The sequence below is a fragment of the Leptospiraceae bacterium genome, assembly GCA_024233835.1.
Lineage (GTDB): Bacteria > Spirochaetota > Leptospiria > Leptospirales > Leptospiraceae > JACKPC01.
This window is the reverse complement of the sequence record JACKPC010000005.1, coordinates 346,029-403,699: the sequence shown is the minus strand read 5'-3', so window position 1 is coordinate 403,699 and position 57,671 is coordinate 346,029. Positions and strand designations below refer to the sequence as shown.

Sequence of the window (57,671 nt, the reverse complement as noted above, 5' to 3'; positions counted from 1 at the left end):
ATGGATAAGCCATCAGACCGACCTCAGACCGGTCCTTCAGGGCCGGTCAAATTGGCCGGGATTAGACCGGGAAAGAAAGGAAAATAAAATAAATAAAAAAAGCTGGACATTTTTTTGAAAAGAAGTAAATCTGAAATCATATATTAAGCATTGAAGGAGAATTCTGTGGAACTGTTTAATAGAGATGATTATCTGACGGATAAAGCAAAGGAAGAGGAAATCTATAAAAAAGTTAGGAGAAGGTTTTCTAAAACAAATAAAGAAATGACAGATACTTTAGACAGAAAAGTGAAAGATTCAGAAAACATTAATTATTCCAGTGTTCATTTGGAAGTGTATAAAGGAGTTGGTTTAGGAGAGACATGGAGAGTTGATAAATCACAAAGTCCTGATGATATTAATATAGCTTCTAATGGATTTAAAGAGGTTAAAAATGAATTCCAGGAGTATAAAGATAAATCTGTATTTTCAAAGTCTATAATACATATGATTATTTCAATATTCAAGAAGTGACGAATGGAACTACTTTCAGAAATAGAAGGAAAAATTGTAATTTTCTTGCAGGAATTAAACCGGGACTTAGACATAGATTCCTATTGTGCATCTATCAAGGAGGATGAGATAAATGCTATCAATTCTCCAACAAAACGATTTTATACTTATCATATAAAAATTGCAAAAAATTTTATAAATACGTATCCCTGCATTTATCCAGAAGACATAACAGACAATTTTCATAACAAGTATAAATGCCGATTTGAGCGTTTGCACTCATTGATCAATGGTATGTATCATTTTAAGATAATACATACACTATCATCAATTCAAAATATAATAAATTATTCAAAAAGCAAAAAAATAACAAGGATATTGGTATTTAATTCGATTGACCTTGTATCTGATTACATGGAAATACTTAAAATATTTAAGCTCAATTCATTCTTATCTTACCGGGAAATGAATATATTCCAGTCTACGAATCTTTATTCCAATAATGGATTTATTAGAAATAAAACTATTAATCGTCTTTTTGAAGGAAAAGGAAAAGGAAAGGGGATTGGGAAATATACCTTTGAAGCATTAGAGTTAAGTATAGATATGGAAGTGAATTCTAACCTAAGCTATATAAATAAAATAGCTAAAATATAATAATCCAAAAAGAAGACTTTGCTAAAAAAACTATCCAATATACCTTTATCCTATTAGGACTTTATGTCTTACTGAATATTAGCATCTACTTACTTAACTATAAAGACATACAGGCATTCAAATAAAAGTAAATCTGAATATAAAAAGATTTCTATAATCCTGCGTGGAACCGATGTTCCATTTGTAGAAGCTTTAAAGCTGGCATTTGAAAAAAACAGGTGTGCCTGTTGAGTCTTTTCAGGCAAAAGAATGGGCGAAAGATATTAATGGGAAGACATTTGTTGTAGAGTGGAAAGGTCCTTTTGGGACAGAAGTAAGTATTGATGCTCCCCATAAATATAATGGCCCGGATGTTTTTCACATAGGCTATAAAACAAAAGGGAAAAAGGTAGTAAACAAAGGGGTCATATATTCTTAGATTGTGTTCCTTTTTTTAGAGAAGTAAATGATTAATTCAATGAAGGAAATACTAGTTGATGCATTAAAATCCACCGGTTATCGAATGGAGGATATGACACAGCTTCAATCTATCTTTTTCAGAGAAAAGATTATAAATTCTTACTTTGAAGGAAATAAGCATCGATATTTGTGGGAACATTTTAAAAATATTGATGAAATCTTTTCTGTGCGTGATTCTAAAGCCTGGGCATGGTTGGATGATTTCTTAGAAGGAAAAGAAACTATCATTTTTTTGAAAAATCAGATGATCCGAATATTTATATATTTCCTGAAGAGCAATCTATTGTTAGATTTTTAGAAGAATCATATATTGATGATTTCTACCTAACAAATGAAAAATTAGAATTTTTAATTTGTTTTAACGACCATGATTATCTTATCGCTACCGGAACAGCAGAAACATGGCTTAAGAAGAAAGCTTTAGAACTTTCTAAAACAGGCTGGAGAGATATGGATGGCAAGTCTTATCTACATTTAGAACTCTCTTAAAATAGGATTCTAAACTTCCTCCCGTAGGAAGACAGCCGACCGGCTCTCCAGGGTCGGAAATAGGCCGGGTTGTTGGGCATATATTTTCTCTTGACAGACGGTCTTTTGTGCTTAAGTATAGTCTCCGGAGAGAAAAATGGCCGCTGATGATGAATACATTATAATTCCCAACCCCATCTACGACGTAGTATTTCGCTACCTCATGGAGGACGAGGAAAGTGCGAAAATCATTCTTTCCACTCTCATAAACGAGAAAATCATCAGTATAAAGCCCGAAACCCAGTCGAAGACCGAGAAAAAAGAGGGTTCGGCTATTCCTTTAAAAGACCCGAAAACCAACGATGACATACGACTTTTTCATCTCGACTTTTCTGCGAAAATTGAGCTTCCGAACGGCAAGGAAGAACTTGTTATGATAGAATTGCAGAAAGCGAGTAAGCCCAATGAGATTTTTCGTTTTAAGCGTTACATCAGTAAAAACTTCCAGAAGAAACAAAAGCAGGAAATCGTAGATCCGGGAACCCAGGCGATAAGGGAAATCGAAAGCCCCATTCGTCTTGTTCCTATCTTTATATTGAACTTTCGGATTGAAAACGAAATAAACGATCTCTTAATCCGTACGAAGCATGATAAGGTAGGAGTGTTCAAGAACAAAAATTTGCAGAGGCAGAATGAGTTCATAGATAATCTGATCTATGATATCTGGGTGGTGCAGGTTCCTAATTTGCAGAGTATCAAAGAAGAAGACTATGCAAATGATGAATACAAGAAAAAGCTCTATACCCTGCTCAGGATATTCGATCAGGCATCTCGTGAAGACGAGAACGAACACCGGCTTCGCCTGACCCGAAAATTTTTTCCTGGCCATTTTGACCGTGTTATTCATCGTTTGCAGGCAGCCGCATCTGAGAACCCGGATATGGAAGAAAAGATGTATGCGGAAGATGAATATATCAAAGCTCTAATAGACCGTGACAATTCAATTGCTTTTCTCAGCGGTATATTGGAAGAAAACAAAAAGGTATTGGAAGAAAACAAAAAGGTATTGGAAGAAAATAAAAAGGTATTGGAAGAAAAGGATAAGGCTCTGAAGGAGAAGAATTGTCTGATTCTGGAACTGGCCGGAACCCTTTTGTCTGCCGGCCTACCGATAGCCGAAGTGAGTAAGAAAACAGGTTTACCTCCAGAAGAGCTGGAGAGATTATAAGAGTATTGAAAAGAACTAAATCAGTTTAAGTATTTTTTTTCCGAACCGGTTCTCCAGGGCCGGGTTACTTACTCGTTATTTTATGGATCTATCATTTAACAACATTCAGAAAAAAGCTCTAAGGTTATATGAAACAAAACTTTTCCCGACTTATTTTTCGGGAGAGAACCTGTTTCCGCTTCGGCTTCGTTTTAGTCCGATTACCTCCAAAAAGCGGAAAGAAAATTTCGCTCAGGTTGAGAAGATTCTTCTTGAAATCAGGGAAAATTCCGGGGAAGAAAAGGATTTTGGTTACCGGGTTGAATGGAAGCGTGAAAAATCCAAGTCTTCAGGAATCTGGGAGAGGCCTGTTGGAATTTTTTTCGATACCAAAGAGGATTTGCTTAAACTGATAGAAAAGCAGGATGAATATACGCAGCTTATAAACTTGATCCAAAAAACAGGTTCAAGCTTTCCTGAATTACAATTCTGGCTTGTGCAACATTGGAAAGAGCTGAAGAAGCATTCAATGGATTGGGATGAAATTTTATCTATTTGTTCTTTCGTAAAAGAAAATGTTAGTAATTTAGGAAATAAGAATATTCGAGAAATGCAGATACCTGATATTCACACAAAGTTTATAGAAACAAGAAAAGCTTTGTTTTATAGCTTATTTGATTGTATATTGGAAAAGTATAGACATATAGAAGAAGAGGATTTTTATCTTCGATTTGGTTTTTTAAATCCGCATCCGCTTATTCGTATAAGGAGATTAGAATCTATTATTGCACGAAAATTATTTGGTGAAAGCTTGCAGGATAGATCTTTTTCTATAGAAGAATTGGAAAATTATACTCCTGACTTTTCCAGAGTATTCATTATAGAAAACATTGCCAGTTTCTTAAGTTTTCCTGATTTCCCGGCTTCTATTTGTATTTTTGGAAATGGGTATTTACATGCAAAACGTATTAGGAACCTTACATTTTTACAAAATTTGAAAGTCTATTACTGGGGAGATATAGATAGAGCCGGCTTTTCTATTTTATCTGCTTTTCGTGAAGCTATTCCTTCTATAGAGTCTATTTGTATGGATACAGAAACCTTTCATAGTTTCCCGAATTATTACAGTGAAGATAAGAGCAGGCAAAAAAAAGAGTATATTCCGAAAAACTTAACTACTGAGGAAGTAGAAATCTTGCAGTATTTATCTTACCTCGATAATAGAGATCGCCTGGAGCAAGAATACATCTCTCCTGTTTTCTTAAAAAAGAAGTTAAAAGAGATATTGTAATTACTTAAAAATTGCTTTTTTATCGTAAGTAGAATTGTGATTGACAGGCTTCCATTATGATTTAAAATTCTCTAATAGTATGGGTAAATGTTATGTGTATTTCTGAAGTAAAAGGTGTGAATGTTCCCATTAAACTCTGGACGAGAGCAGAAGAAGTAGAGTCAGAAGCTTTACAGCAGTTAAAAAATATTTCTGCTTTACCCTGGGTTTTTCATCATGTGGCAGTTATGCCCGATGTGCATTACGGAAAAGGTGCAACTGTTGGTTCTGTAATTGCCATGAAAGATGCGATAAGCCCGGCTGCTGTAGGTGTGGATATAGGCTGTGGAATGGCAGCTCTCAAAACCAATTTGAAGGCCTTTGATTTACCTGAGTCCTTATCTCAGCTCAGACAGAGGATTGAAGCGAAGATTCCTCTCGGCCACGAAGCACATGATTCACCGGTTATTGATGAAGTATTTAAAAGAGATTCCAAATATAAGAGAATTGTAAAGTTTTTTCGAGCTTTTAAAGAGCTGGATCCTAAGGTGCAGGAATTACAGGGAAAAGCGATGAAACAAGTCGGAACTCTCGGAAGCGGAAACCATTTTATCGAACTCTGCCTTGATTCAGAAAAGACTGTCTGGTTAATGCTACATTCGGGTTCGAGGAATATTGGTAAGAGTCTCGCGGAAATCCATATAGGCAGGGCAAAAAAGTTAGCTCATAACCAGTCATTACCCGATAAAGACCTTGCTGTTTTTTTAGAGAATACGGAGGAGATGAGAGCCTATAGAAGAGACCTCGAATGGGCACAGGACTATGCTCTTCTAAACCGAAAAGCTATGCTTTTCTTATATAAGAAAATTATGAAAAGCTTATTCCCGCAGATGGAAGTCGAAGAAGAAATACACTGTCATCATAACTATGTCAGTGAAGAAATACATTTTGGTGAAAATTTGCTTGTCACAAGAAAGGGAGCTATAAGTGCCCGTACGGGAGAAATGGGGATCATTCCCGGTTCTATGGGAGCCCGTTCGTTCATTGTAAGGGGACTCGGAAACCCGGATTCTTTTCAGAGTGCTTCTCATGGTGCCGGAAGGAGGATGAGCCGGGGGGAAGCAAAGCGCAGGTTTTCGAGGGCCGATCTGGAAAGAGAAACTCTCGGAGTAGAGTGTCGAAAGGATGGTGGGGTTATCGATGAAATTCCTTCTGCCTACAAAAATATCGATGAAGTAATGAAAAATCAATCAGGACTGGTCGAAATCGTATATGAATTGAAACAGATACTCTGTGTAAAAGGCTAAGTATTTAAAATTTCTTCTTGACGTATATACCCTACAGGGTATGGTATGCCCATGAAACTGAATTGGACCGGCAAACTAACTTCTATTTTTGTCAAAAATGGAAGATTGTCACTTTTACTCGTGGTAACCCTCTTTATCTGGGGAATCTTTTCTTTTATTTTAACACCCAAGCAATATAATCCGAAGATTGTCGCCCCAGCTTTCCAGATCCGGGTAGAGTTTCCGGGTGCATCGAGAATGGAGGTTCTCGAACAGGTGACACGACCCCTGGAGAATATCATTCGTGATATACCTGAAGTAGAAGATATTTTTTCAGTGACGTATGATGGAGGAATAGCGATTGTCAACGTCAATTTCTATGTCGGCGAAAATTTAGAAAATGCTAAAATTACTTTAACTGATAGAATAAACAGCAGGCTAAACTTTACTCCTATTGGAGCGAGACCTCCGCTAATCCGTTCTGTGGATCCGGATGATGTGCCGGTTATGACCCTGGCAGTGCAGTCGGATGTTAAAACAGAGGTTGAGCTTAGAAAGTTTGCCTTTCAACTCAGACAAAAACTAATACAGGTAGAAGGTACCAGCAGCATAGATGTAGTAGGAGGAAGGAAACGAGAGCTATCGGTTCTCATTGATCCTACTAAATTAGCCAGAAGTGGTGTGGGGATAAACGAAATCCAAATGGCTTTGCACAGGCAGAACATTTATGCGCCCTCCGGTATGATTAAAACTAAACAGGCTTATGTTCCTCTTGAAGTGGATGGAATTATAAAAAATGCGAAAGAGTTGGAAAATGTTGTTTTAATCGTAGGAGATGCAGGTCTTATTCGCTTAAAAGATGTGGCTGAGGTCAAGGAAGGAATCAGTGAGGTTGAGGAGTATGTTCGGCACATAGGGAAAAAGGATGGCAACCTGCAACAGAAGAAAAGTGTGGTTCTTATTAGTCTGGCCAAGAAAAAAACCGCGAACATTTCGTCTGTAACTTCCAGTATTATAGAAGCTTTGAAAGCACCGGGAATGATTCCGGAAGGTATTATCGTTGAACCGATTGTGAATGAAGGAAGGGTTGCCAGAACTGAAATCGATGGTTTAATTATTAACCTCATCCAGGCTGTTTTGATTGTTGTGGCCATTCTGCTGGTTTCTCTTGACTTTCGAGCTGCCCTTTTAGTGGGTATTTCTATACCGCTAACCCTGGCCTCTGTTTTTGGTGTGGGTTATCTTGCCGGTCAAAATGTTAACCGTATTACTCTTTTTGCTCTTATTTTGTCTCTCGGTCTTCTGGTTGACTCTGCAACGGTAGTTATTGAAAACATCGTAAGAAAACTTAAATTAGATAAACCTAAAAAAGGACAGCATAAACTCGTATTTAAAATGAATACGGTGATTGACGCGGTAAATGAAGTGGGAATCGGACTTTTTATTTCTACTGTAACTACCGTGCTTGCTTTTCTTCCCATGGCCTATGTGACCGGGATGATGGGGCCCTATATGGGACCGATTCCCTTTTTTGTTCCGACAGCTTTAATTTTAGCCCTGTTTATTGCCTATACGATTAACCCCTGGTTAGCTTTCGTTTTTATAAAGGTAGAAGAGGATACAGAAAAAAAAGATAATATCTTTTCGAAAATTCTAAATAGCCTGAATTCGATAGGGAATAAAATCTTTGATTTTTACAAAGGCATTCTTCATGGAATCATGTCTTCCAAAAAACAAAGAGCTATGTGGCTTATAGTTGTAGGGATTCTTCTTGTATTGAGTATGCTTTTACCGGCTGTTACTCTTGTGAAATTTCGTATGCTACCTAAGGCGGACAGAGAACAATTTTACCTCTACATAGATCTTAAAGCCGGTGCTCCCCTTGAAGAGACCCTAAGAGTTACCAGTGAATTTGAAAAAAAATTACTCGAAGAAAAATTTGTTACTATGGTGCAGAGTTATGTAGGGCGACCTCCAATATTAGATTTTAATGGATTGTTTCGGGGTGTTGAAGGAAGGATGGAAAGTCATCAGGCTACTATCCGCATCGGTCTGACCAAGCCGGAAACCAGGAATGTAGTTTCCGAACAGCTTGTCATGGGGCTTCGAAACAAATTAAATGATCTGGCTAAAACTTTAAATGCAGACGGAAGTATTAAGCTGAAACTCGTCGAAGACCCACCCGGCCCACCGGTTCTTTCTACACTTTTACTCCGTGTAACGGGGTATGATGAAAAATTGTTATTAGATATTGCCAAAGATATCTATCCTTCAGTTAAAAAAATTGAGGAAGTCGTAGATGTGGATATTTCTACTCCGGAAGATAGGACTACAGTATCAGTCGAGATTAACCTGGGAAGAGCTTCTCAAAGCCGTATCAGTGCTGCTGATATTGTAAATGCTCTACGTACTGCTTATAATGGAGATGTTATCGGGGTTTTTCATGAAGATACTAATATTGAGCAGGAATATATTCGACTCCAGATGTCTCGAAAATTCCGAGAAGATAAAAGCACATTAGATAAAATTTATGTTTACAATGATCTCAGACTAAAAGTTCCTTTAAGTGAATTAGTAAGCATAAAAGATGTACCGACTAAGATTCCGCTACGCAGGGAAAATAACCAGACTACGGTGTATGTCTACGGTGATATGGCGAATCGTTCCATTACTTATGCAGCTATTGATTTAATTGCCTTTCTCTGGGATTATAAACTACCCGGAGGAACCGGAAAGATTCTCGAAACTTCTTTGTTCGGAGCCAAATATCTTTCGGATAAAGGGAAAGTGGTAGAAATAACTATCGGAGGAGAGTGGGAACTAACTCTTGAAGTATTTCGGGATCTGGGTATTGCTATGGGTGTGGCTGTATTCCTTGTATACTTTGTTCTGGTAGCACAATTTAGCTCGTTCCGGGAACCGCTTATCATTCTTTCGACTATTCCCTTAAGTTTAATCGGAGTTTTACCGGGCTTCATGTTCCTTTATTATGTAAGCGGAATTTACTTTACTGCGACATCGATGATCGGGGTAATTGCACTGGCAGGTATTGCGGTCAATAACTCTATTATACTATTGGAATATTTGAATTCTTTAAAATCCGAAAAAGTGCCTTTGGAAGATGCCCTGATTGAAGCCGGTGTTACTCGTTTTCGACCTGTAATGCTGACAACTGTTACTACAGTGCTCGGTTCCTTAACGATTGCCAGTGACCCTGTATGGGCAGGACTTGCTTATGCGATAGTTTTCGGTCTTGGAATCTCATCCGTATTAACCCTTATTGTTTTCCCGATTCTTTATTATATGATCAAGGGAAAAGAATGGAGAATGATTTTACATGGAGAAGGGGAATTACCCTTAACGGAACTTGCCGCTCTTGATGAAGAGAAGCGAAATGCTCAAATACCACAGATACAAAAGCAGGAAGTAACGCCGCTAGCACCTGCACCTGATGTAAAAAAGGAAGAATCTTCTTTACCTGTAAACGAATCCAAAAAACATGTTGGAAAGAAAGAACAGAATCCAAAGAAGAATGAATAGAAAAAAAATAGAAAATAGAGCTCTGAGGCTCATGGAAGCCCTCTTAAAAAATGGAATATCGGCCAGCATACAGGAGGAGAGCTTCAGGGAATTTAGTGTAAAGATAGAAGTGGGGGAAGCAGAAAAAGCTTCCCTTTTGCTTTACTACAGCCCTAAAAAAGATTCATTTACTATCCATTATCAAGAGATAAAAAATAAAGAATTGGCTGAGAAAATACGGCAGGTTCTCGAACAAAGTCCTACTCCGGCGGAAAAACAAAAACCTCAGATGAATAACTCTCAAATCATTGATGTATATGTAGATGGTTCTTTCTTTGAAGGGAGAGTTGGTTATGGAGCTGTAGTTTTGAAATCGGGATCTGTGATACATGAAATATGTGGTTCTATGGATAATCCGAAAGTCATTGAATCGCGACAGGTGGGTGGAGAGTTAAAAGCGACTACAGAAGCGATTAAGTGGTGTCTATCACAGGGCATCGAGGAAATAAACCTTTATTACGATTATGAAGGAGTTGCGAAGTGGGCCAGGGGAGAGTGGAAGGCCAATATTCATCTTACCAAGAAATATAAAGAGTTTTTTAAGGATAAAAATATCAAAATTCACTGGCATAAGGTGAAGAGCCACTCCGGAAATAAATGGAATGATAAGGCTGATGCCCTGGCTAAAAAAGGAATCAAATCCTGAGCGTGAAATGATTTTTATCAATTGACAGTTAACAGTCCTGTTGTTTTTTTATGCTTACGGGCTGGAAAAGGCAATGATAGAAAATAGTGAACAGTTAATTCAAAACATTCATACCCGTATTTTTACGGAAGGAGAAGTTATATTTGAAGAGGGAGATCTCTCCGATGAAACCATGTTTTTTTTGGTGAGGGGAGACTTATCTGTTCTGAAAAAGCGTCAGGGAGAACAGGTGGAAATTGCTATCATTCCTTCCGGAAATTTTTTCGGAGAAATCGGAATTATTAACAGTCAACCCAGGGCCGCTACTATAAAGGTGAAAAGTTCTGACGCTAAGGTCATGTTATTTAATAAGGAAACATTATTTTATCTCACCCAGAACCGACCTGATTTTTTATTTAATATCTTTAAAAGTGCTATTGAAAAACTGCAAAGAGCCAATGGAAAATACCACCGTCTTCATAAACAGTTTCCCCATATAAGTATTGATCCATTTAAAGAAGGGGAGATGGCAAGGCAGCTCGAAAAAAAGAAATATGCGATTTTAGATTATATAAATGGAGTTTCTACCAAGGTTTATGTTCAAAAAGAAGTTATCTTCAAAGAAGGACAGATTTCAAATGGAGCTATGTTTTTTATTTTTGAAGGAGATGTAGAAATCATTAAGGAGCGTGGACCGAACGGAGAAGAGAGAATTGCAACTCTTAAACCGGGGGATTTCTTCGGAGAAATGGCTCTTATTGAAGATAAGCCTCGTTCTGCAACTGCCCGTGTGGGGAGTGCAAAAACTGTGCTCGCGCAAATTGATAAACCTATGTTCATTAAAGTTGCCCGATTTTATCCGCATTTCTTGTATTCTTTATTGAAGATAATTTTTGTAAGACTTTCTATCATGGAAGATAGGATCTCTCAAATATTAGAATCTGCTCCTATATTATAAAACATATTCTTTTTTGTTTACTCCGGATTTTTATGTTTTAAAAAATGAAATAACAAAAAAAATGGAAGTATGAACTTTTGGGAATTGCTACAAAAAGGAGGAAGCATCATGTATCCTCTTTTTTTTCTATCTGTTACAAACCTCGCTCTTTTTATTCACTCCTTTGTAGAAATGAATAGGTTGCAGAAGGCGCTTGGCGGTAAAGGCAAGTCTTCTATCTATATAGAAAGCTTACAGGAGTTATCAAAGGAGGAAGCAGAGGATGATATAGAAAAAAAGCTTTTTTTAGTAGAGAAAAAGATTCTCTGGTTAAGTAATCTTGCCTCTCTTTCCACTATGCTCGGTCTCTTAGGAACCGTTCTCGGAATCTATTCGGCCTTTCAGAATATGCATGCGGAAAAAAAAGCTTCCATCGAAATTTTTGCCGGGGGAATTAGCGAAGCTCTCTTAACTACTATTGCCGGTCTTTGTATTGCGATTCCCTCTATGTTGGCCTATCATTTCTTGCGGAACCGTCTTGATAGTCTTGAATTAGGATTCTACCATATTCTAAAGAAGTTCAAATGAAATACTTTGGAAAAAAGAAAAAACTTGCAGATGTAAATTTTCTCGATATGTCGAGCCTGATGGATATTATTTTCATCTTGCTAATATTCGTGATGGTGAGCATTAGCTTTTCCAAAGACTACAAAGTAATTGATATGACTTTACCGGAAACAAAAGAAGGAAATACGCCGGAAACAGAAGAACATAAAAGCCTAACTATTTCTTTAAAAGCGGATGGAAGCATTTATTATGAAAAAGAGAAAATCGGGCTTGAGGATTTAAAACTTAAGATGGCAGGTAAAGAAATGCAAAAAAGGGAAGTGTATCTAAATATAGAAAAAAAAGTATATTATGAAAACTTTATAAATCTAATGGAAGTTCTTAAAAAAGTAAATATTCAAAAGGTGAAATTAGGTTTAGAAGAGAGTTCTTAAATAGTAGGCGAACCACCGATGGTTCGCCTGTGATGGTTCGCTTCTGTTGGTTCTCGTTCATTGAAATCCGGTTAAAAAAGCTTCTCGTTTTGAATGTGTCTATCCTTATCCCGTTTTGTGTTTTTATCCAGAGTTTTTTGTAAACAGGTATTTAGAGAGATTCCCATTTGATTGGCGAGACAGATCAAGACAAAGAGTATATCTCCCATTTCGGTTTCAATATCCGATTCCTTATCTTTTTCTTTAAAGGATTGTTCTCCAAAAGTTCTGGCCATTAGCCTTGCGAACTCACCGGTTTCTTCCATGAGGATAGCAAGGTTGGTTAATTCGGAATAATACCGAACACCATATTTTTTTATCCATTCATCTACAATTGTTTGGGCTTCGTTCAAGCTTAAGTCCTGGTTCATTGCAACTCCTTCAAGATTTTTATGAGCTGTGCAGTAACTTCTGTAAAACAGGCACCGGCGAGGTGGTTGGAATCCAGAAATTCTTTGCATTGAATCTCAGAACGTTTTTCCTCTAAGTTTAGATAGGGAACTTTATACTTTTTGATAAGAGCTAATTTTTCCTTGTTCCATTCCTGATAAGACGGATTCTTTTCTATTAAAGTTGCAAGCTCTTCTGTAACAAAGGTCCGTAAAAGGATAAGGTTTATCTTATGTTCTTTGCAGCTTGTAATAAATTTTTCGAAGAAGAACTTTTGTACCCTGTCTTCTCTGAAATGTGCCATAGAGGTATTGTAATGCTTTTCGGCTTCCTGTTTTAGATAAAGTTTTTTTATCCTGTCCAGATCCAAATTTTCAATATTAGACTTTCCTTCTTTTTTCATTTGTTCTTTATAGAACTGAAGTTGAGTATTCGAGCCTGCTAATTGTTGGGTTCCATGGAAGGAAATTCCTCCATTATTTTTGTCATTCGCATATTCAATCGATTTTTGAAGTAGTTTCATCTGTTCTTTAAGTAAGGGATTTTTCATACGCTTATAAGCATCTTTAAAACGAACGGGGAATTTAAGTGTATGAAATAGGTGGAAGCTGCTAAATTGTTCCAGCTCCCGGATGGGAAATACGGAGAGATACTTATACATAAACTCCCAGTCATAGGAGTATTTCAGAGCATACTGGTTGGCTGAACTCTGGAACGTTTCCGGGAGGTATTCAAAAACAGCGAAATCCACCTTTATCCCGGCAGCAAGGATTTCTTCAAGATAGTAGTATAAGAAAGAAGGGGGGGCAAGAGGAGCAGAAAAATTGTAGGTAACAAGGCCGGGATATTGTTCCGCTATATAATGATTGGAGAATTCTCCGAAGTGAGAGGTTCCGAAAAGAATTAGAAGTTTTTCCTCGGGTTTACGGCTCTTCTGAAACTTTACTAACTTTTCCATCAAATCGTGTTTGGCTTCATAAAAAGAAAACTCGATACGGGTTTCTGTATAGTGCCTGACCGAATCAGTGCCCGCTACTTTCTCTACTAAAAAAACAAGTAAAGCAAAAAGTAGCGGTATGAATAAGAATTTATATCGAAAGAAAGTGAGGTTCATTTTATTCTCTCAAGAAGGATAGTTCGGTTTTTTCTTTTACAAGGTTTTCGTCTTTCATCTCAACAATCAGGGAGTCTTCTGTGTAGGAAAGGTTCACCTTTAGTTTATCTTCCACTTCTAAAGTAGGGGAACCTTCCACGTATTCTCCCTTGTAGGAGTTTTTACTGCCTATATTAATTTTATATAAAGAATTATCTTCTTCCGAATCAATTTTTAAAACCACATTGGTAAAGGCGTTTTTACCATCCCATTGTACGGCTGTCCATGTCCCCTTAAACTTCTCAAGAAGGGAGATTTTTGCAAAGGCACGGTTCATTACGAAGTCTGTTTTCTTGGGCTCGGAGTCTACAAAGGCGAGGGGAAGGGAAGCCTGGCTTTCGATTCCGTCCCGGTTTGAATAGGAGATAGAATAGAGGTATAGTTTTTCTTTAGCCGGGAGTTTATGTGTATAGGAAAGTGTTTTGGAATCTACTGTAACAACTTTTTCCCAGTTAGATTCAGAAGGAATCTTCTGGAAAATCGTATAACTTACTGCTTCAGTTTCTTTTTTCCAGGTGAAATGTAGCTCCTCTGCTTTATATTTCATGCTCAGTCGGCTGGCTTGTTTGAGACTAATCGAATTACGTTTAAGAGCCGGGTTTGTAAACCCTGCAATAGAGCTGGAATACTCTCCCCAGCTTCCAGTTTTAGACTTTGCAGCTACTGCATAGAATACTTTTCCGGAAGGAGGATTCTTGTCTTCAAATATTTCCTGTTCTACCACACCCAACTTTTCCCAGTTACCTTTAACAAAACGGTAAACTAAATAGGCACTGGCTGTAGGGACTTTAGACCAGTGTATAAGAATTTTATCAGAAAACTCTCCTTTACTGGCACTGAGTTTTTCCGGTGCAGGAGGGATTTCTTCAGTCAGGCTGTAGCCAATTACTGCTTTGGAGAGAATTCCTGTTTTTCCCTTTTCGATAGCTCCTATGCAATAGATCCCTGTATCTCCACCTTTTTTTAATTTCTTATCGATAAATTTGGTTTTAGAAGTTTTACCGATAGATAGATATACTTTTTTCTTATCGTTCCATTTGAAGACTTCATACTCTGAAGCAGTCTTTACTTTTTTCCATCTAAGGATGATTTGATTTCTAAATTCACCCTGACTGGCTCTTAAACCCTGAACTTCCATCCCTTCACTTCTTTTCTTTTTCTCTGCATAACCGCTGACAAAAGATTCAGAAAGGGGAGATTTGCCATCTTCAAAAATGGCTTTTAGGCGGTAACGGAATGCGAGTCCTGAAAGAATCCCTGTGTCTTCATACCGATTTTGAATACTGGTACCTATTTTTTCAAACATACTCTGACCGGGGTCGGCTCTGTAGATTTCATAGCCGAAGGCTTCGGGAATTTGCTCCCAGTGCAGGATGATTCTATCAGTGAAGTTGCCGCGGCTTGCATATATTTCTTCCGGAAACTTTTTAATTTTGGTAGGACTGGATTTGGGAAGAGAGGGAGAATTCTGTATTTCTAAGCTATAGGCTGAGCGACAAATTTTTGCAAAATATTTGTAGTCAAGGTACGCATAGCCTTTGTCTCCCCAGGATTCAGACCAGGAGTTCTGAATTTTAAAAGCTTTTTTGGTATCGTCAAATCCGACTATTGCAAGCGCATGGGCACCAATGAACTTACCTTTTGTCTCACGTATAACTTCATTACCTCTATGGTTTAGAAAGCCTTCATCAACCAGAATACCGGCTACAACCGCATTTTTATCGAGTAATTCTGACTTAATGGACTCGGGTTCATTATACCGGACCCTGGAAAAGTCTGTGAGTCGGTGCTTTTGGGCCTCTAATTGTAAAGAGGAAGAGGGGGCTAAGAAGCGATTGAACTCCTTATAGGGGAGTTTCTCCCAGGATACCGTACCATTTGTTAAAACAAATTCTATGGTTTCTCCGAGGCTTAAGGAAATGTCCTTTCCTTCGGAAATCGAGTTATAAACAAAGGCCGGAGAATATACCTTTCCATAATCCGGTTCCTTATCTTTCCTGGGAAAAAGGGATTCTGTGCCATTTTCTAAGAAGGAAAGGGCAGCATAGGCTACTGCCCAGGCCGTACTACTTTTCTGGCTACCCTGTGAACCCGGAGGGGGGAAATAGGGGGATAGATCCAGTTTATCGGGAAAGCTTTGATGGAAGTCTTTTCTTGGATTGCTTTCTTTTACCTGTTTCCAGAACGTAAAGGCCTCCGGTTTGAGACCGTAGCCTTTGGAAGGTTCAAGAGAGGTTTGTGCCTGTAGAGATAAAAAAGAAAAGAGAAAGAAGAATGTTTGTAATTTCATGATAGGCTCCTTTTTTCGGTGCTTATTGTTTTAGATTCACCGAAATCGGGATTTTCTAAAAAAAAATTACTGACCTTCTTTTCCTTCCTGTAAGGGCTTCAGGCTTTCTTCGATTTCAGGGGTCCATTTCTGGATAGAATCCGAGTGTTTATTGAGAAGATAGGTGAGAAGTTTGTTTTCTTTGTCTATATCCTGGAACATCTGTTCGTGCAGGGTAATGGCGTATTCTCCGCTTTCCGGGCTGGTCTTCAGGTAATTCCCACTGAGATCGGATGGTTGGATGAAGAAATAGATAATTTTCTCTGCCGGAAAATCCGTTTTCTTTCTATAGAAGGAGAGGGGAGTCAGCTTGGCTGTAATATGAGTCATGTTTAAGATGTCTTTCTTTTCCACGATTTCTAACTTTGCTTTGAAAAGAAAATCTGCACTTTTCCAGTCTACTGTTCCGTCTTTTTTGGGTTCTTCCTTTTTTACCTCTTCTTTGGTAGAATCGGACTCGGAAGTTTCTTTCGCAGGCTCTGCATTCTGGGCAAACAGGGAGAGAGAGACAAATAGGCTTAACACAAGTATAAAGTATTTCATAAATACCAGAGTAAAAAAGAATCCTTTTAAAGCCAAGTGTTTTTATGTGAGGAAGTAAGCTTAATTTTTCTACCTGCTTTTTTCTCGATGCTTTCAAGAATATCCTTCCATATTAGTTGTTGGGGTTATTTAATCCAATCTTCGAGGGAAAGATTTTCTATTCTGGAAAATTCTTTTATATTGTTTGTTACAAGTGTAAGATTATTTGCTACAGCTATTGCTGCTATAATTAAGTCATTTGGCCCGATGGGGGTTCCACCCTTTTCTAATTGAGTTCTAATTAGTCCGTAATGATAGGCTGCTTTGTTATTAAAAGATAGGCTGGTTATTTTATCTACGAAGTCATCAATTCTCTTTACATTTTCATTTTTATGGTAACTCTTGAAAGCACCATAATATAGTTCAGCAATCACCGGAGAGCATATACAAATTTCATTATGGTATTTAAGAAAATTGTTTTTTACTTTTGTAGATGTGCCATTAAGGAAGTGAATACAAATGTTTGTGTCCAGAATAAATTTCACTGTAGTGCTTCCCGTATTTCGTATTGTCCCTGGGAATAGCGTTGAAGTGGTTCCTGTTGAAAACATCCAAACATTTCTTCTACCCATGAATCCCAGGAAGAAGACTTTACTGTATTTATAGTTTTTACTTTTTCAAAAGCAAGAATTACTTCAAACAACAAGTCTAAATGTTCTTCTTGAATTTTGTCTATTTCTTCTTTAATTTTCTCTCTTAGAAGCATGTGTATTACCTCTGAAACCTATTTTTACTAAATCTTTGAGATAGGTAAAGCATTTTTTGTTATCACTACGGTTGCTATTTTTCCGGATGAAGGCGAATTGCACATTGAAGGCGACCCACCGGTGGGTCGCCTTCGTGTGTCCGGCATGTGTAATAACTTGAGGGTGAAAGTCCCTTATGGAGGTTGATTGCACCAACCATTAGCTAAAGACAAGGGTGTCCATCGTGAGGTGGAATCTGAAGGAAGTCGGCGGCAAAGTTCCGGTTCGATGTATAAGAATCTGATTTGAGGCAGCACTGACTGGACGAGTTTGCTAAGCAAAACAAAGTCCGATGCAATCAAGAGTCAGTAATGTATATCAGGCGAATATATGGAATGAAGGTGATTACACTTACCCGGAGAGGTCTACATAGGACAGAGATGCGATGTGTAGAAGTCAGCAGAAGCCATAGTAGGCATCTTAGATTGAAATGAATACCCTGCTATCGGGGAACCGGTAGCACAGAGAAAGACTCAAGGGTAGAGTGAAAAGAATGTAAGATACTAAAGGGCTGAACATTAACTAATGGAGGAATCCATTGTGAACTTCAATTTGGTTTTAGAATTCAGAAAGGAGCCAAACTATACAGAATGAATCAGGGTGAAGCCCGAAGTTCGTCTGTATAGAGGAGAGGAATCAAATTGGCAGGCAATAGAAGAATCCAGCGATAAAGGATAAAGGACAAAGGAAATATCAGGCATGGAACTGATGGAAGACATATTAACAGAAACGAATCTTGGCGAAGCCTTATGGAAGGTTCTCAGTAATAAGGGAGCGGCCGGAATAGATGGAGTCAGGACAGAGGATTTCCACAAACAGCTAACTGAAGAATGGGAAGGAATCAAAACAAAGCTCTTGAACGGAAAATATAAACCGAAGGGAGTAAGAAGAGTTGAGATACCTAAACCAAACGGCGGAACAAGAATGCTTGGAATCCCTACCGTGATGGATAGGTTTATCCAACAGGCCATGCTACAGAAGTTAAACCCGATATTTGACCCGGAGTTTTCGGAATACAGTTACGGATTTCGTCCGAGGCGGAGTGCTCATGACGCTGTAAGACAGTCCAAGAAATACATTGAGGAAGGGTATGAATACGTAGTAGACCTTGACCTTGAGAAATTCTTTGATACAGTAAATCATGATATTCTAATGTATTTAGTGAGTAAGAAAGTAAGAGACAAGCGAGTATTGAGACTGATAGGCAACTATCTGAGAGCGGGAATTCTTGAGAATGGAGTAATCACATCTAATGAGGAAGGAACGCCACAGGGAGGAGTAATAAGCCCTTTGCTTGCGAATATTCTTTTAAACGAACTGGATAAGGAGTTAGAATCACGAGGGCACAGGTTCTGTCGTTATGCTGATGATTGTAACATCTATGTAAAATCGCGAAAAGCCGGTGAACGAGTAAAGAAGAGCATAACAGATTTCTTAAAGAAGAAATTGAAACTCAAAGTGAATGAATCGAAGAGTTCAGTAGATAAACCGATGAATCGTAAATTTCTTGGCTTTAGTTTTCAAATACGAGAGAGTTTAGAGATAATCATATCTCCACAATCTCTGAAACGGGTGAAAGATAAGATACGAAAGCTAACAAACTCCTTATGGAGCATTTCGATGGAAGAAAGAATAAAATCTTTGAACAAATACCTGAATGGTTGGTTGGGATATTATTCTCTAAGTGATACGGAATGGCACATTGGAGCCCTGGACGGCTGGCTACGCAGACGTATGCGTTTATGTAGTCTGCATCAGTGGAAGAAGTCAAAAACTCGAATTAGAGAGCTAAGAAAACTTGGTGCAAGTGAAGGTGAAGCACGTCGAATTGGCTACTCAAGGAAAGGAAATTGGAGATTGAGTATGACACCACAGATTCATAAAGTGATGGGAATCGATTATTGGAAAGAAAGGGGTCTTGTAAATCTTGTTGAGGGTTATAACGCTTATCGTCAAGGTTGGTGAACCGCCGTATACCGAACGGTACGTACGGTGGTGTGAGAGGACGGGGCGTAAAACCCCCTCCTACTCGATAGAGAGTATAAACTGTTGATAGCAGTAACATCCCATTAGCATCGTTCTAAGAAATTATCTAACACAAATATTTTGCGGATCCTAAATACCAGCGGACTCTGTAAAATTGCCATTGCTTTTAGGTTTTCTATACCGGAAACAAAGAAAGGCTCTTTACAGCTGGGAACATTATAACTCCAGGTAGGCCATTCTATTTCCAATTCATCACAGAGGTATTCCACGGTGGAAGCAAGTAGTGGATCCAATTTATTATCCAGAATAGGAAAGCTTTCTTCTATTGCCTGAATATCTTTATGAAAACGAAAGTCATCAACAAAATTCATCAGGTATAAAGGCCAGTTTTCACTATCTTGATGAATTAGTTCATGGGTTTCTTTTATATTAATCATTTTCAAATATCTCCTCAATAAAATATTGGGTTACCGGTTTTATTCTATTTTTTGGATAGTATTTCTCTATTATAGAAAAGACTTTATCAGGTGAATTTAATTTTAAAGTCTTTATCAAAAATATTATATCTACTTTGTCGTGTGTATCGACTCTTGCTGCCAGACATTTCATTGCCAATAAATAATCCGGTTCAGGTATAAAGACTTTTAAATGCTTCCAGTTGAATAATACTTTTTTTGCATGAGGAACGATAAAACCTTTCAAAGCATCGTTTAGCCAATCTGAATTCAGGTTATAATCTCTGGCTACCTTCTCTCAATAAGGCCATTTGCCCAAGCAAAAAGCAAGTGTTTTTCCTGTTGATAGATTGTCATATCGTATGAAGGCGAATTGCACAATGAAGGCGACCCTCCGGAGGGTCGCCTCCAGAAGAATATGTTTGTAGTAAAGCGATTCCTAAACCCAGATAAAGTCCTGCAATAAGAATATAAATTCTTGAATTCAAATTTATTTCTCAAAATATTTCTTCATCTCTTCTGTAGTCATTTTAACAACACCAACTACTAAGAAATAAATTCCGAGACCAAAGACGCAACCAAATAAAATAGCACTTGTTAAACTCATTGTAAGCGTTAAATTATACCCACCCCATAACCTCAGAGAAAATTCTTTCACAATCTTTTGAATTTTTGCAAAGTGGTAATTTTTCAAGGAAATCGAGTAAAGTTTCATATGGTTCTTTATTATTGGCTTTACATGTTTCCAAAAAAGAGAACCAGAAAGCGGTAGCTTCTGCTCCACGAGGAGAGCCTGAGAACATCCAGTTTTTTCGTCCTACAACAAAAGGGCGAATAGCATTTTCCACAAAGTTGTTATCGATATAGATTTCTCCATGTTGGAGATAAGGTCGTAATTTTTCCCATCTGTTTAAAGCATATTGAATAGGCTTACCAACTCCAAATTCTTTCGGTAAACGAATTGCCTGTTCTTTCAGATATGCTTCGAGTTCTAAAAATACAGGTTTTGCTTTTGTTTGACGGATTTCTACAATTTTCTGATATTCTTCTTTTTCATAAAGTTCTAATTTTTTAATTTGCTTTTCAACCTCATACAATTTTTTTATCAGATACAATACTTTTGCTGCAACCCTATCTTTTGTTGAATGATATAGCTTATAAAACTTTCTTCTTACATGTGCCATACATTCCGAAAGAATAATATTCTCATTAGAAGCTAAATGTGTATCATAGCTTTCATAACCGTCTGTTTGAACGAAACCTGTATAATCTTTTAACTCATTTTTTAAGAATTCCGCACTTCTCGTAGGTGAATATTGAAAAAGAATAATTCTTTTAGAAACGGTTCCACCGCGTAGAACCCACATGAATGATTTTGTGGTATTCTTCCGCCCGGCTTCTTTGAAAACCTGGAGACTTGTTTCATCTATCCCTATTATGGGCCCTTTCAATAGATACTTATTGAGAAATGAGAAGAATTCTTTATATTTCTCATATACTCCAACTACCCAGTTTGAAATAGTTGCTCTTGGAATTTCCAGACCATACCTATAAAATATTTTACTCATTCTATAAAAGGGAATGTGGTCAACAACTTTTGATACCAGAACATAGGCCATTAAGGAGGGTGATAAAATACTTCCCGGCAAGAGCGATTCAGGTCTCTTTGCTGTGAGGATAATTTTCCCTGCTTCGTCTCTCTCGTCACCTTCACAACCTTTACAGGCGTATCTTCTGTATATATGCCTCTCTACATACAGTTTTGCTGGAATCATTACTAAATTCTCAGAAATCTCATCCGGGAGCTGATGCATCCTGCAACCACAATTGCAGATTTTTTCTTCTTCCTCTACATCATGAACAATTTCTTTTCGAGGTATATCTTTTGAAATCTTTCTTCGCCCCTTTCTCCTGTGTTCTCTTACATGGGATTCTTTAAGGCCTTCAAATAATTCAGATTCATCATCAAGACCATGTTCTGCTTCATTAAACAAAAGATACTGCTCATATTCTAAAAGACTCATCTTTTCGGATTTTGCTCCAAACAAAATCCGCCTGTAATCCTTAATTTCATTCTCTAACTGTAAAATCTTGTTTTGTGAATTTTTAAATTTCTCCTCTATAGAGTTCTTTTCTGCACTTAAATCCAAGATTTTTTGCTTTAAAGTTAAAATATCATCAGGTAAGCTTTCCAGCATGAGTATAAGTGAATATTATCCTTATTCTTTTTGTACAGCTTTTTTATTGTTGAAAATGCAATTCCTGATGTTTTTTTCTCATATCTACACCACTCAGAAATAAATCCAACTCTCTCTTGCTCAAAGCATAACCTTCTTTTTTAAAGGATAGAAATTTTCCCTGCTCTAATTTCTTCATCCAGATACAGAAACCATTCCCATCCCAGTAAAGTATCTTTACCTGCTTGCCACTCCTACCAGAAAAAACAAATAGACTTTCTGAAAACAAATTGAGACACATGCTTTCTTTCACAAGTGCTATCAGACCATTCCATGACTTCCTCATGTCTACTGGCTTATCATAAAAATATATCTTTAATCTCTGTGGATTTCTAAATATCATGAGTAATACCTTATTGTAATTTTAAACTCTTTATCAATCGGTATCTCTATTTCCAGACTTGCCTCACTAACTGCCTGGGAAAAGTTTTTTGATTCAGTTTTGATTCTTCCTTCTTTCCATAACTCTTTGGATGGTAAGTATTTTGACTTCCAGGTTCGTAGTGTAGAGACTGGAAGAGAATTTTTCCGACAGTAGGCAGACATACTCAACCCGCTTCGTTGCCAGTTTGATAGATGTTCTAATCTTTTTTCATGTTCCATTATGCTTTTACTTTCGCATAATTCTTTTATTATTTCAAGGTGGGTATATTTTAACGCTTACAACTCATTAAAATCCTCTTCCTCTTGTTTTAGACTTCTTACCGAGAAAAAACAAGTGTTTTTCCTGTTGATAGATTGTCATATCGTATGAAGGCGAGCCACACATTGAATGCGAACAAGCGCTTGTTCGCATTCAGAAGAATGTTATATCAATGGGGAACGCCTTCAAAACAAAATTATTTAAGCATGTGTATTGCATAATCCAATAATTCCTTTTTGATATGCATCGTTGATTTCGTTGGGATTTCTTTTAATATTTGAATTATATCTTCCGGGCTTTTCAAATTTCTTCTTACAGCTCTTATGAGTATACCAATTGTTCCATGAACTTGTAATTTAACGTGATTTGCATATAATCTAGCTGCACTATCATCCGTTAGTAACATACAATTATTGTATTTCATAACTAATGATATGGCCATTATTTCTCCTTTATGAAGATTATATAATTTACTTGAATTTTTCATTTCTTCTGAAACTACAGGATCTTGAACTATCTGAAAGTTTTTATATTTCTGAAATGAAATATCTCGATGATTTCTTATTTCCAGTTCCACAGTTTTAGGAATAAGAACTTGATTATAATCTAATAAGCTTAAACTGTTTAATTCATCAAGATGAATGATCGGTCCTGCATCACAAACTACTATTGTATCATTCTTCGCCATTCAAGCCCCATTCGATATCTTCCTTGATAAATTCGGTCATAATTTCTTCGGAGTGCGTGTTTAAAAAATTTCTCAGTGCTAACAGGATGATTTCGTTTTCATCCAGATACCATCCATTTTCTATAAGATTATGGATCGTTTGAGATAATTGATTCGGAATTTTTAATATAATCTCAGTCATATTGTTCAGCACTCCTCTTTAGGTTTATTATATGCAAGTCAATGCTTTCCATATAACGATTTCTACCTTCTCTCAATAAGGCCATTTGCTTGAGTAAAAAGCAAGTGTTTTTCCTGTTGATAGTCATATCGTATGAAGGCGACCCCCGCAATGAAGGCGACCCTCCGGAGGGTCGCCTCCAGAAGAACAAAATAAAATTAAACCGGTGTGTCCTCCTCTGTTTTTATCTTCTTTTTTTTGGAAGGTCTATCGAACCTTTTACTCAAATCTGAATAAATAGCTCCTGAGCTTGAGAAATTATGCTGAGCCGAAACTCTTACGGATTCGTAAAACTTGAGGGCTGCATCCATCGCTTCGGAGCCGGAGAGAAAGAGAGAGTCACCAATCAGGCTGGTGATTTCCTGCATGGATTGGTGTATGAGTCGTAATGATTTTACGGCTTCAAGGTCTATTTTCATTTCATTCAAACTCAAGTACGGGGGAACCAATTCAGGATGTTCGGATGCATACTCAAAGGACTTGGTTACAAAAGAAAGGTTTTTCTCGCCGAGTTTAACGTGGTTGTTCTTATCGTCTACCTTTATGGATTTTAACCTGGGAACCAGTACCTTATTGAGTATATCCAGAGCCTTTTGAACTTCTTCTTCCTCCGAAGCCTGGAGTTGAAATGATATTTCGTTTTTTTGTGCCATTTTAACATTGTCCTTTTGATTTTAATTTGAAATATCATTCATTTTTATCTTGTGATAATTGTCCATTATTATCCTGGATTATTTTATGATTATTTAAAAAAACATATATATTGAAGGCGAATTATGCAACCGAAGACGACCCCCAATGAAGGCAAACAAGCGCTTGTTCGCCTTCGGGAGGATGGTCGCCCATCAACCATGGTTCGACTCCGCTCACCAACCATGGGTCGCTTCCAGAAATCATGATGAATTCGAACTACGGGCGGCTGCGCGAAAAACACTTGTTTTTTTTATAATTATTTATAGCCTATTGTTTATGAGAAAGACTGACTTAATAGTTGGAACGGTTGAATATATAAACAAGCTTTCGGAGGATAGGCTGGAGGAAGTTTACCATTATGTAAGGTTTTTATTTGAACATTACGAGAATGTTTCCATCCCTGCACAAGTTTCATCCGATTTAAGCGAATATTTCGAAAGGATTCAAAAAGTTTCGGTCTGGACAGAAGAAGATATTACTAATTGGCAGAACGATATGAAGAAAATGTCTAACTGGAGTATTCCTTCATGGTAGTAGATACCTGTATATTCATAGAATTTTTAAGAAAGAAAAATAAAAATTCTGCTACACTAATGAAAATTCCCAAAGATAGGAAACTCTATATATCATCAGTTACACTTTATGAATTATATATGGGGGCAATAGATTTAGATAAAAAAAATGATGTTGAGCTACTCACAAGTAATATTTCAGTTCTTTCCCTGAATAAAGAGGTTTCAATCAAAGCTGCTGAGATATTTTTACAATTAAAGAGTTCTAACCAAGTAGTAGAATTCAGGGATATTTTTATAGCTGCTACAGCCATTGTAAACGAGTTAGAACTACTCACCTTAAATACAAAGCATTTCATCAACATTCCTGAAATCAAATTATTTAATATTTCCTAATATTTTTACAATTCATGATAAGCCCCCCCCCCAATGAAGGCGAACAAGCGCTTGTTCGCCTCCGTGAGGATGGTCGCCCACCCCGAAGGTTCACGTTTTCACCTCGGAGATTCATATTATCCACGTCTGAGGTTCAGACTTCCACCTCCGAGGTTCATGCTATCCACCTCAGGGGTTCGTATTATCCACGTCTGAGGCGCAAACTTCGACCTTCAGGGTTCATACTACCTACCTCTGAGGTTCAAACTTCCACCTTCAGGGTTCGTATTATCTACCTCCGGGGTTCATACTGTCTACCGGAAGGGTGAAAAATAGAGTTAGCTGACTACCGGTTTATACTTTGCTATAGCACAAGCACCGGCAGTCTGGGGTCAGCGTCCCACTTTTTTTAAACGGACACGGATATATCTCAAATACTGTGTCTATTGCTATACATAATTGTAATTGCTTTAAAATTTCATACCCGATAAGCTGACGAATATGTCTTATCTTGTACGTTTTTTTGAATTCTTCCATCATCCTCATTTATCGAAAGTGACCCACGCCATGAAGGCGAATTACATGATATCGAAGGCGACCCGCATATTGAAGGCGAACAAGCGCTTGTTCGCCTTCAGAAGAATGTTCACATTCAAACGACGGATCGCATTCATGGGTATTCTCTTTTTCTTTTCCTCCTGCTTCACAAGCCCCACGGCCCCGCATAAGTGGTTGATTCCTAAAGAAAAGGAAGAATCTATTCCTCTCTGGGTTTTTGCTCTTACCGGAACCAATTCATCGGTGACCGTGTCAGGGACAGTCACCGATAGCTCGGGAACTGCGGTAGCGGGTGCGAACCTCAGTTCCCAACCCGAAGGGGTGAATGCAACAACGGATGCCTCCGGAAACTATACTTTTACGGCTTCACCCGGAACCTATACAATTACCGTGACCGATTCAAGCGGCAATGTAGTTGGAACGTTTACTTTGACTGTGGGAACAGATGGCAGTACTACCGTGAGTAATGTAAGTGATGGACTTTTTGTAACTGCCGGTTCAAGCAGTGGTGGAACCCAAACAGGAACGGGAACCGGCACCGGGACTTCCACCGGAACTGGTGCCGGAACCACAACAGGCACAATAACCGGAACCGGAACTACAACAGTAGAAACCGTGGCCACTCCGACCTTTTCTCCCACACCGGGAACCTATAATTCAGATCAATCTGTAACGATTTCAAGCACGACCGAGGGTGCTACAATTTATTATACGACGGATGGAAGTGAGCCTACATCTTCTTCTACCCAATATACATCGGCAATTTCAGTTTCCGGTAATGGAACCATCCTGACTATCAAGGCCATTGCAGGCAAAAGCGGAATGACGACCAGCAGCGTAGAGAGTGGGACTTATACGATTGAATCTACCGTTCCAACTGTTAGCATAAACTCCATTACAAATCCCTATGTCAGTGGAAACACCGGAGCTATAAACTCCAAAGACATCACCTGGTCTTCCAATCGCAATGGAACCTATTCTATCCGAGCCACCGGAAGTGACTGTTCTACCGGAACCGAACTCAGCAGCGGCAATGTAACAGCAAGCCAGAGTAATAATATTACTATCCAGGCTTCCTCTTTGAGTGTTGGTTCTAACACCATCCGTTTTTGTGTAACAGATTCTCTGTCAGGTTTAAGCAGTAGTAGCACAACGACACTTAACCGTGATGATACAGCTCCAACAGTAGCTGCAACACCGGGGTCAACGACATCTTCTACAACGGTGAACATAACTTTAATTTGTTCGGATAGCTCTTCCGGTTGTGATAAGATTGTTTATACCTCCAACGGCTCTGACCCGACTATGAGCGGAACTACGGGAAGTATAACAAACGGCACAGAATACACAGTACAACTCTCACCCCCGGATGGAGTTGCTACGACTTATAAATACATAGCCAGAGATAATGCGGGGAATGTGGCTGCTGTAAGCAGTTCCACATATACTATAGACACCGGTGTTGCAACGGTAAGTGTCAATTCAGTCAGCCCGGCAACCATAAACAATGGAACAACCAATCCGCAGATAAACTGGCAGTCCAATAAAAACGGTAGCTATACAGTAAGGGTTGGTGGAACGGATTGTACAAGCGGAACACAGGTGGCGAGTGGAACCTATTCCGGCACAGCAATAACAAATACCATCAATGCAACAAGCCTTAGCAGCGGAGCCAATACCATCCGCATTTGTGTGCTGAATCTTGTCGGGAATTATGGTTCAACCACCCAGGGTTTGACCAAAGACGATGTTGCCCCGGTTGCGGGCAATTCGGGAACGATTACTACGGCAAATGTGACTACAAGCAGTTTGACTTTGAACTGGACGGTGGGTTCGGATACATATACGACACAGAGCAGCCTGCAATATAAAATACTACGGTCAACCTCCAACAACATCAGCACGGTAGCCGATGCCGAGACAAATGGGACTCTTGTGCAGGACTGGACAGCGAATCTATCTACAAAGAGTGTGACTGGATTGACTGCCGGGACTACGTATTACTTTAACGTGCTGGTGAGAGATGAACATGGAAATATGGGGATTTATACAAGTAAGAGTCAGGCGACAGTTGCAATTCCTCCCCCTTCTAACTTGAGCTATATTAATTCACCTTTCACTTTTGGAGCAGGACTTGCGATTGATTTTACCATATCTCCTTCAGTTTCTGGCACAATAGATTCATATTCAATAAATCCAAGTATACCATTAGGATTGTCATTTAATCTTATTACAGGTGTGATTTCTGGAACACCAACGGTAACTCAGAATTCTTCCAATTATACAATAACTGCACATAATGGAGGAGGAGAAACTACTACAACAATTAGTATAAAGGTTGGAAATTATGGTATCTGCTATATGTGGGGCTGTTTCAAAGATAATAATAATGGAACCATAACCTATAATGGTGCAGGGAATATATATGGAAGTAAAAATTATATGTGGAAAAAATGTAGTCAAGGACAAGTTTTTAGGTCTGGCTATAATGACTGTGCAGGAACTGGTTATGAAGCTAATAATTACGGAATAGGCTCATATCAATATTGTGGCTCAAATGATAATTCGTGTAACTCTACTGATACATGGATAGCATTTACTGGTTCTGCTTTTAATACTTGTAATAATGATACTTTTGCTGGTTACACTGACTGGAAATTTCCAGATTTAGTAACATTGAAAACTTTAATAAATTGTAAAGATAAAAGTATGCCTAATACATATCCAACTTCCCCTTATTCATGTGGAATAGATAATACGAATAGTCCAAATTCTTTTAACACGTTATTTTCATACACCCATGCTTATTATTGGACTTCATTAGCAAATTCAACAAACTATGAAAATGCTTGGATGATTGATTTTCGAGATGGTTCTAATGACAATGGTAGAGGAAAAGGTTATGCTGGATTTGTAATATGTGTTCGCTCTCAATAAAGAGTATCCCACTCTTAAGGTGATGCTTATGGTTCGATACGCATTGTACATGGAAGGCGAATGGCACATTGGAGGCGATTTGCATATCGAAGGCGACCCTCCGGAGGGTCGCCTTCAAACGCCGGGTTGTTTTCATGAAGGAGTAAGAACGAATGCATCGTAATTCACAAAAAAGATTATCCATAAGAGATGGAACTTATTTTATCACCACGAATACGAAGGATCGGTTTCCTTATTTTGAAAATGATATTTTCTCGGATCTTCTTGTCTTGCATCTTGAACTTTGCAAGTTTTTATATGGGGTGGATATATATGCTTATAAAATTAACCCGGAGCATATTCACATATTAATCGGAGTCGGGGAGGATACCGGTCTATCGAAAGTGATGAATGTCTTGAAAGGAAATTTTTCTCGTGATGCCAATCGAATGATGAATCATATCGAAGGCGAATTGCACATTGAAGGCGACCCTCCGGAGGGTCGCCTCCAAACGATGGGTCGCATTCAGAGGGATAAAATTCATGATCAATTCCACATACGTATTCGAGATGAAATAAACACATTTATTTTCAAATGCGATCATGAATCGTTTGCCAACATCCCCAAATTCCAATGGCATAAATCATTCCATGACCATTATATACGGGATGAGAGGGATTTTTATCATCATATACAGTACATCCAAAATCAATGGATAAAACACAGCTTGAAAGAAAACAAATATTGTTATATAATGGAGGATATTTTATGAAATCATTGTTTAATTTTTGCATGAAGGCGACCCACCGGTGGGTCGCCTTCAAACGATGGGTCGCTTTCACGGGGCTCTTATTCACCACATCCGTTTTATCTTATGGGAATTACACCGATAACAATGACGGAAGCATTACCGATAACATTACAGGACTCATCTGGCAGAAGTGCAGCATGGGACAGAGCGGAACCGATTGCAGCGGTGATGCTGCGACCGCAGCCACCTGGACAGCTGCGATTTCTTACTGTGAAGGCTTGACTCTAAGTGGACGAAGTGATTGGCGTTTGCCCAACATCAACGAACTCGAAAGCCTCGTAGATGATAGTATCTATAATCCGAGTATTAATACCACATATTTTCCGGGCACAGTTTCTTCCTATTATTGGTCGGCTTCTACCTATGTCTGCAATACTAACAGTGCGTGGAACGTCGGTTTCAACAATGGGTACGTGAACTCCTCCGCTAAGGCAAATAACTACTATGTTCGTTGTTTGTCCGGACCGTGATTTGATGATTTGGTGCCCGGGTTGGTGAAGGCGAACGGCACAATGAAGGCGACCCACGCATTGAAGGCGAACAAGCGCTTGTTCGCCTTCAAAAGAATGTTCTGAAAAACGCTTGCTTTTTTGTTTGAAGAAAATAAATTAAAAGTATAAAGTGGATATTTAGGAGGAGCATTCAGATGGAAAAGCCTTTACGCTTAGTCTTTGATAGTTTACCAGAAATACTGGAAATTCCCCGCGAATATCAGAACAAAAGAGTAGAACTTATTCTATGGCCATTAGAAAACATAGCACAAAAAACAGAAGATAATATCTTATCTTTCTTTGGTATTCTTACCGATTTCCCGGAAAGAGCTTCCCAGGGAGATTTTGAAAATAGAATAAGCTTTGAATGAAATTCATTCTCGATACAAATGTTTGCATTCTTGTTACTCATAATACAAAGGAATTTTCAAGAATTAGCGGACTTAAAATGGAAGATTGGGAGATATGAATACGGAATTGTTTTTATTAGAAAACAAACCCCATATTTATCCCGTGAAGGCGAATGGTACATGGAAAGCGAACAAGCGCTTGTTCGCCTTCAGAAAATCGCTTGTTTTTTTTCAAGTAGGGATAGTCTAATAGAAAAGGGAAAAAAATGAGTATAACTATTTTGATTGTTGGTTTAATTGGAATTGCCTGCTGGTTATTGGTGGGTATAAAAGTTGCTTCACGTTTGTTTGCAAGGGAGTTTCGCAAAGAAATCAAGAATGAACGATGAGTTTTTAGATTCCTTATTATTTATTCTTGTAGTTTCAGCGGTAGGATTGATTATATACTTATTTATTAATTTTTCAAATTATAAAGAATATGCAGAAATACTTATTTATCTGATTTCGTTTGTAGGTTCTGTTTTAACAATTTATGAATATCTTTTTAAAAAGAAGAAATAAGCTTATTGAATCTTTCAATGAACAATAAGCTCTGGTTCGATACGCTTCGCTACGGTTGGTGAAGACGAATGGTACATGGAAGGCGACCCTCCGGAGGGTCGCCTTCAAAAGAATGTCGCCTTCGGGAGAATGTTCGCTTTCAAACGATGGCTGTCTTTATAAATCTTCTATTGACAGATTTTAGAATAATTATAAAATAAGGATTATGTTTTCATTTAAAGCCTTTTTCGGATCCTTAAGCCTTACTTTATTTTTAGTCGGAATTCCCCTTTTTGGAGAATCCTTTCGGAATTTACGAGTTTTTGTCGGAGAAAGAGCTTCCGGCATGGGTGGAGCGTATTCAGCCATCTCGGATGATCCTTCGGGTGCCTATTATAATCCGGCGGGCATGGCCTTTTCATCGGACAATTCCTTTTCCATCTCTGCCAATGCCTATTCGGAAACTTCGAAACAATCAAAAGATGTTTTTGGGCCGGGCTCTGACTACACCCGTACGTCAAGGGCTTTTTATCCGAACTTCATCGGAACAACCAAGAAAATCGACAGCATTATGGCCGGGATTTCTGTAATCAACACCCGCATGGGTCGCTTTGATCAGAACGATCAGATTTATTATCCTTTAGAAAGCCCTTCCACTTCTAAGATAGAAATTGATTATTCGGAAGACATTGAAGAATATCTTATTGGCTTTAGTTTAGGAAAGTTGATTAACGATAAGTTCGCCCTCGGTTTTTCCGGCTATTATATTGATAACTCGGAGCGCTTCATCACAAACCAGTATATTCGCCAGAACTCAAATACCTATTCTTCTTTTTATGTGAAGAATAAAAAAACAGCCAGAGGTTTTATGCCCGTCTTTGGTTTGCAGTTCATGCCTATTGAAAAATTGTCCCTGGGTTTTTCTCTTCGGAAAATATTAAATATTTCGAGTAAATCTTCTTCAGTAGGACGAAATACTTCTTCCAACGATACAGGAACAGATACGGTTTCTGAATATATTGCCTCTGAAAATAACTCTTTAAGTATAGCCAATTCTCAAGTATTATACGGTCCTCCGCGATTGGGTAGCCTGCCGGAGCAGAGTGAATTTAGAGGAGGTCTTGCTTTCTTTATGAATAAAAATTTGCTTTTTGCATTAGACTTCATCTATACTTCGGGATTTAAAAAAAGTCTGGACCGTAACCAATACGGTTTAAATACCAATGCGGTATATCTGAAAAATAGTAATGATATGCTACTTTATCGAGAACAGACTAAAAATTATGCATTCGGTCTGGAGTATTTTATCACAGAAAATCTGGCTATTCGTATGGGAGCGTATACGAACTTCTCGAATAATCGAAGAAAAGAGTGGATGGAGTCGGCGGTAGTACAGGCCATGAAAGCTTCTTCGAATATTACTCTTTCTCCAAATGTTTTTTACCAGGCTCAGGAATTTGAAACTTCACCAAGGGAAGAAGATGCAGATACAAAAGGCTTTACCTTTGGTTTTAGCTGGGCCTTAGCTAAATCTTCTATTTCTCTTACTTTTGTTACGGAAAAGGGAGTCGGTGCATCTTATCTGGGTGGCGGTCTTCCCCAGCAATTTATCTACAAGAATAATTCCGTATTACTTACGGCGAGTTCACATAATTAAACAGGGGCACTTATGCAAGAAAGAGAAATAACTAAGATTGTAACAGCTCACAGACAAATCGAGGGAGGAGGCTTTGTTGTTAGAAGACCTTTTCCTACAATAGAATTGGATAATTATGATCCCTTTTTACTTCTGGATGAAATGGGACCCGTAGACTATCCACCAGGGAAAGCGGTGGGAGCACCCGATCATCCACACAGAGGTTTTGAAACCGTTACCTACTTACTCGAAGGAGAAATGGTGCATGAAGATTCTTTCGGTCACAAAGGTTTTCTGCGTCCGGGTGCTGTGCAATGGATGACAGCAGGGAGTGGTCTCATTCATTCCGAGCTTCCCTCAGAAAAAATGTTACAAGAAGGTGGGCTTATGCACGGTTTTCAGCTCTGGCTCAATCTTCCGGCAAAAGATAAAATGCGCAAACCCCGTTACCAGGAACTGGAACCCTCGCAAATCCCGGAAGTATACTTTGAAAAAGAAAAATGCAGGATCCGGGTAATTGCCGGAGAAGTTCCGGGTGCCAAAGCCGGTATTGAAACCTGTATTCCTATTGAATATTATGATATATCTATAGAGGAAGGGGGGGAGTATAGCTTTCCTTTATCCGAAACTTCCCATGTATTTCTGTATGTGTTTTTTGGTAGTCTTATCGCAGGAAAGAATCGAATTCGTTTACAGGACGGACAACTCGGAATTCCTATCAGGGGAGATGGACTTCGAATCGAAGGATCTAAAGGAGGAGGACGCTGCCTTTTGATTGCCGGAGAGCCGATTCGTGAACCCGTAGCCCGATATGGACCCTTTGTCATGAATACAAGAGAAGAGATTATGCAGGCCTTTTCGGACTACGAGCAGGGGAAGATGGGAAAAATTCATCGATAAAAATAAGTTATTTACAAATAGGAATTTGTATAATACTCTGAAAAGCCACCTGCACAGAACCATGGCTATGTTTAATAATATGCAAAGGCTTTTCAGATACTTCTTCGTTTTTTTTTCTACAAGTTTGTATCCTGAAAAGGCAGGAGAAACATTATCTACTGATCTTAGCATATATTCTGTGTTCTTTTGGATTTTTCTTAGTTTAATTTTGTTTCTTATTTTTTATGTTTATAAATTTAGAAAATCCTATCTCCAAACTATTTCTTCCCTGGAGAAATCCAATAAAAAACTTACTAAAATAAATCAATTCTATGAGAGCTTTGTTCCTTCCGAGATGCTGTATTTTCTGGGTTCCAGCCAGATTGTTGACATTTCTCTTGGTAATCAAATAAAAAAAGAGATGACCGTATTCTTCTCGGACATTCGCTCTTTTACCTCTCTTTCCGAAAGGAATCCACCGGAAGAAGTATTAAAATTCCTGAATGCTTATTTTGAAAGAATGAATGCCATTCTTTATAAGTATCACGGGATTATTGATAAGTACATAGGCGATGCCATTCTGGCTGTTTTTCCCGGAACCGTGGACGATGCCATATCCTGTGCAATTGAAATGCAAAAGGATATTCAAAACCAACCCTTTGTCATCAATGGAAAAGAATTTAAAATATCGATAGGAATCGGGATTCATTTTGGAGATGTGCTCTTAGGAGTAGTAGGGGGCGGAAAACTATTACAGACAACCGTCATATCGGATGTGGTGAATACCGCTTCGAGATTGGAAAGTCTTACGAAGGAATATGGAGCTTCTATTATTATAAGTGAAGATATTTTACATAATATAGAAGAACCGCAAAACTTTAATATTCGATTTTTAGACTATGCAAATATACGGGGTAAGGAAGATACTACTTTTATTTGCGAGGTTTACAGTGCAGATTATGAGGAACAGATTCGCTTAAAAAATGAGACCAAAGAATTATTTGATAATGGAGTAATGATTTTTCAAAGTGGTGAATATGAGAAATCCTGGGAAAAGTTTTTAGAAGTTTTAAAAGAAAATCCGAGTGATAAGGCTGCTGTTTATTACTTAAATAAAACAGCCAATCTCTTAGTCGACGGCATGGTCTTGAAGCAGTTTCATGAAAATGATTTAGTGAAATGGGATCAGGACTGGTCTACCGGCATTGATGTAATTGATTCCCAGCATAAGTCTCTTTTTGAAATACTGAATAATCTTGCCAGGGCCCAGAAATACGGAAGGGAAATGGAAGTTCTATCGAGGATTTTTAATAATCTCAAGATCTATGTATATACCCATTTTACCCTCGAAGAAGAATTAATGTTGAAAGTAAATTATCCGGATTTTGATAATCATAAATTATCTCATCTCATTTTTATTGGAAAAGTGTTGGATGCAGAAAAAGACCTGAAGACGGGAGATAAAGAAGCTCCCAAAAGAGTTATTTCTTTTCTATCTGATTGGCTTATTTCTCATATAAAACACTCGGATAAGGAAGGTTATGTTCCTTATGTTCTGGAAGAATACGAAAAAAGTAGATTAGAGGTATAATCTATATGAAAGATATAAATTCAAATATTGTTCGAGCCGGACTTCTGGGCCTGGCCGTAGGAGATGCCCTCGGAGTGCCGCTTGAGTTCAAACACAGAGACTATTTTATCGAGCATGAAGTCAAAGATATGCTCGGATATGGCACCCATCACCAGCCTCCCGGCACCTGGTCGGATGATAGTTCTCTTAGCTTCTGTCTGGCGGAGAGCCTATGCGGTGGCTATCATTTGAAAGAGATTGCCAACAAATTTATACTCTGGTTGGAGAAGGGGTATTGGACTGCATATGGAACTGTATTTGATATAGGTATCAGCACTTCGGCTGCTCTTCATCGGTATAAAGAAAATGGAGACCCGTATCATTGTGGGGCTTACCTGGAAAGTGAAAACGGCAATGGTTCTTTGATGCGTATCTTACCTCTTTGCTTTTATCTTCATGGAAAAAACATAAAGGAAGATGAGAAATTTAGCTTGATTTCTGAAATTTCAGGAATTACCCATACCCATATTCGTTCTGTTATATGTTGTTATATTTATATAGATTTCTGCTTATTCCTCTTAGAAGGGAAAACTTTACAGGAAGCCTATCTGTCCGTTTGTAAGCTAAAGGAAAAGTATAGGGCTATAGTTGATGAGAAGGAATGGAAAGTTTTACATAAAATCTTATCCGGGGATATAGAAACTATAGCTTCAGAAAAAATACAATCAGAAGGTTATGTAGTTTATACTTTAGAAGCAGCCCTGTATTGTCTTTTAACAACAGGTTCCTATAAAGAAGCTGTATTAAAAGCAGTAAATCTCGGATATGATACCGATACCACTGCCTGTGTAGTAGGAGGTCCGGCAGGTCTGTACTATGGTTTGGAGAATATTCCCGAAAGCTGGAGAGCTCAACTTGCCAGAAAAGAAGATATAGAAGAATTAGCAGACTCCCTGCATAGAGCCTGCTATGAAATGAAAGTATAAGAAGATGATAATTTATTAGGTTATACTAACCGTTTCATCTATAAATTCCTTTTTGTCCAGAGAGGAAATTCTTATAGGTTGTGAACTCTTATTCTGAAAGGTAACATTTCCTTTGAGTATAATTGGGCTGTCAAAGATAAACTCACCTTCGACCGTAAAGGAAATTGAGTCTATAAGAGAAGGATAATGGATGAATCGTTTTTCAAAATCGGAAATCTTTTTGTAAAACTTCTCATCTAAAGTGACCAGGTTTTCTTCCATACCTTTCTTCTGGCGTTTTGGATTCATAATCAAAGAATAATCTTCCTGTAGAATATAGGAGTCGGAACGACGGATTAAAATGTCTTCGCATTTCTTAACCGGAGCAAAACGTGTGCGGGGTATGATAATACCCTTGGTTTTACTAAAGTTTCCGATAGCAGAACCCATAGCGGTTTCTAACTGGTATACATCCATACCTTCTATGTTTTTGGGGTTTACAATGAGAGAGAGTTTCATCCTGCCTTCTTCCAGACGTTTCTTTAAAGAGGGAAGATGTATCCAGAGATTATTTGTAGAGAAAGTTCTGAATTTACCCATGCCGGAAAACTCATGTTCGTGATCCGCTGGAACCTGCGCCGTTTCTAATAGTTCCAGTCCGAGATAGTTTCCATTTACCACTTTTCGATAAATCGCACCACCTTTCTTATCAGCCAGGGTCTTGGGAGTCATTTCCATTACGAACTCTAATTTTTTATCCAGCAGATATTCCAATATATGGGGCTCAATAGTTGCACCCAGATTATCTCCATTGGAAAGAAAGGCATATTCATAACCGGAATCGAGTAACATCTGCAAGATTCCGCTTTGTTTTAAGGAAAGATAGATGTCTCCATGACCGGGAGGGCACCATTCCTGCTTCTTATCTTCTAAATCTATAGGATGAAAATTTTTTTGTAGTATTCTCGGAACCTTATTCTGGATAAAACTATGAGGTAATTTTTGTTTGAAGCCCAGCTTGTTTATAAGTTCTGTACAATCTTTTTGTGTATTAAAACTATCCATCAGGATAAGCGGAACTTCTATATTATATTTTTCTCGAACGTACATTAATTGTTTCATGATGATTTCCAGAAAGGAAAGTTCATCTTTTACTACAGCCAGTGATTTGGCCTTATCCAGACCCATGGAAGTACCTAAACCTCCATTTAGCTTGATAACTGCTAACTTTGAAAGTGAAGAAGGATTTACTTTGTATTGTGCCTGAATGTCTTCAAGACTGATTTCGTCTTCAGAGGGAATCAGATCCTGCACTTCCTCCCAATTGACAATACCCGTTTCGCCTTTTCTCACCCGGTCTACTTTTTCTAAAAAGTCTTCGATTAATTCTTCACTTAAACCTTCCTGCTTCATTTTATCGCGGATGAGTTTATCGGCTTCTATCATATTTCCTCCCTATTGTGTATATGCCTATTTTTGGATACTTGCTATCTGGTTTCCAGATCTGCACAGGTTATTTTTTAGAATTTGACAATTCTTTTCTACCCTTTTATTGTAGTGATTATGAAAATGCAAACTACTTTTATTCTATTATTTTCTTTTCTTCTGGGAAATGTTTCCCTGTTTGCTTATGAACAGGGGCAGGTCAAAACTGCTTACTCGTATTTAAGTCAGAACTGGAACTATTATACCAGAAGCGGTAAGAAGGTGAATGTTAAAAAATTACGCTGGACTTGCAGTGGAAAAAACTGCAAATTAATCGTGAATGATAAAAGCATAAATCCTGCCACAATTTACAAGCTATCAGGAAGTAGTCTTGTGAGTGTGGTAAATACCTCAACTACCGTAAAGCTCGATGATAAACAGGTAGAAAAAATGGATCCGGCTCCTTCCAATGCGGTAGGTTCTGAACCGGGAGACCTAAAAGGCATGACTGATGCCCATAATCGCTACAGGCAAAAAACCGGGGTTCCAAATTTGGTGTGGGATGCAAATCTGGCTTCTTATGCTCAGCAATGGGCGAACTATCTAAAATCGACCAAGAATTGCGGTATGCAACACAGACCGAGAAGCGGCACCTATGCCCAGAAATATGGCGAGAACCTGGCCTGGTCTTCCGGTAGACATATGAGCCCCTATGATGTAGTAAAAATGTGGTATGATGAAATCAGTGATTACAACTACAGTAACAATTCCTGCCGTTCTGTTTGCGGGCATTATACACAGGTGGTCTGGAAAAAATCTAAACGTGTGGGTTGTGCTTTAGCTACCTGCGGACGCGCCGAGGTTTGGGTTTGTAATTACGATCCACCGGGAAATTATATCGGAGAAAAACCTTACTGAGAATTTACAGCCGGGTAATTCTACCCGGTTTTTAGAAGATACTTTACAAGACATATCGGTCAGTTTTTTTTGTTATTATGAGCAGTAATTTGCCGGCAGGAATTAATCTCAGGACTCAAGTTCCTTTTGAGGTAGGAATAGTTGACGATTCACAGATAATTCGGATGATGCTTCACCGAATTCTTACCATGCAAAAGTTTGTAGTAGCTATGGAAGCAGGCACCGGTGATGAAACCCTGAACCAATTAAAATTTTCCGATAAGAAGCTGGATATTTTATTTGTAGATTATCACATGCCGGGCATGAATGGGATCGAGTTAATTAAAGAAGCCAAAAAAATAAGACCGGAGCTTAGAATCTTCATGGTTACATCAGAACAGGATTCTGATGTAGTAAGCCAGCTTATGAAATTAGAAATCGATGGATATATCTTAAAACCCTTTAAGACGGATACCATTATTCCGAGACTGGAAGCAGTCACAAAATTTTTAGCTTATCCACCCGGTTTAAATCTGAAGAAAAACCGTTCCTATAGAGCCGGTATTGTCGATGATTCTGCCAGTGTACGTTTGTTATTAAAGCAAATTCTTGAATACTATCGCTTTGATACAATTATGAGTGCCGATAACGGACAGAAAGCTCTGGAGATGCTTGATAGGTTGGAAAAACTTCCTGAGATTCTTTTTGTAGATATGGAAATGCCGGTTATGTCCGGGATTGAGCTGGTTGAAAAGTTAAAAGTAACTTATCCTTCGATTCATATTATTATCATTACCTCCCATACAGAGGAAGAATATGTAAGAAAGGTAATCGATTTAAAAGTCGATGGCTATATTGTAAAACCCCTCGATAAAAAGAATATCCTGACTAAAACCGATCAGGTAACAAAAAAAATGTCCTGAACCCGGAAAGGTAGGAATCGTTTCTTTCCCGGTTCAGATTTTTTTATGATAAATTCTTAATGAGCTGGTATCTGCTGGTTCGTAAACGGATAGATATATGCTTTGAGAGGTTTAATAAAAAGTTATACCCCAGGTTCCCATCTCTTTCTTCCTGGAATAAAGCTTCCAATTCAGTCGCTCTAAATACTACTAATTTTCCGCTTTGTTGTACCTGTGCAAAAGATGTAGCTGTATAAGGAGGAATTAATGCAGACCAGCCAAGGGGTTGACCGCTTATCACAGTTTCCAGTCCAATTTTTCTTTTATTGGCTACTGTCATACCGATCATTATTTTCCCATCTATAACGATAGACAATTCATCCAGGTCATCATCTTCATTAAAGAGTATTTCTCCTTCCTTTACCTCCCTGATGGTTGAAATTTTTGATAATGACTCAACTTCTTTTATATGGAACTCATGGAAAAATTCTAAATGCCTGAGTAAATCAGTATTAGCTTTCATAAAATTAACTCCTTATTCTTTGGATTATTTCCAATATTCTATCATGAATGCCTTTAAGTTTATTTTGTAATATTTCTGATAATTCCAATCCCATGCTTATCCGGAATGGTTCGATTCCAATTAGATAGAGCTTTTTCGAAGGATATAATGTATGAATCATTTGAATGGAATGTTCGAGACTAATCCCGTGTCCATTTCGTGGATTTAGTTTATTGAATATTAGAATATTCTTTGTGTTGAGCTCAAAAAAACTCAGCCAACCCGAGTCTTTGCCGTGAATCATTGCATCAATAATAACTATTTTTTCGTAATCTTCTGCAAGACTTACTAAATCAATACTGGATGTTCCCATATCAACAATCTTTAATTTTCTAAGAATATCATCATTTTCTAATAACTTATACAAATGATTTCCTATCCCATCATCCTGCATTAAGGGATTTCCAAAACAGGCAATAATCGTCTCCATCTATTCCTTAAATTCTACGTTTAAATAATGAACGGAGCAAGAAATACAGGGATCATATGCCCTTACTAACATTTCCATTGTCTTAGCAATTTCACTTTTAGGCTTTTCTAAGATGTCCGGAACCATGTGATGTAAGTCAGCTTCAATATTTGCATAATTCATCCCGGTTGGAATTATACAATTTGCCTGAACTACGTTTCCTTTCTTATTGATTGTATAGTCGTGAATCAATAGCCCCCTCGGTGCTTCTACTATTCCTACCCCCCGGCCTTCCTGTGGCTCTACACTTATATCCTCCTGTTTTAAATTCATATCTAAAAGTTTTTGTATTGTTAGGATGGAGTCTTCAAAAACATGGATGGTTTCAATAAATTGTGCTATAGTTATCAGGAAGGTATTATAACTTGGTGCTTTGAGACCCAATTCTTCTGCTACCTGTTTGGCCCAGGGATGGAGCTTATCCTGGTTCAAATTAAATCGGGCCAGAGCCCCTACCTGAATGGGATTGCCGGAATCTGAAAGTACATGTTTTGAAGTAGAATGTTCTATACAGGATTCTTTAATTAGTTCCTTATAATCTTTCGGATCAAGCGAATTTCCCGAACGTTTAGAAGAACCAATTTTTCCTCCAATGAGTGGATAGTCGTTTTCTTCTGAGGATGCAACATATTCCGTTTCCCTTGAAAACTCCGGTATCCTTAGAGTTTTTAGTAGTTCTAAGGTATGTATCAGATCTTCTTTATGTCCTTCAATATATTCCAGGAGACTTTTCAGTTCAAGTTTTGTAGGAGTTTTCAGGAAAGTTTTTACTGCCATACTGATGGAATGTACTTTTCTTCCGATTAATCGAATACATATTTCGTTTCCCAGTTTTTTTAAACGTAAAGCTCGTTTTACTACATCCGGATGGGAAGAGGCTAAGGGTACTACACTTCCAAGGTTAAAAAAATCAGGTGCTGCTAAAAAATATACATGTAATATATGGCTTTCAATAAACTCTGCATTCATCATCAAACGTCTGAGCAATCTGGTTTGTTCGCTTATATGAATATCCATAGCTTTTTCAATAGCCTGGATCGATGCTAAGGAATGTGCAATAGAACAAATTCCGCATATACGTGAAGCTATTAGAAATACCTCGTGATACGGCCGTCCTCTGAACATAACTTCAAATAATCTGGGGCTTTCAACAACCTGTAATTCTAACTTTTCAATCTTTCCCTGTTTTATATCTAAGACCAAATTTCCATGGCCTTCCACTCTGGTAATATGATGTATATTTATATTCACATCTTTTTTATTCGTACTGTTCAAGGCTGGCCCCTCCGATTAGAAGACTTATTCTTTTCTTAATCTCATCCTGAGATAATCCATGCTTTGCTAAAGTGGCTTTATGGACTTCAATATTTGCACCCGGTAATGGTCCTCTACATCCCCAACAATAATTTCCAAATTTTGGACAAACGGCCAGGCAACCACCGCGGGTAAGCGGTCCCATACATTGCATACCTTTTTCAAAAACACAGATACTGCCATTTTGTTTACACTCATAGCAGACAGGATAATCTTTTTCTTTTGGAATCTGGTTATTTAAAAGACATTGTAGATAGTATATAAATTCTTTCTTATCTATAGGACAACCTTTGATATAATAATCCACCCGAACAAAGTGATCGATTGGTTCAGCCATTCTCGTAGGATACCAATCGGCTTTATCTCCGTATACATAGTTTGAGGCTTCATCCAGATCATGATTATTTTTAATTGTATTTACTCCTCCGGGCCAGGCACAGGAACCAAGGGCAATCAGTATTTTTGCATTATCACGAATCTCCTTTAGGTGTTCAATGTCTTCCTCTGTTTCTACTGAACCTTCTACAAAGGCAATATCATATTCATCTTCACGGATATCCATGGCTTCTCGAAAATTCACAAATTCAACTAAATTCAGTATATCCAGAAGTTCATCTTCTAAATTTAAAATCATTAATTCACAACCTTCACAGCAGGAAAGGCTAAAGACTCCTATCTTGGGCTTCATTAGATTGCCTCCTCTTTAGATTTAATTTCAGAATATCGAAATACCGGTCCGTCAAGGCATACATATTGATCCTCGAACTGGCAATGTCCGCACATTCCTATACCGCATTCCATTCTTCTTTCTAAAGACATATAGATATTTTCATCCGGGAATCCTAATTCTAAAAGATATTTTAGAACATGCTTATACATGATGGGAGGTCCACAAAAGGCAACTATCGTTTGGTTCGTTTCAAATTTTCTTCCTTTTAACAGGTTCGTAACCGGACCAACCATGCCCCGCCAGTTTGAGTTTGCTATATCAACTGTAAGTTCAAAATCTATATCTTTTCGTAGAGACAGAGCATCTAATTCCTCTTTATATAAAAATGATTCCGGATTTTTCGTTCCATAAAAAATGGTAACTTTTCGGTAATCATTTTTTTTATCTAAGGCATAATTAATGAAAGAACGTAGTGGTGCATAACCTAATCCACCGGCGATAAATAATAAATTTTTATTCTTAAAAAGCTCCGGCTGAAAACCATTTCCGAAGGGTCCCCTTATCCAAACATTATTTCCTTTTTTTAGCTTATGTATGGCCTGTGTTACCGTTCCAGTTGTGCGAATACATAGTTCTATATGATTATCCTTTCTTGTCGGAGAAGAACTAATTGATATGGGAACTTCTCCAACTCCGAATATGGAAACTTCCACAAATTGTCCGGGCTTATGCTTAAATCCTTCATAAACTTCAATTTCAAAAACTTTTTCTAAAGGAGTTAAGACTTTGATGCTTTTAATTTTAGCACAGTAAGGTTCTGTAGAATGAACTTTTGTTCTTTCTATGGTTTTTGTTCTTTTACTTACACTATTGAATACATCTAAGATACTAATTCCGGTAAGGCAGGCACTGATACAACGACCGCATCCTACACAACCAAGCGTGCCGAATTTGTCCAAAGTATACATACCTTTTTTCATGAATCTATGTCTGAGTCTATCTTCTGTATTATCTCTGGCATTGTGACCCGAGGTTTCTAAGGTGAAGTTTTTTCTTAAACAGGCATCCCACATACGTTCTCTATGGGCCGTATTTGCATCTACTGAGATGTTTTCTACTACAGCATAGCAATGACAGGTAGGACAAACAATATTGCAAGAACCGCATGAATAACATTTTTCTGCCAGTTCCTTCCATAAGGGATTGTTATAATTATCTTTCAATGCAATACGGACTTCATTGGAAGTTTTATTTAATCTTTCCGGAAAATTATTTTCTTTATATTGATTGGCTGTTAACCATTTGGCAATCGCTTCATTTGTTACGTTCTCAAATATCGGATTTTCTAAAATTTCATCTCCCCTGGATGAACCGGAACGAACTATAAAAAATTGTTCTTCTACCGGTACTAACATGAGATCGTAGCCTTTGTTTGCTTTCCAGGTATTCATTCCCCTGCAAAAAGAATTTTCATTACAGACCTCCATACATTCCAGGGCGATAATGGTTAATTCTTCTCTTCGTTTGTTGTAATTTATATCTTTGTATTGATAGGAATAGATTGTATCTGTAGTAGTTAAGGCATGTAGATCGCAGGTGTGCATTCCAAAAATCACAGTTTTTTCTGATTCACAAACCGTACTCAGCCGGGTTTTTTCTCTATTTTTTTTGTATTCAAAGATAACTTCTCTCGGAGGGGATACAAAGCTTTTTGCAGGTAAATTTGTTGGTTCGTATTTTAAAGTTATTCCCTGTATTCCAATTTCATCAAAAGGTTTAAATATGCTTTTCGAGAATTCCATTGCAGGAATAAAAACCTTTCCATAGTCTTTTAATAAATGTAATAAAGGCTCTAAGTTTTCAATATTTAGGTATTTGATCTCCATGTAAGGACCTCTTCCTTAGAAATACAAACTTAGTTTTGTGAATTATTTAGGTCAAGATAATTGAGAAATTTGTAATTTTTTATTCTTTTTTTTAGATTGATCCGGCTTCCCGGAGCTTTTCAGTCAAACAAAAGCTTTCTAAAGAATGGAAGTTTTCTCTAAAAATAGACCTCTTCTCCAAAATCTCATCCATGATCCCTGTAATCTCTTTAATTATATACTCATACAGAATAAATGTAATATCTAAAGATAGATATTGAAAATAAGCATGAGTAGGTATATATAATACAGGAGAATTTTAAAATTCGAGAGGATAGAGCTTGAAAAAATACTAGGTAAAATATATAGTATTTTATGAAAAAGATAAGATACATGGTTAATTGAGATGAATGTGGTTATTGTGGACGATCATCCTTCCAGTAATGCCGGACTTAGAATCTATTTAGAAAGGGAAGGCTTCACTGTATGGGATTTTTCAAGCCCTCAGGAACTGTTATCAGAGAAGGATTTAAACATTTATGAGCTTTTTATTATAGATATAGTTCTGTCCGATATAAATGGTCTTGAACTGACGAAAATGTTGAAAATGAAAGGACTTAAGGGGAAGATTGTTATATATACTGCATTTTCCAAATTGAACTATAAGATGGAAGCTTTTGAATGTGGTGTGGATGGCTTTTTGTCTAAATCCTTAAGCATGGAACTGTTTCTTCAGGAAATATTGAAGATTCTTTCAGGAAAAACAAAATTCAAAAAAGAATTCCTGAATGAAAATAGGGTTCCATCCGTACCCAAACTGAGTAACGCGCAAAAAAGTATCATTAACTGCATTCATCGTGGTTTGTCCAGAAATCAGATCGCTGAAGAATTAAAAATATCAGTAAAGACCTATGATTATCATATTATCAATTTAAAAAAAGTCTTTGGAGTTCAAACTACTTCTGAATTAAGGGAAAAAATTTATTCTTCGTATTTATAGACTTGCATAACTTTTTTTTTAATCCAGTCTATATTTTCAAACCTGGGTAAAAATGCTCGGATACGCTTCAGGGTCGGGTCATTATTTGCTTGAATTTCTATCAGGTTTTCTCTTGAGAAGTCTGCACTTAGTAGAAATATTATAATATTTTCATAATCAGGGTTTTCCTGCAAATAGTTTATTACTTCAATACCACCCATTCGAGGCATGTTTTTATCTGTTATCAGTATATCAGGAATGATGTTGCATAAAATCTCTAAGACCTCTTCTCCATCGGAGGCTTCTAATACCAGCCAATTTTCCCTTCGGAAAGCATCAGCTAAATTTCTTCTATATTCATTACTATCATCTGCGATGAGCATGGTTTTTTCATTATCGGGTATTTCTATACAGAAAGATGCTCCTCCCTTCGGACGGTTTGAAGCACTAATTTGCCCCTGAAGTAATTTTATAGAATCGTAAGCATAAATTAAACCAAGACCGTGACCCAATTCTCCTTCTGTTCCTTTTTTTGAGGTCTTGACTGACTTATCAAAAAGATAGGGTAGGATTTTTTCCGGAATTCCTGTTCCATTATCTTCAATAATTATTAGTATTTTATAATTATCTCTATAGGTTGTAAACTTAATTTTTCCACCCTTTGGGCTAAACTTTATCGCATTATTCAATATATTTCTTAGAATCTGGTTATACAATTCTATATCAACCGTGATCACTTCATCAGGAATTTGATTATCACATACAAGTCTTATATCTTTCTGCTTGAGTAAGGGTAAGAATTCATTTTTTAACTGTGAAAAAATTTCATCAATTGTAATCAATGAGTAATTTAGTTTGAGCTGACCTCCTTTAATTTTATTTAAGTCCAATAATTTCTCTACCATTGCTAATGAATAAGATAAGCTATTATAACTCAGGTTCAGATAATTCTTAATTTGCTTATTTGAAAAATCATTTGGTCTTTTTTTTAAGGCCTCTAATAAATTTAATACCCCGGAAATAGGTGAACGCAGGTCATGAGAAACTATAGATAAAAATTTATCCTTTAACTCATTTGCAGAATCGGCTTCCTGTTTGGCCTTCTGTAAATCTTCAGTCCTTTGTTTTACCTTTTCTTCCAGGCTCTCCAGTAACTCATTAACCTGTAGGAGAGCTGTTTGTTTGGATTTTTTTTCCTGGTTAATCCTATCTGCAAGACCGAAAGAAAACAATAGCATTTCCAGAGCAGAACCCATAAGAACACTATACTCAGTTATAAAGGAACTGGTAAAAAAACCGAGAGCTTTTAACATCCTGATACTGGCTCCGCTCATAAAAATAATCCAGGCAATTAAAAAATATTTAGATGCCGGGATCTTTTTCTTTATAGCCTGTATTCCAATAAGTAGAGCAAAGAAATAACCGGGCAATAAAGAAGCATACAGAAGAATCATAGTGGGATATTTTTTAAAGATAGAGATAAATCCCAGTAGGAAAACAAGTATTAAAAAATATAAGATTATCTTATTATACTCCGGAAAGTGAAGATTTATATTAATATAACTCCGAATAAATAAACCGGCAAATATTATGCTGCTTGTAACAAATATATTGGTGGCCCTATCTCCCCATAAGGGGAAATTCGGCCATAAGAATTCATTGGCCAGTCCGTTCATAGACATACTCAGGATAAAAATGGAACAAAGAAAAAAAACATAATACAGGTAAGAAGATTCTCGGATAGAAATATATAGAAATAAATTGTATAACAATAAACTAATTAATATACCAAAGTAAATAGCAAAACTGGTATATTCTATTTTCGTGTTTATTAAAAAAGATTTAAGGGAATATATATATACAGGTAGATCCATCACACCGGTTGTCTTGATTCGAAAAAAAACAGTACGGGTTTCGGAGGGCTTGAGTTTGCATTTAAAAACAAAATGATGATTGTACACATCCCTCTTAAAGAAAATTCGCTGTTCCCCTGTGAAAACAGTTTTGACAAGTGAATCCCCATCAAAAAAGTAGGCATCTATAAAATCCAAAAAGGGATTCGCTATTTTGATGTAATAAATCCCCGGTTTATCCTGCTTGTTAAACAGGTTTATCCTTAACCAGTAAATAGATTTTGTAACACCGAAATTGGCAGACTTTTTTGTATTTACCTCCCAGGGTATTTTATCTTCTTGTCGAATTTCTTCTATTCCTTGACTTGCATTCTTGTCTTCCAGAATATCTATATATCTATCAAGTGCAATATGTTCGGTTTTATTGTCCAGCTCCAGAAGAGGTGCTGTATGAATAGGTTTATACCCTATGAATAGACTTAGGAATAGAAAAATAACTTTCATTTTTTCTGCTGTTGCCCCACTTTTTTCTGATTCTTAATTTATTCATCTTTCCATAAAGGTTCGTTTAAAAAGGTGTTTTCTAAAATTTTAAACTTTTCTTTAAATATAGACCTATTATCTAAAATATCATTCATGATCTCTGTAATTTCTTGTATATCTCTATTTCTTTTCTTGGCACCAAGAAGTAACACCCTCCATTTTTCTTCTAAAGCTCGATAGCAGAGCTCTTTTATACTGTTGTTATTAGTGAAGTTAGTATATAAGAATTTTACAATAGAGTAAACTCTAAATCTATCCATAGCTTTATACTTTGTAGATAGCTGTTCATGACCGCCCAGGCGATTTAGCAGGAGTTCGGATATAAGTCCTATTTTTTTTTTGCTGCTAATTCTTAACCAGAGCTCATAATCTTCGCAGGATACAAGCTTTTCATCAAAGACACCATATTTCTCAAACAGGCTTCGGTGGAGGAGAACAGAGGAGGGGGTAATGCAGCAGAGTTCCAGACTTTTTGCAAAAAGAAAACCCTCTTCCTTCTTATGCTTTTTTCCGGGACTGACACGCTTTCCATTACGAATCCATATTTCTTCTGTTTGTGAGATCTGGCAATCCGTATGCAGGGAGTGATAAGCCAATTGTTTCTCTAACTTTTCCGGATGCCAGGTATCATCTGAATCTAAAAATGCAATCCATTCTCCTTTGGACTTATAAATACCCGTGTTTCTTGCCCTGCTTACTCCACTATGTTCTTGCTCTATGCATATAACCCGCTTATCTTTTTCCTGATAGCTTTGCATGAGTTTAAAACTATTATCTACTGAGCCATCATCTACGAGAATCAGTTCAAAGTCTTGAAAGCTCTGCTCTAAGACAGAATCAATGCAGCTTATTAAATACTCTTCCCGGTTATAAGAAGGAATAATAATCGAAACTACAGGCATTATATAAATGTTTTCGTATTCAGAAGCATGGAATCCTATATTTCTTATTCATCCTGTTTTCCAAAATGAATTTTGTTTCTTTCGATGATGGCGTTACAACCATAGTTTAAAACTTTAGGTTCCGGTGTACATTTAAGAAAAGCTTTGGAGTCGGCAAAAGCTTTTTCCAAAAGTTTGATGGAATGTCGTATAGCATACTCGGCAGCTAATTCATGGTATGTAATTCCTGAGTTTGGAACAAATTGTCTTCCTCTCCAATTATAATTAGAATCTTTATTTATACAATCATGGGTAGCGGCTGTAATTTTATGTTTTATTTCATCTCCCTCTTTTGAATAGCAGGTAGTATAGTTTTCGGGATCGGTAAGAGCAATCGCTGCATCCGGAAAAGCTCCCGACTGAAGATTTTCCGGTGGAGGAAAGTTTTGGAACAACATAGTAGGAGCCAGGTAATAAGACTGTTCAAAAATCTCTACCCAATTGGAATGAGAATAAAAATCCTGAACGATATGTAGAGCTATCCCCAAATTCTTCTGAAAGAGAACCGGCGAAATAGTTCCTCTCGATGTATCAAAGAGTTGTTTCAGTCGTAAAGTACAGGCATTAATATCATTATCACAATGATAAGAAGGATCATGTGAAAAATAAATATCATTCATTTCTGAGCCATGAATCAGTACTGATGCACAGGCAAAGTTGATATTCACCCCTTTTTTCTTGGAAAAACGACGAATCGCTTCGAGGGTAATGATGTTATGTTGAAAGGGTCCTCTCATTCCAAAACCAGAAAGTCCTACACAAATCTCCGCATTGAAGAGAATTGTGAAGAATGCAATGTATTTTAAAGCTTTAACTTTCACTTTAAACTTCCTCTAAATCAATTTCTTTTATTATAATATTCAAGGATTCCTTTATATAAGGAATAGGCAATTTGTTTAACACGCTTAGAGGTTTTAACACCTGCATATTTTAAATTATTCTTATGTAACGCATTGGCTTCTTTATAATTGTTTTGAAGAAGAACTTCCGTATAGCATAGGGGGCTATGTATGAGCCTTGTAAGTTTTAAATTTCTTGCATATACTCCCGGTTTTCCGGCATAGATTCCGCTGTTTACTACATAGGGAACTTTTGTTTTTCTATCTATAGGAGGTATTTTTAAGTCTTTGATAAAATGTTTCTCGATAATCGCAGAAAATTCAATAGATTTTTCTATGTGTCTTCCGAGTGCCAGACGCAAAAATTCCAGTCTATCTCTTTCGTCTTCCAGTTCTTCTTTTTGAAAGGCACCGGGTATAAATACTAAACTATAATTATCCTTTGTGAGATAGGTCATGTGAGGACTGGTTCGCTTAAAAGGATAATTGGGTCTTCCTCCTACATTATAATGAATAATTAAAGTTATATGGGGCTGGAAGTTATTGATAAGCTCGGCTCGCTTTCTGAGTTCAGCCTCTTTGAGAAAAAAGTCAAGGGTAAGTGCCTTATCGTTTCCGGAAAGAATTTTATCTGCTTCTTCTTTTTTTAGTCTGCCTAATTTTACTTCATGATCTACGGTAGGTTTTAAATCGTCTTTTAACCATTCTTCATAAGTTTTGTTAAAGACGGTAGATTTGGGATCTTTACGACTTATAAAAACCTGTGCTCCCTGTTTTTCCAAGTAATACTGTACAATTCTTGCAGTCTGATAGGTAAGGTCAGCTTCATAAAACTTCATTTCTTTCTTTTTATCATGGGTCCAGATAAAACGACTTTCTTTTCTGGCCATTTCCCAGGAGTACGCAGTATGACCCGGGTCTATAGCTACCCGCAAACCTTTCAAAGGCATTTTGCCGGCTTGTATATGAAAGGAATGCTTTTTATTTAACTTGATTCTCTGCTGAATATATTTAGAGAAATCTTCTTTCCCTTTATTTTTATAAATAGATAAAATTTCTTCATCCGTAAAATTATGAAAGAGACTTAAAAAAGTTTTGGTTTCTTTCTTATGCAGGATAAATTCAGGTTTTGTTTTTTTATTAGGTGTGCTATATACATAAAGTGTTTTATTCTTTATCCGGTAGTATTTTTTTAAACCGGGATCCTTTAATAGGATCTTCAGATTGGACTTAAAACGGCTCTGTTTGGGCGTACTATTCTTTGCATATAGAAAAGTTACACTTAGAAAAAAAACTAACAAACCTGAGACAAAATGCTGAAACATAGGACAAGGTTTTTATACCGCCTATTTCTTGCATCAAAAAAAGAGTAGTGTTAGTATTCGCTAAAAAAAATCAAGGGAATATCTATTGAATCGCAGGCGAGTCACCATTGACTCGCTGGCTTACATTTTACTACTTTTCTTTAAGGCAGCTTCTGATAAAAGTTCTAATAGGTTTCCATTTCCATTGACCTGTATCTTTCCTACCTTTTCCGAAAATTTTTCTAAATATTCTAACTCTTTTAGTTTGTAAAGAGTTGGATTATCATCCATTAACCTGGCTGTATTTAGAAGACTTCGGGTTGAAGCTGTTTCTTCTCTTCGAGTAATGATATTGGCCTGGGCTTTTTTTTCTGCAATTAGAACCAGGTTTAAGATATCCCGAATTTCTCCAGGTAAAATCACATCTTTAATTCCTGCTTTTATAAACTCGATTCCAAGTAGTTGCTCTTCCTTCTTTAACTCTGTTAGCACAGCATTAGCCACATCCTGTCTCTTTTCTAAAAGCTCATCCAGTGGAACGGAACTTATATGATCTCTTAATACCAATTGCATCAGGGTATAGATTTGTTCTACATAAGATTTGATCTCCAGAATAGCCCGCTCCGGATTGATAATCTTATACTGGCAGATAAAATTTAATCGTAAAGTGATCCTATCTTTGGATAAGAGTTCCTGTCCCGAAACCTCCAATTGTTGTTGCCGCATATCTACTTTTTCCAGGCGGACTTTGACCGGCCCTTTCCAGAAATCGTATCTTCCTGCATCCAGAATTTTTTGGAATTTTCCGTTATAAAAAAGTAAACCTTTTTCATAACTTTCTACTTCGAAGCTATTATATGCCGGAAGGATAGAATCCTTTTGTAAAACCGAACGAGAAACTTCAGCCGGAATCATGGCTTCTTCTAAATTGAAGATTTGAAACTCGTGCTTTTGAATAACTTTCCAAAAACTGTAAATACCTGGATATAAGTAATTTTGAATATGTCCATCTACAAAATGCAAAGCTATGTTTTTATCCGGGATTTCTATAATCTCCAATTCTTCTAAGAGAGCTTTATCGGTTTGAAAAAATTTTATATTTTTATGAGGACTAAAAGCCTCATTTACATCAAATATACGTACTTCATAACCCAGTAAAGAAGGTAAAAAATATCCTCCGGGTTTTAAGTATCTTTCATAATTCCCGTTTCTGAAAACGAGTCCTCTTTCATCTTTTAATATCCTGAAAAACATAAATACCTCTAAATCTAAATGGGGAAATACGCTCCTGTTTCACAGTTCAACTGCGGAAGAAACATTCAGTTTGGAAGTTACTTCCCCTCGCGAGAGAAAATAGCTTAAAAACGGTATCCTGTTCCTTGCTGGGCAGTATTCCCGCTGTGAAAAGCTTTACCTTCGTAAAACCTTTCACCGAAAGAGGAACGTAGTTCCCCGAGTGTAAAGTGAACGGTTACAGATTACGAGTCTGTTGCCTTAACCACTTGGCTAATCGTTTCCCATAACGATGAGGGATTCGAACCCTCGGAACCTATCAGATGCTCTACCTCTGAGCTAGAAGCCCATGTGGACCACGAAGGAGTTGAACCTTCGACCCTCTGAGTGGTGGAGTTTAGCTTACCAATGGCCAGTATACGCCCCGGAAAACTCCTGCGCACTGCCGGATCATACAGAAATCCTGACTTGCAACCAGAAGCAAACAAGAACCCCGGATCGAGACTAAGAAAAGGGGAAAGGTCTTGCAAGCAAAAAAGAGAAGAAACTGGGGTCATTTGAAAGAATTAATGGTTGATGAATCAGGCTGGAATTTAGAAATAAAAACAGATATGTATTTAGAAGATAAAGAAAATGTTAGCCTTTTTCGATTCTTTTCCTCGTTTATAATTCTTGCACTTGTACTATTTGCTTTTTATAAAATTAAAGGACAGTTGGAAAACCCTTCTCCTAAAAGTAGGCTGGTACAGCTAAGACAGATTGATACAAAAGCAAAAATAGTAAATTACAAGATGCCCCTGTTTGAAACGGTTGTAACAGGTTGGAAAAATCTTTCTCGCCTCGATTTTGTAACGGCATACCAGGCCCTGATTGCTATCCTGTATAGCTTGCTTTTACACCTCATCTTTCTCGGGTTTGAAAGAGAAAAGTGGAAATTAAATCACCATTTACTGCTTTATATCTGTGCTTTTCTACCTTTTAATGTTTATGTGCCCTATGAATACGCAGCAGAAATCTTTTGTAGTGTCTGGATTTATATTCTAATCCTATTCTGCCACATGGAAACCCTGTTCGATTTAATCCTGCTTCTGGTTCTAACTCTATTAGGTTTACTTTCCAGCTTCCTTATGTTCCTGATTGCTTTTACCTTTTTTGTGATTATCCTGAGTTTTACCAAAATGAAGCAGGATAAAGCGAAAACAGCCGTGTTTTATAAGAAGAAAAGCATTGCTGGGAAATTCCTATTAGCTTACCTTTTTATCTTTTTTGTAGGTCTCATACTCGGCGGAGTTTATGATGTTTTTGGAGAAAATAGCTTTCATTTCTTTTTTTCCAATGCGGGAGCCATCCTTTACCAGTTTGTTCCGATTGTCTTAATTCTCTTTGTTTCGGTTTTTCTCATGAAATCGGAAAAAGAACTGAGTAGTGTACCGGCCATCATCGTTTTTTTGATTCTACTTCTGGTGTCTCTGTTTTTCGCCTCAAGGAAAGATAGTCCTTTAAAATCAACTGCCGAAAAACCCTCCGTACAGCTACAGGTCTCTCCTAAAAATGAAAAATCTTAATTCGAATCGATTCTCAACATCCTCTGCCAATGGTCTACCCTTTGAGGATCAGTTTTGGACTGAAATATACGGAGATGGTTTCAATGTGGATGGAACATTTAATGCGAAAGAACATGCTTCTTATGTATATTCTCTATTTCGCTTGATGAATATCAGTGTGTCCTCTCTTATCGATTTTGGATTTGGAAAGGGGTACCTGTTAAAAGAAATGGTTCAAAAGCTAAAACCCCAAAAAGTGATTGGAATCGAACCTTCCCAACTCATGGTTTCATCTCTTATAGCAGATGATTGGGTCGACAAATGGAATATTGCCATACAGCAAAATACTATCGAAAGTTTTAACGCAAAACCTTTTGAAAAAGAACCCTTCGAGTTGGGAATTTGTAATTCAGTTTTGCAGTATATACGGGAAGATATTCCTTCTGTATTTGAAAAGCTTTCCGGGGTAGTACGATATCTATATTTTACAGTACCTACCGATAAAGATTATAAGCGGATGAAAAAAGAATTAGATTTTGAAGACCCCTATGCTTATGCCAGAAGCCGTGCTTTTTATAAAAAAGCCTATAGCCCGTATTTTACAGTTGTTTCTTATAATCTTCTGGAAAGTAAATCTGTGAAAAAAATCCATTATTCGTTTATGGAAGAAATCTTTAGATTTTAGAAAACTCTAATGTATTGAAAGTGGTTTTTAGAAATTCAACTTATTTATTAAAGGACTGAATCGCCTCGTATTCAGTGGAATGGATTTCCACGTACATATTTAGAGTGGTCCAGCGGAACAGGTTTTTAATCCCATCTCCGACACAGGCCAGTTTTAAAACTTCATTGTTCTTTTTTAGAATGGACATCTGCTTCACAAAAATACTTAAACCAGAAGAGTCCATAAATTTTACATTTTTCAGGTTATATATCTGTTTATATTTTCCCTCATTGTTTAATTTATCAACAGCTTGCCGTAAGGCGGAGACATTGTAGAGGTCAATATCTTCATAGATAGTGACAATAACAATATTACCTTTTTCTTGTATTTCTATTTTTAATTCGGCTGACATAATCTTTTCTTCTGTTTTTTAAGTTTTATAAATATAATCTTTATGATAAAAAATGCAAGATTATTTTTCAATTATATTCAAAGAAGAAAAGGTAACATTAGCTCGGATCGTGATTGCATACGTATTATGGCTATAAGCAGAAGAGTAGTAGATACTACGTTTTAGAGGGGTAGCCGCCTTCCCGTCCGGATAACTGACTATTGCAAAGGCCGGGTTTATGATAATCCGAATGGCCATATTCTTTCGAATGATAATTTCGCTTTTAGAAAAAGCACTATTTACTTCGAGGTAAATATTTCCCCTGTCTATTTTATAAGAATTAAAATCGAGTGTTCCCCTGGCAAAAATAATATTATAATCCGTATTTAATTTATTACTAAATTCAAAATTTGGATTAGGAAATTGGCTTAAGTCTATTGTTTTTATTGCTTCCGGATTATTATGCATGACTATCGTATTTTCCTGAAAAATAATAGTTTTGAGATCCGGTTCATTTTTCTTGGAAGGAATAAAACGTAGTTCGGTCGCCATAAGGGCAATTCCAAAGTAAATTAAAATAAAAGCTAAGAGAGCTTTTACTGAAGGCAGTTTAATCTTAAAAAAGGTCTGAAATAAAAGGGTTATTCCAAGAGTCAGGACTACCAGGCCTAAAAATGTACTCGTAAATAAAAACATAGTTCTTCTTACAGGTTTGTTGATGCAAGTTTTATTGTCTAAATTTTTTTTATTTGCTTTTAAAATCAAAATTTTTTAAGCTGGGTCATTATAGGTACGCTATTTTTGTACATTTCAAATAAGTATTTACTACTATAAAAAGAGAGACAGTAATGAGTGGCAGTTTAGATAAATCTCTATTTTCCGAATTTCCTCCCATTTCTACAGAAGAATGGGAGAATATCATTATAAAGGATTTAAAGGGTGCTGACTACGAAAAAAGGCTGGTTTGGAAAACAGACAATGATTTTTCACTTCAACCTTATTATCGCAGGGAGGATCTGAAAAACCTTTCTTATCTTGAATCTTTACCCGGAGAGGTTCCTTTTGTACGGGGCAAAAACCGTTTAAAGAATGACTGGGATACCTGTCAGGATATTTCGCATTCTTCAGCGGAAGATGCAAACCGTTTTGCCCTGGGAGCCCTGAAAGGAGAAGTGGAAGCTTTATGCTTTATCACGGATGTGTCTTCCGATACGGTTTCAGGTATTTCCCTGCAATCTCAAAAAGACATGGAAACCCTTTTAAAAGGTATCTTTATTGAAAATGTTTCCCTACATTTTGAGGCGGGAAAGGCATCTGTAGCTATCTTTGCTATGTATGTAAACGAGGCAAAAAAACGTGGCCTTGAACTTTCCCGACTGAGGGGTTCTTCGGGCTATGACCCTCTTCAGGGTTTAAGCAGGGAAGGAACGGCAGGCATTGGTTTAAATGAAATCTGGAATCGCACTTCTTCCGAGCTTTCCGGGATGATAGAGGCCCTTCCTTCTTTTCATAACCTGGTAGTTCATGCCTCAGACTACCATAATGCGGGAGCCGGTACGGCTGCGGAACTGGGTATAAGTCTGGCTCATGGAGCCGAGTATCTGGCAGGCCTGCAATCCTCAGGAATGGATGTAGGGGCTGTAGCTAAAACTTTACAGTTTAGCTTCTCGGTAAGTGCCAGCTACTTTGTAGAAATTGCAAAATTTAGAGCTTTCCGTTTGCTCTGGGCAAATATTCTAAGTGCCTATGGTATCAAGGGTGCTCTGCCGGTTTTCATCCAGGCCAGGACTTCTGAGTGGAATAAAACTTTATACGATCCCCATGTAAACATTCTCAGGGGAACTACAGAAGCCATGTCTGCGGCCATTGCCGGTTGTGATTCGATAAGTGTAAGTCATTTTGATTCTGTATATTCCCATGGAGATGAATTTTCTTTGCGAATTGCTCGTAATACCCAGCATCTTCTGAAACATGAATCTTACCTGAACCGTGTAAAAGATCCTTCTGCCGGTTCTTATTATATCGAAAACCTGACGGATAAATTAGCAGAATCTGCCTGGAAAGTTTTTCAGGATATTGAAACAAAAGGGGGTTTTATAGCTGCTCTGAAGGAAGGCTATATTCAATCTCTACTCCAATCCTTTAAGGCAGAAAGAGCTAAAAATGTGGCATCCAGAAAAGAGATTCTCTTAGGAACCAACCAGTATCCTATTTTGAAAGAAGAATCCCTTTCCAGATTGGAAAAAATATCTAAACCGCTATCTCTAAAGACCTCCGGGAAAGCTGTATCTACTGAAAGCATACAGAAACTTTCAGAAGCCCTTGAGTCCGGAGCTTTACTGGGAGATATTTTACAATCGAGTTTTAAAAAGACGGAAGAAGGAATACAGCCAGTTACTGTGTTCAGGGCTTCGGAAGCTTTTGAAGCAATTCGTCTGGCAACGGAGAAATACGGAAAACAAAAAGGAGCTTCACCTTCTGTGTTTTTGGCCGGTTTTGGAAACCTGGCTATGAGAATAGCAAGGGCAACTTTCAGTTCCAACTTTTTTGCCTGTGCGGGTTATAGAATACTCGATAATCCGGCTTTTAACCAGGCTTCAGATATTGCAGAAGCCTATCTGAAATCCGGTGCTGAGATTCTTGTTCTCTGTAGTTCGGATGAGGAATACGGGGAAATGGGAGTTTCCGTAGCTAAACTGGTGAAAGAAAAGAAACCCTCAGCACAGCTTATCATAGCCGGAAATCCTGCTGCTTTAATTGATAGTTTGAAAGGAGCCGGTGTGGATGATTTTATACACGTTCGAACCGATGTTCTTGGATTTTTAACACAGATGCAGAACAAACTTGGAATAAAGGTAGGAGAATAAGATGAGACCTGATTTCAGTAAAATACCCTATAAACCGGAAACAAAAGAAACGTCTTATGCAGACTGGGAAAAAAAGGCTTTGAAGGAAGCCGGTGCATCTTCTCTCGAAGATACTATCTGGCATACCCCGGAAAAAATCCCTGTAAAACCTGTTTATACAAAAAACGATATACAGAGTCTCAGTCATCTTGATTATGCCTCCGGGATTCCTCCTTTTCTCCGCGGACCTTATTCGGCCATGTATGTTATGCGACCCTGGACCATTCGTCAGTATGCCGGTTTTTCTACTGCGGAAGAATCCAATGCTTTTTACCGCAGGAACCTGGCAGCAGGACAGATGGGGCTTTCGGTCGCTTTCGATCTGGCTACTCACAGGGGCTATGATTCTGACCATGACCGAGTGATTGGAGATGTGGGAAAGGCCGGGGTGGCAATAGATTCTATACTCGATATGAAAATTCTCTTCGACCAGATTCCTCTCGATAAGATGTCGGTTTCTATGACTATGAATGGAGCGGTACTGCCTGTCATGGCTTTTTATATTCTGGCCGGGGAAGAACAGGGGGTTTCTCCGGATAAGCTTTCCGGAACCATTCAGAATGATATTTTAAAAGAGTTTGCGGTTCGAAATACTTATATTTATCCCCCGATTCCTTCCATGAA

Annotated in this window: 59 protein-coding genes and 1 pseudogene (2 of these 60 cut by a window edge); 33 read left to right on the top strand and 27 right to left on the bottom strand. The window is 37.6% G+C overall.

The window, feature by feature from the left end; all coding sequences use genetic code 11:
* The 13 genes from H7A25_22100 to H7A25_22040 all read left to right on the top strand — a co-directional run.
* A protein-coding gene (locus H7A25_22100; protein ID MCP5502607.1) for a membrane-binding protein crosses the window boundary here: on the top strand, positions 1 to 8 show its final stretch. Its footprint begins 616 nt before the window's first position; only the last 8 of its 624 coding nucleotides appear in the window; the start codon falls outside the window, past its left edge; the stop codon is at positions 6 to 8.
* Positions 9 to 165: 157 nt separating this feature from the next.
* Positions 166 to 513, top strand: coding sequence for a hypothetical protein (locus H7A25_22095; protein MCP5502606.1), 348 nt, complete (start codon positions 166 to 168; stop codon positions 511 to 513).
* Positions 514 to 516: 3 nt separating this feature from the next.
* A complete protein-coding gene (locus H7A25_22090) occupies positions 517 to 1,149 on the top strand; it encodes a hypothetical protein (protein ID MCP5502605.1) in 633 nt (210 codons plus the stop codon).
* Positions 1,150 to 1,369: 220 nt separating this feature from the next.
* Positions 1,370 to 1,567, top strand: coding sequence for a hypothetical protein (locus tag H7A25_22085; GenBank protein ID MCP5502604.1), 198 nt, complete (start codon positions 1,370 to 1,372; stop codon positions 1,565 to 1,567).
* A 39-nt stretch (positions 1,568 to 1,606) separates the two neighbouring features.
* The gene (locus H7A25_22080; protein ID MCP5502603.1) at positions 1,607 to 1,906 is read left to right on the top strand and encodes a hypothetical protein; all 300 of its coding nucleotides are present in this window, start codon (positions 1,607 to 1,609) and stop codon (positions 1,904 to 1,906) included.
* A 327-nt stretch (positions 1,907 to 2,233) separates the two neighbouring features.
* On the top strand, positions 2,234 to 3,304 hold the full coding sequence (locus H7A25_22075) for a hypothetical protein (protein ID MCP5502602.1): 1,071 nt from the start codon (positions 2,234 to 2,236) through the stop codon (positions 3,302 to 3,304).
* Between the two features lie 82 nt (positions 3,305 to 3,386).
* Positions 3,387 to 4,574 carry a hypothetical protein gene (locus tag H7A25_22070; GenBank protein ID MCP5502601.1) on the top strand — a complete coding sequence of 396 codons (1,188 nt, stop codon included), beginning with the start codon at positions 3,387 to 3,389 and terminating at the stop codon, positions 4,572 to 4,574.
* A gap of 92 nt (positions 4,575 to 4,666) precedes the next feature.
* Positions 4,667 to 5,860, top strand: coding sequence for an RtcB family protein (locus H7A25_22065; protein MCP5502600.1), 1,194 nt, complete (start codon positions 4,667 to 4,669; stop codon positions 5,858 to 5,860).
* Positions 5,861 to 5,911: 51 nt separating this feature from the next.
* The gene (locus H7A25_22060; protein MCP5502599.1) at positions 5,912 to 9,379 is read left to right on the top strand and encodes an efflux RND transporter permease subunit; all 3,468 of its coding nucleotides are present in this window, start codon (positions 5,912 to 5,914) and stop codon (positions 9,377 to 9,379) included.
* Complete coding sequence (locus tag H7A25_22055; protein ID MCP5502598.1) at positions 9,372 to 10,064, top strand: hypothetical protein; 693 nt, start codon at positions 9,372 to 9,374, stop codon at positions 10,062 to 10,064. The genes H7A25_22060 and H7A25_22055 overlap by 8 nt, the downstream gene beginning before the upstream one ends.
* Before the next feature lie 73 nt (positions 10,065 to 10,137).
* Positions 10,138 to 11,001, top strand: coding sequence for a cyclic nucleotide-binding domain-containing protein (locus tag H7A25_22050; protein MCP5502597.1), 864 nt, complete (start codon positions 10,138 to 10,140; stop codon positions 10,999 to 11,001).
* Between the two features lie 108 nt (positions 11,002 to 11,109).
* Positions 11,110 to 11,568: a MotA/TolQ/ExbB proton channel family protein gene (locus tag H7A25_22045; protein ID MCP5502596.1), complete on the top strand. Its 459-nt coding sequence runs from the start codon at positions 11,110 to 11,112 to the stop codon at positions 11,566 to 11,568.
* Entirely contained in the window at positions 11,565 to 11,981 is a 417-nt protein-coding gene (locus tag H7A25_22040) for a biopolymer transporter ExbD (protein ID MCP5502595.1), read from the top strand. Before H7A25_22045 ends, H7A25_22040 begins: the two co-directional genes overlap by 4 nt.
* A gap of 71 nt (positions 11,982 to 12,052) precedes the next feature.
* Here the strand turns inward: H7A25_22040 and H7A25_22035 are convergent, their stop codons facing one another.
* From H7A25_22035 to H7A25_22010, 6 genes are all read right to left on the bottom strand, one after another.
* On the bottom strand, positions 12,053 to 12,391 hold the full coding sequence (locus H7A25_22035; protein ID MCP5502594.1) for a nucleotide pyrophosphohydrolase: 339 nt from the start codon (positions 12,389 to 12,391) through the stop codon (positions 12,053 to 12,055).
* Complete coding sequence (locus H7A25_22030) at positions 12,388 to 13,524, bottom strand: DUF1574 family protein (GenBank protein ID MCP5502593.1); 1,137 nt, start codon at positions 13,522 to 13,524, stop codon at positions 12,388 to 12,390. The genes H7A25_22035 and H7A25_22030 overlap by 4 nt, the downstream gene beginning before the upstream one ends.
* A 1-nt stretch (position 13,525) precedes the next feature.
* On the bottom strand, positions 13,526 to 15,853 hold the full coding sequence (locus H7A25_22025) for a hypothetical protein (protein MCP5502592.1): 2,328 nt from the start codon (positions 15,851 to 15,853) through the stop codon (positions 13,526 to 13,528).
* 66 nt (positions 15,854 to 15,919) lie between these two features.
* Entirely contained in the window at positions 15,920 to 16,435 is a 516-nt protein-coding gene (locus H7A25_22020; GenBank protein ID MCP5502591.1) for a hypothetical protein, read from the bottom strand.
* A gap of 125 nt (positions 16,436 to 16,560) precedes the next feature.
* On the bottom strand, positions 16,561 to 17,025 hold the full coding sequence (locus tag H7A25_22015) for a type II toxin-antitoxin system VapC family toxin (protein MCP5502590.1): 465 nt from the start codon (positions 17,023 to 17,025) through the stop codon (positions 16,561 to 16,563).
* Positions 16,956 to 17,180, bottom strand: a complete 225-nt coding sequence (locus tag H7A25_22010; protein MCP5502589.1) for a hypothetical protein — start codon at positions 17,178 to 17,180, stop codon at positions 16,956 to 16,958. Before H7A25_22010 ends, H7A25_22015 begins: the two co-directional genes overlap by 70 nt.
* A gap of 748 nt (positions 17,181 to 17,928) precedes the next feature.
* Between H7A25_22010 and ltrA the strand changes: the two genes are divergently transcribed.
* Positions 17,929 to 19,185: a group II intron reverse transcriptase/maturase gene (ltrA, locus tag H7A25_22005; protein MCP5502588.1), complete on the top strand. Its 1,257-nt coding sequence runs from the start codon at positions 17,929 to 17,931 to the stop codon at positions 19,183 to 19,185.
* Positions 19,186 to 19,289: 104 nt separating this feature from the next.
* Here ltrA and H7A25_22000 read toward each other — a convergent pair whose 3' ends face one another.
* The 8 genes from H7A25_22000 to H7A25_21965 all read right to left on the bottom strand — a co-directional run bounded on the left by H7A25_22000 (position 19,290) and on the right by H7A25_21965 (position 24,102).
* Positions 19,290 to 19,643, bottom strand: a complete 354-nt coding sequence (locus H7A25_22000; GenBank protein ID MCP5502587.1) for a hypothetical protein — start codon at positions 19,641 to 19,643, stop codon at positions 19,290 to 19,292.
* Positions 19,636 to 19,908, bottom strand: a complete 273-nt coding sequence (locus H7A25_21995; GenBank protein ID MCP5502586.1) for a hypothetical protein — start codon at positions 19,906 to 19,908, stop codon at positions 19,636 to 19,638. The genes H7A25_22000 and H7A25_21995 overlap by 8 nt, the downstream gene beginning before the upstream one ends.
* Before the next feature lie 373 nt (positions 19,909 to 20,281).
* Entirely contained in the window at positions 20,282 to 21,859 is a 1,578-nt protein-coding gene (locus H7A25_21990) for an IS66 family transposase (GenBank protein ID MCP5502585.1), read from the bottom strand.
* Between the two features lie 43 nt (positions 21,860 to 21,902).
* A complete protein-coding gene (gene tnpB, locus H7A25_21985; protein ID MCP5502584.1) occupies positions 21,903 to 22,241 on the bottom strand; it encodes an IS66 family insertion sequence element accessory protein TnpB in 339 nt (112 codons plus the stop codon).
* Complete coding sequence (locus tag H7A25_21980; GenBank protein ID MCP5502583.1) at positions 22,238 to 22,501, bottom strand: hypothetical protein; 264 nt, start codon at positions 22,499 to 22,501, stop codon at positions 22,238 to 22,240. Before H7A25_21980 ends, tnpB begins: the two co-directional genes overlap by 4 nt.
* 236 nt (positions 22,502 to 22,737) lie before the next feature.
* Complete coding sequence (locus H7A25_21975; GenBank protein MCP5502582.1) at positions 22,738 to 23,229, bottom strand: DNA-binding protein; 492 nt, start codon at positions 23,227 to 23,229, stop codon at positions 22,738 to 22,740.
* Complete coding sequence (locus tag H7A25_21970; GenBank protein MCP5502581.1) at positions 23,216 to 23,410, bottom strand: CopG family transcriptional regulator; 195 nt, start codon at positions 23,408 to 23,410, stop codon at positions 23,216 to 23,218. Before H7A25_21970 ends, H7A25_21975 begins: the two co-directional genes overlap by 14 nt.
* Positions 23,411 to 23,607: 197 nt before the next feature.
* Positions 23,608 to 24,102, bottom strand: a complete 495-nt coding sequence (locus tag H7A25_21965; protein ID MCP5502580.1) for a hypothetical protein — start codon at positions 24,100 to 24,102, stop codon at positions 23,608 to 23,610.
* A 316-nt stretch (positions 24,103 to 24,418) separates the two neighbouring features.
* On the opposite strand from H7A25_21965, the gene H7A25_21960 reads away from it, so the two are divergent.
* The 12 genes and pseudogenes from H7A25_21960 (at position 24,419) to H7A25_21905 (ending at position 35,767) form a co-directional block, all read left to right on the top strand.
* Positions 24,419 to 24,676: a hypothetical protein gene (locus H7A25_21960; protein ID MCP5502579.1), complete on the top strand. Its 258-nt coding sequence runs from the start codon at positions 24,419 to 24,421 to the stop codon at positions 24,674 to 24,676.
* Positions 24,655 to 25,050 carry a type II toxin-antitoxin system VapC family toxin gene (locus H7A25_21955; protein ID MCP5502578.1) on the top strand — a complete coding sequence of 132 codons (396 nt, stop codon included), beginning with the start codon at positions 24,655 to 24,657 and terminating at the stop codon, positions 25,048 to 25,050. The genes H7A25_21960 and H7A25_21955 overlap by 22 nt, the downstream gene beginning before the upstream one ends.
* A gap of 651 nt (positions 25,051 to 25,701) precedes the next feature.
* A complete protein-coding gene (locus H7A25_21950; protein ID MCP5502577.1) occupies positions 25,702 to 28,524 on the top strand; it encodes a chitobiase/beta-hexosaminidase C-terminal domain-containing protein in 2,823 nt (940 codons plus the stop codon).
* 152 nt (positions 28,525 to 28,676) lie between these two features.
* Complete coding sequence (locus H7A25_21945; GenBank protein MCP5502576.1) at positions 28,677 to 29,276, top strand: transposase; 600 nt, start codon at positions 28,677 to 28,679, stop codon at positions 29,274 to 29,276.
* Complete coding sequence (locus H7A25_21940) at positions 29,273 to 29,785, top strand: DUF1566 domain-containing protein (protein ID MCP5502575.1); 513 nt, start codon at positions 29,273 to 29,275, stop codon at positions 29,783 to 29,785. The genes H7A25_21945 and H7A25_21940 overlap by 4 nt, the downstream gene beginning before the upstream one ends.
* 176 nt (positions 29,786 to 29,961) lie before the next feature.
* A complete protein-coding gene (locus H7A25_21935) occupies positions 29,962 to 30,177 on the top strand; it encodes a hypothetical protein (GenBank protein MCP5502574.1) in 216 nt (71 codons plus the stop codon).
* 26 nt (positions 30,178 to 30,203) lie between these two features.
* Positions 30,204 to 30,275, top strand: a pseudogene (locus H7A25_21930) (type II toxin-antitoxin system VapC family toxin).
* 259 nt (positions 30,276 to 30,534) lie between these two features.
* Positions 30,535 to 30,717 (top strand): hypothetical protein, encoded by a 183-nt coding sequence (locus tag H7A25_21925; protein ID MCP5502573.1) that lies wholly within the window; start codon positions 30,535 to 30,537, stop codon positions 30,715 to 30,717.
* 205 nt (positions 30,718 to 30,922) lie between these two features.
* On the top strand, positions 30,923 to 32,353 hold the full coding sequence (locus H7A25_21920; GenBank protein MCP5502572.1) for a hypothetical protein: 1,431 nt from the start codon (positions 30,923 to 30,925) through the stop codon (positions 32,351 to 32,353).
* 12 nt (positions 32,354 to 32,365) lie between these two features.
* Positions 32,366 to 33,232 carry a pirin family protein gene (locus tag H7A25_21915; protein MCP5502571.1) on the top strand — a complete coding sequence of 289 codons (867 nt, stop codon included), beginning with the start codon at positions 32,366 to 32,368 and terminating at the stop codon, positions 33,230 to 33,232.
* A 124-nt stretch (positions 33,233 to 33,356) separates the two neighbouring features.
* Positions 33,357 to 34,802 carry a bacteriohemerythrin gene (locus H7A25_21910; GenBank protein ID MCP5502570.1) on the top strand — a complete coding sequence of 482 codons (1,446 nt, stop codon included), beginning with the start codon at positions 33,357 to 33,359 and terminating at the stop codon, positions 34,800 to 34,802.
* Positions 34,803 to 34,807: 5 nt separating this feature from the next.
* Positions 34,808 to 35,767 carry an ADP-ribosylglycohydrolase family protein gene (locus H7A25_21905; GenBank protein MCP5502569.1) on the top strand — a complete coding sequence of 320 codons (960 nt, stop codon included), beginning with the start codon at positions 34,808 to 34,810 and terminating at the stop codon, positions 35,765 to 35,767.
* 15 nt (positions 35,768 to 35,782) lie between these two features.
* Here H7A25_21905 and H7A25_21900 read toward each other — a convergent pair whose 3' ends face one another.
* A complete protein-coding gene (locus tag H7A25_21900; protein ID MCP5502568.1) occupies positions 35,783 to 37,159 on the bottom strand; it encodes a UTP--glucose-1-phosphate uridylyltransferase in 1,377 nt (458 codons plus the stop codon).
* Between the two features lie 150 nt (positions 37,160 to 37,309).
* On the opposite strand from H7A25_21900, the gene H7A25_21895 reads away from it, so the two are divergent.
* On the top strand, positions 37,310 to 38,089 hold the full coding sequence (locus H7A25_21895; GenBank protein ID MCP5502567.1) for a hypothetical protein: 780 nt from the start codon (positions 37,310 to 37,312) through the stop codon (positions 38,087 to 38,089).
* Positions 38,090 to 38,166: 77 nt separating this feature from the next.
* Positions 38,167 to 38,991 carry a response regulator gene (locus tag H7A25_21890; GenBank protein MCP5502566.1) on the top strand — a complete coding sequence of 275 codons (825 nt, stop codon included), beginning with the start codon at positions 38,167 to 38,169 and terminating at the stop codon, positions 38,989 to 38,991.
* Between the two features lie 43 nt (positions 38,992 to 39,034).
* Here the strand turns inward: H7A25_21890 and H7A25_21885 are convergent, their stop codons facing one another.
* From H7A25_21885 to H7A25_21865, 5 genes are read right to left on the bottom strand one after another with little or no spacing between them, the layout of a single operon-like run.
* The gene (locus tag H7A25_21885) at positions 39,035 to 39,493 is read right to left on the bottom strand and encodes a Crp/Fnr family transcriptional regulator (protein ID MCP5502565.1); all 459 of its coding nucleotides are present in this window, start codon (positions 39,491 to 39,493) and stop codon (positions 39,035 to 39,037) included.
* Between the two features lie 4 nt (positions 39,494 to 39,497).
* The gene (locus H7A25_21880) at positions 39,498 to 39,962 is read right to left on the bottom strand and encodes a hydrogenase maturation protease (protein MCP5502564.1); all 465 of its coding nucleotides are present in this window, start codon (positions 39,960 to 39,962) and stop codon (positions 39,498 to 39,500) included.
* Positions 39,963 to 41,276, bottom strand: coding sequence for a Ni/Fe hydrogenase subunit alpha (locus H7A25_21875; GenBank protein MCP5502563.1), 1,314 nt, complete (start codon positions 41,274 to 41,276; stop codon positions 39,963 to 39,965).
* Positions 41,260 to 42,003: a hypothetical protein gene (locus H7A25_21870; protein ID MCP5502562.1), complete on the bottom strand. Its 744-nt coding sequence runs from the start codon at positions 42,001 to 42,003 to the stop codon at positions 41,260 to 41,262. Before H7A25_21870 ends, H7A25_21875 begins: the two co-directional genes overlap by 17 nt.
* Positions 42,003 to 43,871 (bottom strand): 4Fe-4S dicluster domain-containing protein, encoded by a 1,869-nt coding sequence (locus tag H7A25_21865; protein ID MCP5502561.1) that lies wholly within the window; start codon positions 43,869 to 43,871, stop codon positions 42,003 to 42,005. The genes H7A25_21870 and H7A25_21865 overlap by 1 nt, the downstream gene beginning before the upstream one ends.
* Positions 43,872 to 44,256: 385 nt before the next feature.
* On the opposite strand from H7A25_21865, the gene H7A25_21860 reads away from it, so the two are divergent.
* A complete protein-coding gene (locus H7A25_21860; protein MCP5502560.1) occupies positions 44,257 to 44,850 on the top strand; it encodes a response regulator transcription factor in 594 nt (197 codons plus the stop codon).
* On the opposite strand, the gene H7A25_21855 is transcribed toward H7A25_21860, so the two are convergent.
* From H7A25_21855 to H7A25_21835, 5 genes are all read right to left on the bottom strand, one after another.
* Positions 44,832 to 47,186: a response regulator gene (locus H7A25_21855; GenBank protein ID MCP5502559.1), complete on the bottom strand. Its 2,355-nt coding sequence runs from the start codon at positions 47,184 to 47,186 to the stop codon at positions 44,832 to 44,834. The genes H7A25_21860 and H7A25_21855 overlap by 19 nt on opposite strands.
* 38 nt (positions 47,187 to 47,224) lie before the next feature.
* A complete protein-coding gene (locus H7A25_21850) occupies positions 47,225 to 48,127 on the bottom strand; it encodes a glycosyltransferase (GenBank protein ID MCP5502558.1) in 903 nt (300 codons plus the stop codon).
* 44 nt (positions 48,128 to 48,171) lie between these two features.
* On the bottom strand, positions 48,172 to 48,987 hold the full coding sequence (locus H7A25_21845) for a hypothetical protein (GenBank protein ID MCP5502557.1): 816 nt from the start codon (positions 48,985 to 48,987) through the stop codon (positions 48,172 to 48,174).
* Positions 48,988 to 49,004: 17 nt separating this feature from the next.
* A complete protein-coding gene (locus H7A25_21840; protein MCP5502556.1) occupies positions 49,005 to 50,330 on the bottom strand; it encodes an N-acetylmuramoyl-L-alanine amidase in 1,326 nt (441 codons plus the stop codon).
* Positions 50,331 to 50,450: 120 nt separating this feature from the next.
* Positions 50,451 to 51,563 carry a slipin family protein gene (locus tag H7A25_21835; protein ID MCP5502555.1) on the bottom strand — a complete coding sequence of 371 codons (1,113 nt, stop codon included), beginning with the start codon at positions 51,561 to 51,563 and terminating at the stop codon, positions 50,451 to 50,453.
* Between the two features lie 503 nt (positions 51,564 to 52,066).
* Between H7A25_21835 and H7A25_21830 the strand changes: the two genes are divergently transcribed.
* The gene (locus H7A25_21830) at positions 52,067 to 53,107 is read left to right on the top strand and encodes a hypothetical protein (protein MCP5502554.1); all 1,041 of its coding nucleotides are present in this window, start codon (positions 52,067 to 52,069) and stop codon (positions 53,105 to 53,107) included.
* A complete protein-coding gene (locus H7A25_21825) occupies positions 53,094 to 53,771 on the top strand; it encodes a class I SAM-dependent methyltransferase (protein ID MCP5502553.1) in 678 nt (225 codons plus the stop codon). The genes H7A25_21830 and H7A25_21825 overlap by 14 nt, the downstream gene beginning before the upstream one ends.
* A gap of 40 nt (positions 53,772 to 53,811) precedes the next feature.
* Here the strand turns inward: H7A25_21825 and H7A25_21820 are convergent, their stop codons facing one another.
* Both H7A25_21820 and H7A25_21815 read right to left on the bottom strand, forming a co-directional pair.
* Positions 53,812 to 54,162, bottom strand: coding sequence for an anti-sigma factor antagonist (locus H7A25_21820; GenBank protein ID MCP5502552.1), 351 nt, complete (start codon positions 54,160 to 54,162; stop codon positions 53,812 to 53,814).
* Between the two features lie 60 nt (positions 54,163 to 54,222).
* A complete protein-coding gene (locus H7A25_21815) occupies positions 54,223 to 54,837 on the bottom strand; it encodes a hypothetical protein (GenBank protein ID MCP5502551.1) in 615 nt (204 codons plus the stop codon).
* A gap of 152 nt (positions 54,838 to 54,989) precedes the next feature.
* On the opposite strand from H7A25_21815, the gene H7A25_21810 reads away from it, so the two are divergent.
* Both H7A25_21810 and scpA read left to right on the top strand, forming a co-directional pair.
* The gene (locus H7A25_21810; protein MCP5502550.1) at positions 54,990 to 57,008 is read left to right on the top strand and encodes a methylmalonyl-CoA mutase small subunit; all 2,019 of its coding nucleotides are present in this window, start codon (positions 54,990 to 54,992) and stop codon (positions 57,006 to 57,008) included.
* Between the two features lies 1 nt (position 57,009).
* Positions 57,010 to 57,671, top strand: the 5' portion of a protein-coding gene (gene scpA / locus H7A25_21805; GenBank protein MCP5502549.1) for a methylmalonyl-CoA mutase. Its footprint extends 1,507 nt past the window's final position; 662 of the gene's 2,169 nt are visible here — the first part of the coding sequence; it begins with the start codon at positions 57,010 to 57,012; its stop codon lies off the right edge, out of view.

What these genes read in the sequence shown, in the direction of transcription:
- H7A25_21870 (MCP5502562.1), bottom strand. Translation starts at nt 42,003, where the DNA reads ATGAAGCCCAAGATAGGAGTCTTTAGCCTTTCCTGCTGTGAAGGTTGT.
- H7A25_22000 (MCP5502587.1), bottom strand. Translation starts at nt 19,643, where the DNA reads ATGATTAATATAAAAGAAACCCATGAACTAATTCATCAAGATAGTGAA.
- H7A25_21915 (MCP5502571.1), top strand. Translation starts at nt 32,366, where the DNA reads ATGCAAGAAAGAGAAATAACTAAGATTGTAACAGCTCACAGACAAATC.
- H7A25_21890 (MCP5502566.1), top strand. Translation starts at nt 38,167, where the DNA reads ATGAGCAGTAATTTGCCGGCAGGAATTAATCTCAGGACTCAAGTTCCT.
- H7A25_21860 (MCP5502560.1), top strand. Translation starts at nt 44,257, where the DNA reads ATGAATGTGGTTATTGTGGACGATCATCCTTCCAGTAATGCCGGACTT.
- tnpB (MCP5502584.1), bottom strand. Translation starts at nt 22,241, where the DNA reads ATGATATTTAGAAATCCACAGAGATTAAAGATATATTTTTATGATAAG.
- H7A25_22035 (MCP5502594.1), bottom strand. Translation starts at nt 12,391, where the DNA reads ATGAACCAGGACTTAAGCTTGAACGAAGCCCAAACAATTGTAGATGAA.
- H7A25_21970 (MCP5502581.1), bottom strand. Translation starts at nt 23,410, where the DNA reads ATGACTGAGATTATATTAAAAATTCCGAATCAATTATCTCAAACGATC.
- H7A25_22030 (MCP5502593.1), bottom strand. Translation starts at nt 13,524, where the DNA reads ATGAACCTCACTTTCTTTCGATATAAATTCTTATTCATACCGCTACTT.
- H7A25_22010 (MCP5502589.1), bottom strand. Translation starts at nt 17,180, where the DNA reads ATGCTTCTAAGAGAGAAAATTAAAGAAGAAATAGACAAAATTCAAGAA.
- H7A25_22080 (MCP5502603.1), top strand. Translation starts at nt 1,607, where the DNA reads ATGAAGGAAATACTAGTTGATGCATTAAAATCCACCGGTTATCGAATG.
- H7A25_21865 (MCP5502561.1), bottom strand. Translation starts at nt 43,871, where the DNA reads ATGGAGATCAAATACCTAAATATTGAAAACTTAGAGCCTTTATTACAT.
- H7A25_22045 (MCP5502596.1), top strand. Translation starts at nt 11,110, where the DNA reads ATGTATCCTCTTTTTTTTCTATCTGTTACAAACCTCGCTCTTTTTATT.
- H7A25_21935 (MCP5502574.1), top strand. Translation starts at nt 29,962, where the DNA reads ATGGAAAAGCCTTTACGCTTAGTCTTTGATAGTTTACCAGAAATACTG.
- H7A25_22015 (MCP5502590.1), bottom strand. Translation starts at nt 17,025, where the DNA reads ATGTTTTCAACAGGAACCACTTCAACGCTATTCCCAGGGACAATACGA.
- H7A25_21925 (MCP5502573.1), top strand. Translation starts at nt 30,535, where the DNA reads ATGAACGATGAGTTTTTAGATTCCTTATTATTTATTCTTGTAGTTTCA.
- H7A25_21825 (MCP5502553.1), top strand. Translation starts at nt 53,094, where the DNA reads ATGAAAAATCTTAATTCGAATCGATTCTCAACATCCTCTGCCAATGGT.
- H7A25_21885 (MCP5502565.1), bottom strand. Translation starts at nt 39,493, where the DNA reads ATGAAAGCTAATACTGATTTACTCAGGCATTTAGAATTTTTCCATGAG.
- H7A25_21990 (MCP5502585.1), bottom strand. Translation starts at nt 21,859, where the DNA reads ATGCTGGAAAGCTTACCTGATGATATTTTAACTTTAAAGCAAAAAATC.
- H7A25_21815 (MCP5502551.1), bottom strand. Translation starts at nt 54,837, where the DNA reads ATGTTTTTATTTACGAGTACATTTTTAGGCCTGGTAGTCCTGACTCTT.
- H7A25_21905 (MCP5502569.1), top strand. Translation starts at nt 34,808, where the DNA reads ATGAAAGATATAAATTCAAATATTGTTCGAGCCGGACTTCTGGGCCTG.
- H7A25_21820 (MCP5502552.1), bottom strand. Translation starts at nt 54,162, where the DNA reads ATGTCAGCCGAATTAAAAATAGAAATACAAGAAAAAGGTAATATTGTT.
- H7A25_22060 (MCP5502599.1), top strand. Translation starts at nt 5,912, where the DNA reads ATGAAACTGAATTGGACCGGCAAACTAACTTCTATTTTTGTCAAAAAT.
- H7A25_22065 (MCP5502600.1), top strand. Translation starts at nt 4,667, where the DNA reads ATGTGTATTTCTGAAGTAAAAGGTGTGAATGTTCCCATTAAACTCTGG.
- H7A25_21965 (MCP5502580.1), bottom strand. Translation starts at nt 24,102, where the DNA reads ATGGCACAAAAAAACGAAATATCATTTCAACTCCAGGCTTCGGAGGAA.
- H7A25_21880 (MCP5502564.1), bottom strand. Translation starts at nt 39,962, where the DNA reads ATGGAGACGATTATTGCCTGTTTTGGAAATCCCTTAATGCAGGATGAT.
- H7A25_21950 (MCP5502577.1), top strand. Translation starts at nt 25,702, where the DNA reads ATGGGTATTCTCTTTTTCTTTTCCTCCTGCTTCACAAGCCCCACGGCC.
- H7A25_22040 (MCP5502595.1), top strand. Translation starts at nt 11,565, where the DNA reads ATGAAATACTTTGGAAAAAAGAAAAAACTTGCAGATGTAAATTTTCTC.
- H7A25_21855 (MCP5502559.1), bottom strand. Translation starts at nt 47,186, where the DNA reads ATGAAAGTTATTTTTCTATTCCTAAGTCTATTCATAGGGTATAAACCT.
- H7A25_21945 (MCP5502576.1), top strand. Translation starts at nt 28,677, where the DNA reads ATGCATCGTAATTCACAAAAAAGATTATCCATAAGAGATGGAACTTAT.
- H7A25_22070 (MCP5502601.1), top strand. Translation starts at nt 3,387, where the DNA reads ATGGATCTATCATTTAACAACATTCAGAAAAAAGCTCTAAGGTTATAT.
- H7A25_21900 (MCP5502568.1), bottom strand. Translation starts at nt 37,159, where the DNA reads ATGAAGCAGGAAGGTTTAAGTGAAGAATTAATCGAAGACTTTTTAGAA.
- H7A25_21960 (MCP5502579.1), top strand. Translation starts at nt 24,419, where the DNA reads ATGAGAAAGACTGACTTAATAGTTGGAACGGTTGAATATATAAACAAG.
- H7A25_21840 (MCP5502556.1), bottom strand. Translation starts at nt 50,330, where the DNA reads ATGTTTCAGCATTTTGTCTCAGGTTTGTTAGTTTTTTTTCTAAGTGTA.
- H7A25_21920 (MCP5502572.1), top strand. Translation starts at nt 30,923, where the DNA reads ATGTTTTCATTTAAAGCCTTTTTCGGATCCTTAAGCCTTACTTTATTT.
- H7A25_21850 (MCP5502558.1), bottom strand. Translation starts at nt 48,127, where the DNA reads ATGCCTGTAGTTTCGATTATTATTCCTTCTTATAACCGGGAAGAGTAT.
- H7A25_22050 (MCP5502597.1), top strand. Translation starts at nt 10,138, where the DNA reads ATGATAGAAAATAGTGAACAGTTAATTCAAAACATTCATACCCGTATT.
- H7A25_22075 (MCP5502602.1), top strand. Translation starts at nt 2,234, where the DNA reads ATGGCCGCTGATGATGAATACATTATAATTCCCAACCCCATCTACGAC.
- H7A25_21980 (MCP5502583.1), bottom strand. Translation starts at nt 22,501, where the DNA reads ATGGAACATGAAAAAAGATTAGAACATCTATCAAACTGGCAACGAAGC.
- H7A25_21835 (MCP5502555.1), bottom strand. Translation starts at nt 51,563, where the DNA reads ATGTTTTTCAGGATATTAAAAGATGAAAGAGGACTCGTTTTCAGAAAC.
- H7A25_21940 (MCP5502575.1), top strand. Translation starts at nt 29,273, where the DNA reads ATGAAATCATTGTTTAATTTTTGCATGAAGGCGACCCACCGGTGGGTC.
- H7A25_21975 (MCP5502582.1), bottom strand. Translation starts at nt 23,229, where the DNA reads ATGGCGAAGAATGATACAATAGTAGTTTGTGATGCAGGACCGATCATT.
- H7A25_21895 (MCP5502567.1), top strand. Translation starts at nt 37,310, where the DNA reads ATGAAAATGCAAACTACTTTTATTCTATTATTTTCTTTTCTTCTGGGA.
- H7A25_22025 (MCP5502592.1), bottom strand. Translation starts at nt 15,853, where the DNA reads ATGAAATTACAAACATTCTTCTTTCTCTTTTCTTTTTTATCTCTACAG.
- ltrA (MCP5502588.1), top strand. Translation starts at nt 17,929, where the DNA reads ATGGAAGACATATTAACAGAAACGAATCTTGGCGAAGCCTTATGGAAG.
- H7A25_22055 (MCP5502598.1), top strand. Translation starts at nt 9,372, where the DNA reads ATGAATAGAAAAAAAATAGAAAATAGAGCTCTGAGGCTCATGGAAGCC.
- H7A25_22020 (MCP5502591.1), bottom strand. Translation starts at nt 16,435, where the DNA reads ATGAAATACTTTATACTTGTGTTAAGCCTATTTGTCTCTCTCTCCCTG.
- H7A25_22090 (MCP5502605.1), top strand. Translation starts at nt 517, where the DNA reads ATGGAACTACTTTCAGAAATAGAAGGAAAAATTGTAATTTTCTTGCAG.
- H7A25_21810 (MCP5502550.1), top strand. Translation starts at nt 54,990, where the DNA reads ATGAGTGGCAGTTTAGATAAATCTCTATTTTCCGAATTTCCTCCCATT.